This window comes from Pseudomonas sp. Irchel 3H9, from assembly GCF_900187495.1.
GTDB classification, from domain to species: Bacteria; Pseudomonadota; Gammaproteobacteria; order Pseudomonadales; family Pseudomonadaceae; genus Aquipseudomonas; species Aquipseudomonas sivasensis.
Genome location: NZ_FYDK01000011.1, coordinates 44,464 through 93,036, shown reverse-complemented (window position 1 = coordinate 93,036; position 48,573 = coordinate 44,464). Strand labels below are relative to the sequence as shown.

Annotated in this window: 35 protein-coding genes and 3 pseudogenes; 19 read left to right on the top strand and 19 right to left on the bottom strand. The window is 60.8% G+C overall.

What is annotated here, in order from left to right; all coding sequences use genetic code 11:
- From CKW32_RS28700 to CKW32_RS27055, 5 genes and pseudogenes are all read right to left on the bottom strand, one after another.
- A pseudogene (locus tag CKW32_RS28700) lies at nt 1–116 on the bottom strand (arabinose ABC transporter substrate-binding protein); the annotation flags it as partial.
- Nucleotides 117–154: 38 nt separating this feature from the next.
- Nucleotides 155–1,018 carry an SMP-30/gluconolactonase/LRE family protein gene (locus CKW32_RS27070; RefSeq protein WP_095186446.1) on the bottom strand — a complete coding sequence of 288 codons (864 nt, stop codon included), beginning with the start codon at nt 1,016–1,018 and terminating at the stop codon, nt 155–157.
- A 16-nt stretch (nt 1,019–1,034) separates the two neighbouring features.
- Nucleotides 1,035–2,615, bottom strand: coding sequence for an aldehyde dehydrogenase (NADP(+)) (locus CKW32_RS27065; protein WP_095186445.1), 1,581 nt, complete (start codon nt 2,613–2,615; stop codon nt 1,035–1,037).
- A 10-nt stretch (nt 2,616–2,625) separates the two neighbouring features.
- Nucleotides 2,626–3,615 carry an AraD1 family protein gene (araD1, locus tag CKW32_RS27060; protein WP_032885422.1) on the bottom strand — a complete coding sequence of 330 codons (990 nt, stop codon included), beginning with the start codon at nt 3,613–3,615 and terminating at the stop codon, nt 2,626–2,628.
- Between the two features lie 15 nt (nt 3,616–3,630).
- Nucleotides 3,631–4,953, bottom strand: a complete 1,323-nt coding sequence (locus CKW32_RS27055) for an MFS transporter (RefSeq protein WP_095186444.1) — start codon at nt 4,951–4,953, stop codon at nt 3,631–3,633.
- Between the two features lie 191 nt (nt 4,954–5,144).
- Here CKW32_RS27055 and CKW32_RS27050 point away from each other — a divergent pair, with 191 nt between their 5' ends.
- Nucleotides 5,145–6,881, top strand: a complete 1,737-nt coding sequence (locus CKW32_RS27050) for an IlvD/Edd family dehydratase (RefSeq protein WP_095186443.1) — start codon at nt 5,145–5,147, stop codon at nt 6,879–6,881.
- Nucleotides 6,882–6,929: 48 nt separating this feature from the next.
- The gene (locus CKW32_RS27045) at nt 6,930–7,652 is read left to right on the top strand and encodes a FadR/GntR family transcriptional regulator (protein ID WP_032885425.1); all 723 of its coding nucleotides are present in this window, start codon (nt 6,930–6,932) and stop codon (nt 7,650–7,652) included.
- Nucleotides 7,653–7,775: 123 nt separating this feature from the next.
- Here CKW32_RS27045 and CKW32_RS27040 read toward each other — a convergent pair whose 3' ends face one another.
- A complete protein-coding gene (locus CKW32_RS27040; protein WP_095186442.1) occupies nt 7,776–9,902 on the bottom strand; it encodes a TonB-dependent siderophore receptor in 2,127 nt (708 codons plus the stop codon).
- A 190-nt stretch (nt 9,903–10,092) separates the two neighbouring features.
- A complete protein-coding gene (locus CKW32_RS27035; RefSeq protein WP_095186441.1) occupies nt 10,093–11,184 on the bottom strand; it encodes an NADH:flavin oxidoreductase/NADH oxidase in 1,092 nt (363 codons plus the stop codon).
- Between the two features lie 89 nt (nt 11,185–11,273).
- On the opposite strand from CKW32_RS27035, the gene CKW32_RS27030 reads away from it, so the two are divergent.
- Nucleotides 11,274–11,573, top strand: coding sequence for a helix-turn-helix transcriptional regulator (locus tag CKW32_RS27030; protein ID WP_032885428.1), 300 nt, complete (start codon nt 11,274–11,276; stop codon nt 11,571–11,573).
- Nucleotides 11,574–11,580: 7 nt separating this feature from the next.
- On the opposite strand, the gene CKW32_RS27025 is transcribed toward CKW32_RS27030, so the two are convergent.
- Genes CKW32_RS27025 through CKW32_RS27015 form a run of 3 tightly spaced genes read right to left on the bottom strand, consistent with a single transcriptional unit; the run spans nt 11,581 to nt 13,945 of the window.
- On the bottom strand, nt 11,581–12,039 hold the full coding sequence (locus CKW32_RS27025; protein ID WP_095186440.1) for a metallophosphoesterase family protein: 459 nt from the start codon (nt 12,037–12,039) through the stop codon (nt 11,581–11,583).
- The gene (locus CKW32_RS27020; RefSeq protein ID WP_095186439.1) at nt 12,036–13,082 is read right to left on the bottom strand and encodes a GGDEF domain-containing protein; all 1,047 of its coding nucleotides are present in this window, start codon (nt 13,080–13,082) and stop codon (nt 12,036–12,038) included. The genes CKW32_RS27025 and CKW32_RS27020 overlap by 4 nt, the downstream gene beginning before the upstream one ends.
- Before the next feature lie 11 nt (nt 13,083–13,093).
- Nucleotides 13,094–13,945 carry a hypothetical protein gene (locus CKW32_RS27015; RefSeq protein WP_233897064.1) on the bottom strand — a complete coding sequence of 284 codons (852 nt, stop codon included), beginning with the start codon at nt 13,943–13,945 and terminating at the stop codon, nt 13,094–13,096.
- A 262-nt stretch (nt 13,946–14,207) separates the two neighbouring features.
- On the opposite strand from CKW32_RS27015, the gene CKW32_RS27010 reads away from it, so the two are divergent.
- The 5 genes and pseudogenes from CKW32_RS27010 (at nt 14,208) to CKW32_RS26995 (ending at nt 21,365) form a co-directional block, all read left to right on the top strand.
- Nucleotides 14,208–15,098 carry a bestrophin family protein gene (locus CKW32_RS27010; RefSeq protein ID WP_095186438.1) on the top strand — a complete coding sequence of 297 codons (891 nt, stop codon included), beginning with the start codon at nt 14,208–14,210 and terminating at the stop codon, nt 15,096–15,098.
- Between the two features lie 142 nt (nt 15,099–15,240).
- Nucleotides 15,241–16,320, top strand: a pseudogene (locus tag CKW32_RS28970) (cache domain-containing protein); the annotation flags it as partial.
- Between the two features lie 327 nt (nt 16,321–16,647).
- Nucleotides 16,648–17,184 (top strand): annotated as a pseudogene (locus tag CKW32_RS28965) (methyl-accepting chemotaxis protein); the annotation flags it as partial.
- Nucleotides 17,185–17,634: 450 nt separating this feature from the next.
- A complete protein-coding gene (locus CKW32_RS27000) occupies nt 17,635–20,043 on the top strand; it encodes a glucose/quinate/shikimate family membrane-bound PQQ-dependent dehydrogenase (RefSeq protein WP_095186436.1) in 2,409 nt (802 codons plus the stop codon).
- Nucleotides 20,044–20,099: 56 nt separating this feature from the next.
- Nucleotides 20,100–21,365 carry a carbohydrate porin gene (locus CKW32_RS26995; RefSeq protein ID WP_032885436.1) on the top strand — a complete coding sequence of 422 codons (1,266 nt, stop codon included), beginning with the start codon at nt 20,100–20,102 and terminating at the stop codon, nt 21,363–21,365.
- Between the two features lie 138 nt (nt 21,366–21,503).
- On the opposite strand, the gene CKW32_RS26990 is transcribed toward CKW32_RS26995, so the two are convergent.
- The gene (locus tag CKW32_RS26990; protein WP_032885437.1) at nt 21,504–22,700 is read right to left on the bottom strand and encodes a XylR family transcriptional regulator; all 1,197 of its coding nucleotides are present in this window, start codon (nt 22,698–22,700) and stop codon (nt 21,504–21,506) included.
- Between the two features lie 139 nt (nt 22,701–22,839).
- Here CKW32_RS26990 and xylA point away from each other — a divergent pair, with 139 nt between their 5' ends.
- The 4 genes from xylA (at nt 22,840) to CKW32_RS26970 (ending at nt 28,099) form a co-directional block, all read left to right on the top strand.
- Nucleotides 22,840–24,156, top strand: a complete 1,317-nt coding sequence (gene xylA, locus CKW32_RS26985; RefSeq protein ID WP_095186435.1) for a xylose isomerase — start codon at nt 22,840–22,842, stop codon at nt 24,154–24,156.
- 251 nt (nt 24,157–24,407) lie between these two features.
- A complete protein-coding gene (gene xylF, locus CKW32_RS26980; protein ID WP_032885440.1) occupies nt 24,408–25,409 on the top strand; it encodes a D-xylose ABC transporter substrate-binding protein in 1,002 nt (333 codons plus the stop codon).
- A 5-nt stretch (nt 25,410–25,414) separates the two neighbouring features.
- Entirely contained in the window at nt 25,415–26,962 is a 1,548-nt protein-coding gene (gene xylG / locus CKW32_RS26975) for a D-xylose ABC transporter ATP-binding protein (RefSeq protein WP_177326417.1), read from the top strand.
- On the top strand, nt 26,963–28,099 hold the full coding sequence (locus CKW32_RS26970; protein ID WP_095186434.1) for a sugar ABC transporter permease: 1,137 nt from the start codon (nt 26,963–26,965) through the stop codon (nt 28,097–28,099).
- 51 nt (nt 28,100–28,150) lie between these two features.
- On the opposite strand, the gene soxR is transcribed toward CKW32_RS26970, so the two are convergent.
- Nucleotides 28,151–28,603: a redox-sensitive transcriptional activator SoxR gene (soxR, locus tag CKW32_RS26965; protein ID WP_095186433.1), complete on the bottom strand. Its 453-nt coding sequence runs from the start codon at nt 28,601–28,603 to the stop codon at nt 28,151–28,153.
- 88 nt (nt 28,604–28,691) lie between these two features.
- Between soxR and CKW32_RS26960 the strand changes: the two genes are divergently transcribed.
- Nucleotides 28,692–30,107, top strand: coding sequence for an MFS transporter (locus tag CKW32_RS26960; RefSeq protein ID WP_095186432.1), 1,416 nt, complete (start codon nt 28,692–28,694; stop codon nt 30,105–30,107).
- Nucleotides 30,108–30,866: 759 nt separating this feature from the next.
- Here the strand turns inward: CKW32_RS26960 and CKW32_RS26955 are convergent.
- The 3 genes from CKW32_RS26955 to CKW32_RS26945 form a co-directional block, all read right to left on the bottom strand.
- Nucleotides 30,867–32,117 carry a glycoside hydrolase family 68 protein gene (locus CKW32_RS26955; RefSeq protein ID WP_095186431.1) on the bottom strand — a complete coding sequence of 417 codons (1,251 nt, stop codon included), beginning with the start codon at nt 32,115–32,117 and terminating at the stop codon, nt 30,867–30,869.
- A gap of 251 nt (nt 32,118–32,368) precedes the next feature.
- Nucleotides 32,369–33,307, bottom strand: coding sequence for a pectate lyase (locus tag CKW32_RS26950; protein ID WP_095186430.1), 939 nt, complete (start codon nt 33,305–33,307; stop codon nt 32,369–32,371).
- A 306-nt stretch (nt 33,308–33,613) separates the two neighbouring features.
- Entirely contained in the window at nt 33,614–35,113 is a 1,500-nt protein-coding gene (locus CKW32_RS26945) for a CoA-acylating methylmalonate-semialdehyde dehydrogenase (RefSeq protein ID WP_032885450.1), read from the bottom strand.
- A 108-nt stretch (nt 35,114–35,221) separates the two neighbouring features.
- Between CKW32_RS26945 and CKW32_RS26940 the strand changes: the two genes are divergently transcribed.
- The 4 genes from CKW32_RS26940 to CKW32_RS26925 all read left to right on the top strand — a co-directional run bounded on the left by CKW32_RS26940 (nt 35,222) and on the right by CKW32_RS26925 (nt 38,917).
- The gene (locus CKW32_RS26940) at nt 35,222–36,160 is read left to right on the top strand and encodes a LysR family transcriptional regulator (protein WP_095186429.1); all 939 of its coding nucleotides are present in this window, start codon (nt 35,222–35,224) and stop codon (nt 36,158–36,160) included.
- A 68-nt stretch (nt 36,161–36,228) separates the two neighbouring features.
- On the top strand, nt 36,229–37,161 hold the full coding sequence (locus CKW32_RS26935) for an ornithine cyclodeaminase family protein (RefSeq protein ID WP_095186428.1): 933 nt from the start codon (nt 36,229–36,231) through the stop codon (nt 37,159–37,161).
- Nucleotides 37,158–38,291, top strand: coding sequence for an FAD-binding oxidoreductase (locus CKW32_RS26930; RefSeq protein WP_032885453.1), 1,134 nt, complete (start codon nt 37,158–37,160; stop codon nt 38,289–38,291). Before CKW32_RS26935 ends, CKW32_RS26930 begins: the two co-directional genes overlap by 4 nt.
- Entirely contained in the window at nt 38,291–38,917 is a 627-nt protein-coding gene (locus CKW32_RS26925) for a transcriptional regulator (protein WP_032885454.1), read from the top strand. Before CKW32_RS26930 ends, CKW32_RS26925 begins: the two co-directional genes overlap by 1 nt.
- Before the next feature lie 332 nt (nt 38,918–39,249).
- Here the strand turns inward: CKW32_RS26925 and CKW32_RS26920 are convergent, their stop codons facing one another.
- On the bottom strand, nt 39,250–40,020 hold the full coding sequence (locus CKW32_RS26920; RefSeq protein ID WP_095186427.1) for an ABC transporter substrate-binding protein: 771 nt from the start codon (nt 40,018–40,020) through the stop codon (nt 39,250–39,252).
- Between the two features lie 266 nt (nt 40,021–40,286).
- Here CKW32_RS26920 and CKW32_RS26915 point away from each other — a divergent pair, with 266 nt between their 5' ends.
- Nucleotides 40,287–41,969 (top strand): AMP-binding protein, encoded by a 1,683-nt coding sequence (locus tag CKW32_RS26915; protein WP_095186426.1) that lies wholly within the window; start codon nt 40,287–40,289, stop codon nt 41,967–41,969.
- Nucleotides 41,970–42,014: 45 nt separating this feature from the next.
- Here CKW32_RS26915 and CKW32_RS26910 read toward each other — a convergent pair whose 3' ends face one another.
- The 3 genes from CKW32_RS26910 to CKW32_RS26900 all read right to left on the bottom strand — a co-directional run bounded on the left by CKW32_RS26910 (nt 42,015) and on the right by CKW32_RS26900 (nt 46,940).
- A complete protein-coding gene (locus tag CKW32_RS26910) occupies nt 42,015–44,069 on the bottom strand; it encodes a TonB-dependent receptor (protein WP_032885458.1) in 2,055 nt (684 codons plus the stop codon).
- A 232-nt stretch (nt 44,070–44,301) separates the two neighbouring features.
- On the bottom strand, nt 44,302–45,576 hold the full coding sequence (locus tag CKW32_RS26905) for a glucarate dehydratase family protein (protein WP_095186425.1): 1,275 nt from the start codon (nt 45,574–45,576) through the stop codon (nt 44,302–44,304).
- The gene (locus tag CKW32_RS26900) at nt 45,573–46,940 is read right to left on the bottom strand and encodes an MFS transporter (protein ID WP_095186448.1); all 1,368 of its coding nucleotides are present in this window, start codon (nt 46,938–46,940) and stop codon (nt 45,573–45,575) included. Before CKW32_RS26900 ends, CKW32_RS26905 begins: the two co-directional genes overlap by 4 nt.
- Before the next feature lie 106 nt (nt 46,941–47,046).
- Between CKW32_RS26900 and CKW32_RS26895 the strand changes: the two genes are divergently transcribed.
- Entirely contained in the window at nt 47,047–47,946 is a 900-nt protein-coding gene (locus CKW32_RS26895; protein WP_095186424.1) for a LysR family transcriptional regulator, read from the top strand.
- Nucleotides 47,947–48,573 lie beyond the last annotated feature (627 nt).

Sequence of the window (48,573 nt, the reverse complement as noted above, 5' to 3'; positions counted from 1 at the left end):
CAGGGTTCTTCGGCTTGTTTAACCAGGAAGCCGATCTTCACTTCTTCGGCGGATGCGAGGCTGCTGAGGCTGCTTAAAGCAACGGCGGCGGCAAGGACGCGTAGGGCTTTTTTCATGAACGACACCTCTTGTTGTTGTTTTTGAGTCTTGGGGTTTAACCGGCAAAGCGATGGCACGGTTTGCCAGGGACATCGACTTCGATAGCCAGCACCGCACCATCCAGAGGGTGATCCAACGGGCTGGCGGCACTGGTGATGTACAGCGTGGTGAGGTTGGGCCCACCGAATACACAACTGGTGGGACGGCTGATGGGCAGTTCGATGATGCGATCCACCTCGCCATCAGGCGTCAGGCGCAGCAGGCAACTGCCGTCCCAACGGGCATTCCAGATGTAGCCTTCGGCATCCATCGCCGAGCCATCCGGCCCGCCGCGTGCGTGTGGACCGAACCACACCTGTGCCGGTTCGAGCTGACCGTCGGGCTGGATGACATGCCGATAGAGCGTGCCATCCATGCTGTCGCCAAAATGCACCTGGCTGCCGTCCTCACTCCACAGCAACGTGTTGGGAATGCCCAGGCCGCTCAGCAGAGGCGCGACCTGCCCATCGACATCAATGCGAAACAAACCACCTGAGCGCCGCGTAATCGGCAGGTCTTCGCCCTGCTCACCGATGTTGTTCTGCATGGTGCCCAGCCACAGCCGGCCTTGGGCATCGCAGCGCGCTTCATTGCCACGGTTGCCCGGTTGCGGGTCGGCCACGCACAGCAGGGTCAAGGCTTCGGTGACCAGGTCCAGGCGGTAGACACCGCTGCTCAAAGTCACCAACGCATCGCCGCTTTCACACGGGATAAAGGCCGAGACATGCTCGGGCAACTGCCAGATCTGCAATTGCCCGCCCATCAGGCGCAAGGCCTGTTTACCGGCGATATTGACCCAATACAGCGCCTGGGTGGGCGCGTCCCAGAATGGGCCTTCGCCCAATTGCGCACGGTGTGCAGTGACGGCCTTACACGACATGAAACCTCCGGATTCCTTACAGCGAATCGCGCGATGGCGTGCCATCGACCAAGCGCTGGATACGCAACGGGTTAGCGTTTTTCAACGCGTCGGGCAGCAGGCTATCAGGGTAGTTCTGGAAGCACACCGGGCGCAGGAAACGGTCGATGGCCAAGGTGCCGACCGACGTGCCACGGGCATCGGACGTGGCCGGGTACGGGCCGCCATGCACCATCGAGTCGCAGACTTCCACGCCGGTCGGGTAGCCGTTGAGCAGGATGCGCCCAACCTTCTGTTCCAGCAGCGGCGTGAGCTCGGCGAACTGTTGAAAATCCGCCGGCTCGCCAATGATCGTGGCCGTCAGTTGACCGTGCAGGCCGTGCAACGCCGCGCTGAGTTGGGCTTGATCAGCCACTTCGATAAACACCGTGGTGGGGCCGAAGACTTCTTCTTGCAGCACTTCATCACCATCGAGCAACAGGCGCACATCGGCCTTGAACAGCTGCGGTTGCGCCTGATTACCAGCCTGGGTGCTGCCGGCCAAATGCTGAATGCCAGGGTGTGACAGGAGTTTTTCCAGGCCCTTGCCATAGCTGCTCAAGGTACCGGCGTTGAGCATGGTTTGCGCCGGTTGTTCGCCGATCAATTGCGCCACCTGTTGGGTGAACGCGGTGAATTCCGGCGATGCAATACCGATCACCAGGCCGGGGTTGGTGCAGAACTGGCCGCAGCCTTGTACGACCGACGCGGTGAGGTCACGGGCGACGGTCTGGGCCCGCGCCTGCAAGGCCTGGGGCAAGACAATCACCGGGTTGATGCTCGACATTTCGGCAAACACCGGGATCGGTTGCGGGCGCGCCGCGGCCATATCGCAGAGGGCACGCCCGCCCTTGAGCGAGCCGGTAAAGCCCACCGCCTGGATCGCCGGGTGCTTGACCAGCGCCTCACCGACGCCACCGCCGAAGATCATGTTGAACACGCCAGCCGGCATCTCGGTGGCCTCGGCCGCGCGGATGATTGCATTGGCTACCTGTTCAGCCGTCGCCATGTGGCCGCTGTGGGCTTTGAACACCACCGGGCAACCGGCCGCCAGCGCGGCGGCGGTGTCGCCGCCTGCCGTGGAGAATGCCAGGGGGAAATTGCTCGCACCGAACACCGCCACCGGGCCGAGGCCGATGCGGTATTGACGCAGGTCCGGACGCGGCAGTGGTTGGCGATCCGGCAGGGCTTTGTCGATGCGGGCACCGTAGAAATCACCGCGACGCAACACCGTGGCAAACAGGCGCATCTGCCCGCTGGTACGCCCGCGCTCGCCCTTGATACGGGCGGCAGGCAATGCGGTTTCGCGGCAGACCAACTCAACGAAGTTATCGCTCAGCGCATCCAACTCATCGGCGATCGCATCCAGGAACTGCGCGCGACGTGCGGCGCTTAAGGCCCGGTACGCCGGATAAGCCTGCGCGGCGGCCTGGGCGGCGGCGTCGACTTCCTGCGGCGTGGCCTGGTAGAAATCCTGGGGCAAGGCTTCGCCGGTGGTGGCGTCGACGCTTTGCAGCTTCACACTGCCGTTGGCGCTGCGCTGGCCGCCGATAAAGTTGTGGCCGAGAAACTGGGTCATGTGGGTCTCCTTAAAGGGTGATGACATTGCCGGGTTCGAACGCTGCATCGACGCTGCCGACACTGTTGATCAACGGCGCGCCGAACTCAGCCTGGCTGATCTCGAACACATCCCCCGGTTGGGTACGTATACCGTCGGCGAATGACAAGGTGGCGGTGCCGAAGAAATGAATGTGCACATCGCCCGGCTTGAGGAATTGGCTGTATTTGAAGTGGTGGTATTCGAGGTTTTCCAGGCTGTGGCACATATTGGCCTCGCCACTGAGGAATTCGTTCCGCCAGATTTCCTCGCCGTTACGCAGGATGCGGCTGGTGCCGGCCAGGTGCTGGGGCAATTCGCCGACACGCAGTTCCGGGCCGTAGCTGCAACTGCGCAGCTTGGAATGGGCCAGGTACAGGTAGTTCTTGCGCTCCATCACATGGTCGGAAAACTCGTTGCCCACCGCGAAACCCAGGCGGTAGGGTTTACCGTCGTGGCCGATCACGTAGAGGCCGCCGATCTCCGGTTCTTCACCAGCATCTTCGGCAAACGGTGGCACCGGGAAGGCTTGGCCTGGGCGCACCACAATGCTGCCGTCGCCCTTGTAGAACCACTCCGGCTGCACGCCGGCCTCACCGGCGGCGGGCTTGCCGCCCTCCACGCCCCACTTGAAGATGCGCATGGTGTCGGTCAGGGCGCTGTCGTCACCGCCCTGGTGCATTTTGTCCCGCGCCGAGGCGCTGCCCAAGTGGGTCAGGCCGGTGCCGCTGATCAGCATGTGGGCCGGGTCCGGGTGATCCAGAGGCGGCAGGATTTTTTGTTCGGCCAGCAAGGCGGCGTAGTCGTGGCTGTCGCCCAGACCGAGGCTATCCACCTGCTGCTGCAACTTGACGCCCGCTTCGATGGCGGCCAAGGCCAGCTCACGCACGCTATGGGCGCTGCGCACTTCACGCAGCTGCTTGCCTTCCACTACGCCAACGCGGCGCTCGCCATTATTGAGTTCGAACTGCACTAAACGCATGAAGGTTCTCCTAGATTAAGTACGTGTGGCGCCACGGGCGATGGCGGCGAACTGGTCGACGGGCAGCACGTGCTTGCGCTCCAGCAGGCGATAAACCACGCCGGTCAGCACCAGCCCGAACACCATCACACCGGACAGGAAGTACAAGCCCGAGGCCAGGTTGCCGGTGTATTCCTTGAGCGCACCAATCACGAACGGGCCGATATAGCCGCCGAGGTTGCCCACGGAGTTGATCAAGGCAATGCCGGCCGCCGCACTGGCGCCGGCGAAGAAGCGGCCCGGCAAGGTCCAGAACACCGCCGTACAAGAGAACATCGCGAACGCTGCCAGGCACAGCGCGGCCATTTGCAGCACCGGCACACTCAGCCAGGCGCTGAAGAACAGGCCGATCGCACCCAGCACATAGAGCACGGCGAGGTGGCCATAACGGTCATTCAAGCGGTCGGAACTGCGCGGGATAATCAGCAAACCGATGATGCCGAAGATATACGGCACCGCCGATATGAAGCCGGTGGTGAGATCGCTGCCGCCGAACTGCTTGATCAACGTGGGCAGCCACAAGCCCAGGCCGTAGATGCTCAGGGTCACCGGCAGGTAGAACAGCGCCAGCAGCAACACGCGCTTGTCTTTGAGCGCATGCAATGGATTGCCGTGGCGGGTCTGACCGTAGGCTTGCAGGTCTTTGTTCAGTTCGTCGGTCAACCAGGTTTTTTCGGCGTCGGTCATCCACTTGACCTGCTTGGGACCATCCGGCAGATAACGCAGCACCGGCCAGGTCAGCAGGATCGCCGGGGTGCCGATCACGATAAACAGCCACTGCCAGCCGTGCAGGCCGAGGATGCCGTCCATACCCAGCAGGCCGCCGGACACGGGGCCAGTGATCATCATCGCGATGGGCTGCGAGAGGATAAACAGCCCAAGGATCTTGCCGCGATGGCGAACCGGGAACCATTGGGTGATGTAGTACAGCACGCCCGGGAAGAACCCGGCTTCGGCCGCACCGAGCAGAAAGCGCATCACATAGAAGCTGTGAGGCCCCTGCACGAACGCCATGCCGATGGTGATGGTGCCCCAGGTGATCATGATGCGGGCGAACCAGCGCCGCGCGCCGAAGCGGTCGAGCATCAGGTTGCTGGGAATCTCGAACAGGAAGTAGCCAATGAAGAACAACCCAGCACCCAGGCCATAAGCCGCATCACCGATGCCGACGTCGGCGCCCATGTGCAACTTGGCAAAGCCCACGGCGGAACGGTCCACGTAGGCGATCAGGTACAGCAAGATCAGGAAGGGAATCAGTTTCAGCGTGATGCGCCGGATTAGCCGCAATTCCTCGCTCATGGGGTCGATCTCCGATTGTTGTTCTTATAGGAATCGGGGATGCCTCTCGCAGAAAATCCGCCAGGGTCATACCTCAGTTAAGCCAGACTATATAGTAGGACTATTTGCAAAACAACTCTTCCAAAGCGAACATTTTGCGCTTATGTTTAGCCGAAGAGAGAACATATAGTCATACAATAAGAGAATCGATCATGTCTGATAAAAAGCCCGGCCTACGCTCTGCCCAGTGGTTTGGTACCGCCGACAAAAACGGCTTCATGTACCGCAGCTGGATGAAGAATCAGGGCATTGCCGACCATCAGTTCCATGGCAAGCCGATCATCGGTATCTGCAATACCTGGTCGGAGCTGACCCCGTGCAACGCCCATTTCCGCCAGATCGCCGAGCACGTCAAACGCGGTGTGATCGAGGCCGGTGGCTTCCCGGTGGAATTCCCGGTGTTCTCCAATGGCGAATCCAACCTGCGCCCCACTGCCATGCTGACGCGCAACCTGGCGAGCATGGACGTGGAGGAAGCCATTCGCGGCAACCCGATTGATGGTGTGGTGCTGCTGACCGGCTGCGACAAGACCACCCCGGCCCTGCTGATGGGCGCCGCCAGTTGCGACGTGCCGGCCATCGTGGTCACCGGCGGGCCGATGCTCAACGGCAAGCACAAGGGCCAGGACATCGGCTCGGGCACCGTGGTGTGGCAGCTCAGTGAACAGGTCAAGGCCGGCACCATTACCCTGGACGACTTCCTTGCGGCCGAAGGCGGCATGTCGCGCTCGGCGGGTACCTGCAACACCATGGGCACCGCGTCGACCATGGCGTGCATGGCCGAGGCACTGGGCACTTCCCTGCCCCACAACGCAGCGATTCCGGCGGTGGATGCGCGGCGCTATGTGCTGGCGCATATGTCGGGCATGCGCGCGGTGGAGATGGTGCGCGAAGACTTGAAGCTGTCGAAGATCCTCACCAAGGAGGCGTTTGAAAACGCTATTCGCGTGAACGCGGCCATCGGTGGTTCGACCAACGCGGTGATTCACCTCAAAGCCATCGCCGGGCGCATCGGCGTCGAGTTGGACCTGGACGACTGGACCCGCATGGGTCGTGGCATGCCGACCATCGTCGACTTGCAGCCGTCCGGGCGCTTTCTAATGGAAGAGTTCTACTACGCCGGCGGCCTGCCTGCCGTGTTGCGCCGCCTCGGCGAAGCCAACCTGATCCCGCACCCGAACGCCTTGACCGTGAACGGCAAGACCCTGGGCGAGAACACCAAGGACTCGCCGATCTACGGCCAGGACGAAGTGATCCGTACCCTGGATAACCCGATCCGCGCCGACGGCGGTATCTGCGTGCTGCGCGGCAACCTCGCCCCGCTCGGCGCAGTGCTCAAGCCGTCAGCCGCCAGCCCGGAGCTGATGCAGCATCGCGGTCGTGCGGTGGTGTTCGAGAATTTCGACATGTACAAGGCGCGCATCAACGATCCGGAGCTGGACGTGGACGCTAACTCGATCCTGGTCATGAAAAACTGCGGGCCCAAGGGTTACCCGGGCATGGCCGAGGTCGGCAACATGGGCTTGCCGGCCAAGCTGCTGGCCCAGGGCGTGACCGATATGGTGCGTATTTCCGATGCGCGCATGAGCGGCACGGCGTACGGCACGGTGGTGTTGCACGTCGCGCCGGAAGCAGCAGCCGGCGGGCCGTTAGCCACGGTGAAGGAAGGCGACTGGATCGAACTGGACTGCGCCAACGGCCGCTTGCACCTGGACATCCCCGATGCAGAGCTGGCGGCGCGCATGGCAGACCTGGCGCCACCGGAAAAACTCATCGTCGGCGGCTACCGCCAGCTGTACATCGACCATGTGTTGCAGGCAGACCAAGGCTGCGACTTTGACTTCCTGGTGGGCTGCCGGGGGGCGGAAGTCCCGCGTCATTCCCACTAATTGGGATGCTATGATGCCGCGTCTTTAAGCCAGAGCCTCCCCGTCGTTATGGATCACCAGCCGCCCAAGCCGCGCAAGAGCATGCATGCCCAGATCGTTCAGGACTTGGGCATGCACATCGTTTCCGGTCGCTTCAAGCCGGAAGAAAGACTGCCCATGGAGGCAACGCTCTGCGAGGAGTACAAGGTCAGCCGCTCGGTGCTGCGCGAGGCGACCCGGGTGCTCAGCGCCAAGGGCCTGGTGTATTCCAAACCACGGGTGGGCGCCGTGGTGCGGCCTCGCTTGAAGTGGCACCTGCTCGACCCGGATGTGTTGTCCTGGCTGATGCAATCCACGCCCCACAGCGAATTCTTCAATACCCTGGCCGGCGTGCGGCGCATCCTCGAACCGGAAATCGCCGCCATGGCCGCCACGACGGCGACCGATGACGACATCGCCACCATCGAAAAAGCCTACCAGGGCATGGAAACCGCGAAGACCCACGAAGACCTGTTGCAGGCCGACCTGGACTTCCACCGCGCCATCGCCGACGCCACGCGCAACGACTTGCTCGCCTATATGTGCAACATGCTGTCGTTGCCGTTGCGCGAGTCGATCAACATCACCAACCGTCGCCCGGACATCCAGGGCCTGAGCCTGCCCCGGCACAAGGCGATTCTCACCGCGATCCAGAACCGCGATGCGCTGGGTGCACGGCATGCCTCACTGGTGCAGTTGGATGACACGCGGGTGGCGTTGGATACGGTGATGAATGTGCTGACGCCGCTGTGAGGTAAACGCAATCAAATGTGGGAGGGGGCTTGCCCCCGATGGCGGTGGGTCAGCTGCAAATAAGCCAGCTGTTACACCGCTATCGGGGGCAAGCCCCCTCCCACATTGAAGCTGTGCAGGCCTTTACAGGGTGTAAGCGATACCGACCTGCACAGTGCGGGGTGCGCCTGGGTAGGCGTATATATTGCCGAACGCGCCCTCTTCATACTCGCGGTTGAACAGGTTCTTTACATCCAGGTTCAGTCGTACCTTGTCATTGACCTTGTAGTAGCTCAGCAGGTCCACAACGGTGTAGGCGTCCATCGAGAACGCCGTATTGGCGGTCTGGCCGGCACGCTGGTCGACATACTTGCCACCCGCGCCCAGGCCCAGGCCTTTGAGGGCGCCGTCCTGGAATTCGTAGACGTTAAGCAGGCTGAAGCTGTTGCGGGGGATGTTCAGCAGGCGCGTGCCGGAGCGAATGGTGTTGTCCTTGGTGACTTCGGCATCCACGTAGGCATAGCCGCCGATCACGCGCCACTCGGGGGTGATATTGCCCGCCACATTCAGGTCGAAACCACGGCTACGGACTTGGCCAGCGGCGACGCTGAAGGTTGAGTCGATAGGGTCGGTGGTGAGGACGTTTTTCTTCTCGATCTGGTAGATCGCCGCGTCGACGCTCAGTTGACGGTCCAAGGCTTCCCATTTGACGCCCATCTCATAGGACTTGCCCTTTTCCGGCTCAAACCCGCCACCTTGGCGAGCAGCGCCAGTGTTCGGCTTGAACGAACGTGCGGCGTCAGCGTAGACCGCGACGGTATCGGTAAGGTCGTAGATCACGCCCACACGTGGGGTGACCGCGTTATCAGCGGCTTGCCAAGGTTTAACCCCGGTCACGTAGCTTTCGTAGTCATGCTCAAAACGCTCAAAACGCGCACCGGCCAAGACTTTCAGGCGCTCGGTGAGGGCCACTTGGTCCTGCACAAAGGCTGCGTAGGTCTTGAGGTTTTCTTTATCGTGGGTCGGTGTTCGCGTCAGCGGTGGGCGTGCCTGGCCGTAGACGGGATCAAAGATATCGATCGGGTAAGTGCCCGCGGTGGCGCTGGAACGCTGGATGATCGACTTGTAGTCGTAATCCTCATACTCGATGCCGGTCAGCAGGGTGTGCTCGAAACCACCGGTGGTGAAATGCCCGGTGAGGTTGAGTTGGTAGTCCTTGTCGGTCCACTCCAGCTTGCGATAGTTGAAGTTGCGTTGCAGCGTGCGGCCATCGGCGCTCAGGCCGTTGGCTTCAATGGCGTTGCCCTGCAAGGTGCCGTCCAGCCACTGGAAACCGCCGCCCAGGGTCCAGTTTTCGTTGAGCAGGTGTTCGAAGCGCAACTGCGCCATGCTGTTGTCGTTGTGCAATTTGCCGACGTCTTTATCGCCCCAGAAGGTATCGCGCGACGCGTTGCCTTTTTGGGTGGGATAGCGCGTCAGGCCACGGTCCAGCGGATGGTTGTTACGCATGAAGTCGCCTTCGAAGATCACCTTGGTGTCGTCGGTGGCTTGCCAGGTGATGACAGGTGTCACGCCGTAGCGTTCGGTTTCCACATGGTCCCGGAAGGTGTCGCCGCCCTCGCCCACCACGTTCAGGCGATAAGCGAGGCGACCGTCTTCATCCAACGGGCCGGAGGCATCCAGGGTGCCGCGTTTCATGCCTTGATCATTCAACTGGCTGCCCAGGGTCACGGTACGCTCTGCCAGCGGCTGCTTGGACACCACGTTGAACGTGCCGCCTGGATCGCCACGGCCATACAGCATGGTTGCGGGACCGCGCAGTACTTCGAGGCGTTCGATGGTGTTGGCGTCCGGCATGTTCGGGTAGCCGCGGTTGATCGGGAAACCGTTGCGGTAGAACTCGCCAGTGGTAAAGCCGCGCACGGTGAAGGTGGTCAGGCCCTGGCCGCCGAAGTTGTTGGCGCGGCCGACGCCGCCGGCATAATCGAGGGCATCCTGCAGGCGGGTGGCGCCAATGTCTTCGACCACATCCTTGGACACCACGCTGATGGACTGCGGTGTTTCATGAATCGACGTGTCGGTGCGCGTCGCGCTGGCTGAGCGTGTGGCGTGGTAGCCCTTGACCGGCCCCTGAGCTGTTTCATAGTCCGCCGTGCCCGTCACAGTGGTCGCTTGCAACTCCAGACTGGTTTGCTCGGTGGGCGACACTTCTGCCCAGGTGAACGGGGAAAACGCCTGCAACACACAGATGGAAATCAGGGTACGACGCATGGATGTTGGACCTAGTGAATGAGCCAGATGGGACGGCAAACCTGCCAAGAATTCGCGGCGCATGGTATATCAACGCATTCTCGTTTGACATCCATTCTCATTCGTTATTTTTTGCGTATCCGCTTTGTATCAATTCTCAGATAAAAAAAAGCCACTCGATTGAGTGGCTCCATAAACCGCTTGGCTCGCCTCAGCGATAGCGTTCCAACCAATGCGCATACGGCGCTGGCAAGGTCCAGGAGGACTTATCCACGCCCAGCTCTTTGGCGGCAAAGTACGCCCAATGCGGGTCAGCCAGGTGCGCGCGGCCCACTGAGACCAGGTCCAGATGCCCCGCCTGCAACGCGCCTTCTGCCAATTGTGGCGTACCAAAACCCCACGCCGAGGTCACCGGGATACCGGCTTCGCGGCGCACGCGTTCGGCAATCGGGCCCATAAAGGCCGGGCCCCACGGGATGTTGGTGTCGGGGATGGTGAAACCGACGCTGACGCTCAGCAGGTCCAAGCCACCGGCTTTGAAATTACGCGCCAGTTCGATGGATTCGGTGAGGGTTTGCTCGTCACGACCGTCGTATTCGATCACACCGAAACGCGCGGTCAGCGGCAGGTTTTCCGGCCAGACTTCACGCACGGCGGCCAGGGTTTCCAGGAGGAAACGGCTGCGGTTGTCGAAGCTGCCACCGTAGGCATCGGTACGTTGGTTGGAATGCTCGGAGAAAAAGCTTTGGGCCAGGTAACCGTGGGCGAAGTGCAGTTCGATCCACTCGAAACCGGCGTCACGGGCACGACGGGCGGCGTCGACGAAATCCTGTTTAACGCGAGCGATGTCGTCCAGGGTCATGGCGCGCGGCACATTGGGCAGGTTGGCACCGAAGGCGATGGCCGACGGCGCAATGGTTTCCCAATGGCGTGCGTCGGAAGCCGGAATGTGGTCATCACCTTCCCATGGACGGTTGGCACTGGCTTTACGCCCGGCGTGGGCAATCTGAATGCCGGGCACTGAACCTGCGGCCTTGATCGCCTTGACCATCGGCACGAACGCCTGAGCATGTGCATCGCTCCAGATGCCGGCACAGCCCGGAGTGATGCGGCCTTCAGGCGCAACGGCAGTGGCCTCGACCACTAACAAACCGGCACCGCCACGGGCCATGCCGGCCAGGTGCACGTGGTGCCAGTCGTTGACGATGCCATCTTCGGCCATGTATTGGCACATTGGCGGGATGGCGATGCGATTGCGCAGGGTTACGTCTTTGAGTTTGAAGGGTTCGAACAGAGCGGACATGGGAACTCCAGCAGCGAGTGAGTGATTCGATAGTTCGATGGTAATCGAACTATGGTATTCGGCGATACCCCCCTGTTATCATCCGACCCATGCGAGCCTTCAAACACCCTACCCCTGAAGATCTGACCCTGGAGCGTCTGTTGTACGCCCTGAGCGACCCGGTGCGCCTGGAAATCGTGCGCTGCCTGGCCGGCGTGCCGGAAGCCACTTGCGGCGAACTGGACGGCGGGCGCCCCAAGTCCAGCATGTCCCACCACTTCCGCGTACTGCGCGATGCCGGCCTGGTGCACACCCGCAGCGTGGGCACGACCCATATGAATTCGTTGCGCGGCGATGTGCTTGAGGAACGGTTTCCAGGGTTGCTGCAGAGCATCCTGGCGCAAGCATAAACCCCGATCAGTCCAGCAGCGTGATCAGTTGCGACTCGATCGTCAGCGCCTGCACCTCCAGCACCGCCAACGTCACCGGCAACTTGAAGCGCCGCCGCCCTGCACTGCCGGGGTTCACATACAGCGTTGCGCCCCGCCATTCGATCACGGGCTTGTGCGAATGACCGGTGATCACCAGCCGTACATGCGTATCGAGTCGTGCGGGGACGTCGGCGATGTGATGCACTACCAACGTCCGCCATCCGTCCACATCCAGCATCAGATGGTCGGGCACCTGCCGTGCCCACGGCGCGTCCTGGTCATTGTTGCCGCGCACCACGTGCAGGGGTGCGATCTGCGCCAATTGCTGAAGAATTTCAGGGCTACCGATATCGCCGGCATGGATGATCTGTTCGCATCCCTGCAACGCCGCCACGGCTTCAGGTCGCAGCAGGCCGTGAGTATCGGAAATCACGCCAACTTTCATAGGGCCTCCGGGGTGGACGTCGACCCCCGAAACACCGGCGCGCCATCCAAATACACGCGGTCTTTACCGTTGCCCTTGGCAGCGTAGAGGTTGCGGTCGGCACGCTTGAGGACCGCCGACATTTCGGCCCCGGCCGTAAAGCGCGCCATGCCCGCACTGCAAGTGTAGTCATGGGGCGGCGCGACACTGCTGCGGATCGCTTGCAGCAGGCGCAGCGCGTAATCGGTGGCGAGACCAGGGTCATCGCCCACCAGCAGCACCCCGAATTCTTCGCCGCCAATCCTGCCGAAACTGTGGCTGCCTGGGGTGGATTTAAAGCACGCGGCCATGGCGCAGAGAATCCTGTCGCCGACGTCATGGCCGAACTGGTCATTCTTCAATTTGAAACTGTCGATATCCAGCATCATGAAGTAGCCGGTATCACCGGCCGCAATCAGTTTGGCGAAGCTCTCCATAAAGGCCCGCCGGTTCAGGATGGAGGTCAAATAATCGGTCTCGGCCAACTCCCGAAACTCACTCTCCACCAGTAACACGGAACGCAGGTTCTTCAGGTAGTAGACATTCAAGATAAATCCGATCGCCACCGACGCGGCGCAAAAGATGAACACGTAGGTGTCGACGCCTGCGTAAAGGCTCAGCTGGATCTGGGGCCACGTCAGTAACCACACCAATGCGGCGCAGAACAGAAAATCCTGAACCACGATAAACAGGATTGCGCTGCTCATTACCAAGGTCACGGCCAGCGGCAAGGCGAACACCTGCAGGTCGGGGCGGGTGTGAACCACATAGGCAAAACCCGCGGACAGCAGCACCATATAACCCACGCCCAGCGCCCGCCAGAGCACATACTGAGTCACCACCCGGTGAACCCCATACACCACGCACAGCCCCATCGTGACCAGCACGACCGGCCAGCCGAACATCCCCCCGCGATCAACCAGCAACACCGCCAACCAGGCGAAAATCCCGATCAATTCCGCCTGGGCAATTGCGGGCGACAACAGCCTTTGCATCCGTGGCCTGAGCTTCACATTAGCCGGCATCCCGTCACTCCCTATGCATGAGTGGCCGCTTTGGTATCGACATGACTCAGTTGAAGACTGTGCAGGCAGGTCGCAAACGAATACGCCATGAAGCGCCTTACCAACACGATAAAAGGTGGCAGGACTTCAAGCAATGTCTTGGAATGAATCTTGAAATAGCCCCGGTCAGCCCCCTCTTGCACCAAGCGAATAACATGGGTCTTGGACACCGAGAGTTGCTCAGCGATGGAAAGGTAGGACGAAGACCTGAAACTTGCCCCCTGGTTATCCAACGCACACGCATCGTTATAGATCGCCAGCATCAACATATGCCCGGCATCGCGCTTTACCAGCCAATAACAGTCGGGCATCAGCAGGTCGATGGTCACGTTATGGGAGAGAAGGACCGAAAACCCTTTGAAATAACGTGCCAGATAAGCGCGATCATCCAACCCGTTCATTGAGCCGCAAACCGCGGTTTCCGGGCACATCACGCCCAGCGGCTCGACCACGGACGTGAGCATCAGCCTGATCTCCTCGCAGGCTAGCGGTGACGGACTGAATACCCGCAGACGGCTGTCATCCGCATGCCTCGACACCGTCATGAACCCCAACGCCCTGAACAGCAGGAAGATCGACTCCAGGCTGTTTCTGGAACAGAACCCGCGCGCCGTACAAAACTCTTTCACCTCGGACAGTAAAGGCACCTGCTTGGAGAAATAGGTGCTCAATAACGTAAAGGACACCATCAAGCGACTGAACTTCAGTGCGGTCTTGTAGAAAAATGGTCTTTTTGAATAGGACTCCAGCAAGATCGAATAATGGGTACGAATACACGCTTCAAAATCCACATGGCGCTCAAACGCACGCGCCGACTGTTCCACCGCCAACTTCAACGAACCACTGCACATGAGAAAGAGCCCTGATCAAACAACTTGGATTCACTGATCTCAATTGCAGCACAGATAATGGCGTTTTGCCTTGAGCGCAATCTATCGTGATTAGCGCAGGGGACACCGTCGCTACCAAAATTGTTCCAAAAAGACCCCGGCGGCTTAACCGTTTCAGTCACCACAGCGAACCTTCCCCGCAAACCAGCGTCCGAGCTAAGGCACAGTTGCCTACCGCTCGCCACGAGGTTGTCGTTTGAAAGCCGCCATCATCAAAAAGTACCGCCTGATCATCAAGACCATGGGCTATGTGGGCTGGTCGCTGTTCTGGCTGTTGCTGTGGGACGTCGCCGTCACCGTGGACTTCATGCTGTTTCTCACCGCCAAGATCAACTTGCCGCTGATGCCCCTCACTCTGCTGGGCTCGGCACTGATTGTGCTCATCAGCTTTCGCAACAGCAGCGCCTACAACCGCTGGTGGGAGGCGCGCACGCTATGGGGCGCGATGGTCAACAATTCGCGCAGCTTTGCGCGCCAGGTGCTGACGCTACTGGACGACCCCGACGGTGAAGTGAACCCGGTCAAGTCCACCCTGCTGCGCCGCCATGTGGCCTACGTGAATTGCCTGGCCGCCCACCTCAAGGGCGAGCCATGCCCGGATGAAATCCGCGCGTTTATCCCCACTGAGGAATTCGCCCGCAACGGTGCCACCAATAACTTTGCCAACGATATCCTCACCGGCTCGGCGGCCATCCTGGCCCGGGAATACAAAGCCGGGCACCTGGACAGCATTCGCCTGGCTCGGCTGGAATCCACCCTGGTGGACTTGTCCAACGCCCAGGGCGGCATGGAGCGTATCGCCAACACCCCACTGCCCTACCCTTACGTGTATTTCCCGCGGTTGTTTATCTCGCTGTTCTGCCTGATCGTACCGGTGGGCCTTGTGGAGTCCCTGGGCTGGTTCACGCCGCTGGCCTCGACGGTGGTGGGCTTTATGCTGCTGGCCATCGAACGCATCGGCACCGATTTGCAAAGCCCGTTCCGCTCCAGCGAACACCAGATCCAGATGGAAGCCATCTGCGAAACCATCGAAAAAAACCTGCAATCGATGCGCCGCGACGCCCTGGCCGACGCCCAAATCGGCTGATCACGACTGCGGCCCTAAAGTGCGTGACTCCTCGGTCGATAAACCGGGGTACGCATGGGCTACACCTCTTCATAACAACACATGCGACGTTCTGCGCTACCCACTGCCTTGCCAAAACTATAAATACTCCGCAGGTGAAGTCATGAATATCAAGCAGAAGCTGACCTGGGCGTTCGCGGCTATCGCGTGCGTCCCCGTCATCCTGGTCGCCGTGTTGGTAGTGTTGAATCTGCGCGAGGGGGCCCTGGCCAACTTCCTCGACAGCAGCGGCCGCGAAATCCGCCAGATCGACAATGGCATGAAGCAGTTCTTCGACGGCATCAGCCAGAACGTCGAATTTGTGGCCAAGGACCCGCGCGTTGTCGCGGCCAAGGACCTCAAGAGCTACGCCGGCGCCGACGCCGCGCAAATTCCCCTTACACCCACCAACAAAGAACTGCTGGATATCTTCGACCAGTTCGCCAAGAGCCATCCGAGCACCGCTTACCTGTCCCTGGGCCTGAGCGACGGCGGTTACGCCAGTTGGCCGGACGACACCAAACTGAACAACTACGACCCACGCGTACGCCCTTGGTACCAAGCGGCCATCGCCGCGCCTGGCGCTACCGTGCGCACCGGCGCCTACTACTGGGCACCGGATGATGTGGTGCTGATCGGCACCGTGCACACCGTCGCCGACGCCAGCGGCAAAATCCTCGGCGTGGTCGGCCTGGACGTGTCGCTCAAGCAGCTCACCGAACTGGTGCGCAACATCAAGCTAGGCGACAGCGGCTACCTGATGCTGGTCGAAGCCAATGGCAACGTGCTGGTGGACCCCAGCGACGCCAAGCACAACTTCAAGCCGATGGCAGACCTCGGCCCCAACTACGCCGAACTGTCCAAGCGTGGCGACGGCGTGACCCAAATCGACATCGACGGCGTGGCTTATATGGCTAACGTGGTCAGTTCAAAAGACTTGGGCTGGCGCTTTATCGGGCTGATCAAGCGGGACGAAGTGATGGCGGGTGCGACCAGCCTCACCTGGCTGATCGCCGCGATCGCTGCCGCGTTGGCCTTAGTGTTCGCGATTGTCGGCGCCAGTTTTGCCAGCGTCATTGTCCGCCCGATCCGTGGCGTGGCCGACGGCCTGCAAGAAATCGCCGAAGGTGAAGGCGACCTGACCCGCCAGCTCAAGGTGCAAGGCAAGGATGAAACCGCCAGCCTCGCCGGCTGGTTCAACCAGTTCCTGAGCATGATCGCGCAGTTGGTGCAGCGCATCGGTAACGCGTCATCCGACCTGCAAACCGCCGCCGCCGACACCAGCGAAGTGGCCAATAACATGAACCAGGCCGCCGGCCGCCAGCGTGAAGCCGTGGAACTGGTCAGCACTGCGTTCAACGAAATGGTCGCCACCGCCAACGAAGTCGCACGCTCCTGCAGCGCCGCGGCCACCAGTGCCGACGAAGGCTATCGCGACGTGCACGCCGGTCAGCAGCACATCGGCGAAGCCACGGGCAGCGTGCTCAAGCTTAGCGAAGACCTGCAGAAATCGACTCAGACCATGCAGTTGCTGGAGCAGGACAGCCAGAACATCAACACCATCCTCGATACCATCCGTTCGATTGCCGAGCAAACCAACCTGCTGGCACTCAACGCGGCAATCGAAGCGGCCCGCGCCGGTGACCAAGGCCGAGGCTTCGCCGTGGTTGCAGACGAAGTCCGCGCCTTGGCGCGTCGCACCGCAGACTCCACCGGCGAAATCGACAGCCTGCTGGGCAACCTCGCCCGCCGCACCCAGGAAGTCACGCAGCAGATGCAAGGCAGCCTGCTGGTGTCCCACACCAGCGTGGAACGCATCCAGCAGGCTCGCGACAGCTTCGACAAGATCCTTGGCTCCGTGGACTCGATCCGCGACCAGAACACCCAGATCGCGACCGCCGCTGAGGAACAGCACCAAGTGGCGGAAGAGATCAACCGGCACATCGCGCAGATCCATGCCGACGCGCAGTTGGTGGAAGGTTTTGCCCATTCGGCACAGACCGGCTCAGGTCGTTTGACGGATATTTCCGGTCAGCTCAAAGGGTTGGTGGGACGCTTCAAGTTTTAGGCATTGTCAGACAGAGGGCGTATGCGGACACACACGTCAGCCGCATCGCCCTCAAGGAAGACGTCAACCCATGCATGGCCAGTGACTTGAGCCACGACGGTACCGGGATCGGGATGACGAGGGTCATCTGATCCGCTCCGATATGCTCGAAGAGTTCGAGCAAAGCTGCCTGTAAAGACGGTGGTCGAACGCTACGCCCCATCCACTCAACCGATGGGGCGTTTCGTTGAGGCTCAGAGTGCGCTCATCCTGATACGGCTATCGACACCCCTGAATACGCGCTCCCCGCACCGCTGCCCATCGAGAAAACCCTCCTATCCAACGCGGCATTTGACCGCACTGCATCATCGCAGCAACTGTAATAGTCTATTGCAGGACTCTAATGTACTAACCAGTTACTTATCTTGCTAAAATCGCGTCTTTGCCCTCTCACATTCGAGTCCTTTCGACATGAAACGAGCATCGCGCGCCACTGGCGTCTCTAGATTCTTACTCCTGGGCCTGGGCGTTATCATCGCCCTGCTCGGCATCGCGCTCGCCGTCGGCGGCGCCAAACTGGTTAGCCTGGGAGGTTCCTGGTACTTCCTGATCGGCGGCGTGGCCATGGCGATTGCCGGCCTGTTGATTGCCCGGCGTAACCCGGCGGGTGCGTGGTTGTTTGCCGCGTTCCTGGTGGGCACAGCCATTTGGGCCGTGGCGGATGTGGGCCTGGTGTTCTGGCCGCTGTTCTCGCGGCTATTCATGTTCGCCGCGATTGGCCTGGTGGTCGCGCTGGTGTACCCACTGCTGGTCGGCAAGCCTGCGCGCGGTGCCTATGGCGTTGCCGCCGTACTGGCGGTGGGCGTAGTGGTTGCGGCGGGCAATATGTTTGTCGCCCACCCAAGCGTCGCCCCGACCGGTGCCGGCCCAGGCGTCACGCCGGTGGCCCCGGCCGATGCGCAGAAAGATTGGGCGCACTACGGCAACACTGAAGGCGGCAGCCGCTTCGCCGCGCTGGACCAGATCAACCGCGACACCGTCAACAAGCTCAAAGTAGCCTGGACCTACCACACCGGCGACGTGGCGATCAGCGACGGCAACGGTGCCGAAGACCAACTGACCCCGCTGCAGATCGGCAACAAAGTGTTCATCTGCACCCCGCACAACAACCTGATCGCCCTCGACGCCGACACCGGCAAAGAACTGTGGAAGAACGAAGTCAACGCCAAATCGGCGGTCTGGCAGCGTTGCCGCGGCATGGCCTATTTCGACGCCACCGCGCCGATTGCCCAGCCGACCCAGCCCAATAGCTCGCCGATCATTGCCGCCAGCGTTCCAGCCGGTGCGCAGTGCCAGCGCCGTCTGCTGACCAACACCATTGATGCCCGCCTGATTGCGGTAGACGCCGACACCGGCAAATTCTGTGAAGACTTCGGCACCCACGGCCAGGTGGATTTGAAAGCCGGCCTGGGCAATGTCCCGGACAGCTACTACCAGCTCTCCTCGGCCCCGTTGATCGCTGGCACCACCGTAGTGGTCGGTGGTCGCGTGGCGGATAACGTGCAGACCGACATGCCAGGCGGCGTGATCCGTGGTTTTGACGTGATCAGCGGGCAAATGCGTTGGGCCTTCGACCCCGGCAACCCGGAAGACAAACAAGCCCCAACCGGCGACAGCACTTACGTGCGCAGCACGCCGAACAGCTGGGCGCCGATGTCCTACGACCCGCTGATGAACACGATTTTCCTGCCGATGGGCAGCTCATCCACCGACATCTACGGCGTGGAACGCACCCAGCTCAACCATAAATACGGCGCTTCGGTATTGGCGCTGGATGCCTCCACCGGTGCTGAAAAGTGGGTGTACCAGACCGTCCACAACGACCTGTGGGACTTCGACCTGCCAATGCAGCCAAGCCTGATCGACTTCACCCCGCCGGGCAGCGACAAAGCCGTGCCTGCGGTAGTGATCGGCACCAAGGCCGGCCAGATCTACGTGCTCGACCGCGCCACTGGCAAACCGCTGACTGACGTAAAAGAAGTGCCGGTCAAGGCCGCCAACATCCCCAATGAACCGTACTCGCCAACCCAGCCTAAATCGGTGGGCATGCCGCAGATCGGCGCGCAAACCCTGACTGAATCGGACATGTGGGGCGCCACCCCGTACGACCAGTTGCTGTGCCGCATCGACTTCAAAGGCATGCGCTACGACGGCCTGTACACCGCGCCGGGCACCGATAAATCCCTGAGCTTCCCGGGTTCCCTGGGCGGCATGAACTGGGGCAGCATTTCCACCGACCCGGTGCACGGTTTTATCTTCGTCAACGACATGCGCCTGGGCCTGTGGATCCAGATGGTGCCGTCGCAGAACAAAGCCCAGTCTTCGTCCGGTGGCGAAGCGCTGAACACCGGCATGGGCGCGGTCCCGCTCAAGGGCACGCCGTATGCCGTGAACAAAAACCGCTTCCTGTCGGTGGCCGGCATTCCGTGCCAGGCGCCGCCGTTCGGCACCCTGACCGCCATCGATATGAAGACCCAGAAAGTCGCGTGGCAGGTGCCGGTTGGCACCGTTGAAGACACCGGCCCGCTGGGCATCCGTATGCACCTGCCGATCAAGATCGGTCTGCCGACCCTCGGCGGCACGCTGTCGACCCAGGGCGGCCTGATCTTTATCGCCGGCACCCAGGATTTCTACCTGCGCGCCTTCAACAGCGGCAACGGTGACGAAGTGTGGAAAGCCCGCCTGCCGGTCGGCAGCCAAGGCGGCCCGATGACTTACGTATCGCCGAAAACCGGCAAGCAGTACGTAGTCGTCACCGCCGGCGGTGCACGCCAATCCACTGACCGTGGCGACTACGTGATCGCCTACGCCCTGCCATAACCCCCCCCCAAGCGCGGTGCCCCCCCGGCACCGCGCTTTCTGTCTGGAAGACCCGCATGACACCCACTTCTCATCTCTCTTTTGGGCGCCTGTTGCTCGGCCTGGCCCTGGGCGCCGCCCTGCCCGTCCAAGCCGATGACACCACCCTGACCGGCGACTGGGGCGGCCTGCGCCGTGAACTGGAAGACACCGGTGTGCGCTTCACCGGCGACTACAGCGGCGAAACCGCCTACAACGCCCACGGCGGTCAGCACCGCTCAGCGCGCTACTCGCAAAACCTCAAGCTCGGTGTGCAGTTCGACCTGGGCAAGCTCTACGGTTTCACCAACGGCGACCGCATCCAGGTCACCGTCAATGACCGTCGCGGCAACAGCGCGTCCGAGGACCTGGTGGGCAACCGTCTGCCGATCCAGGAAAACTACGGCGGTCTCTACACCCGCCTCACTGAGCTGAGCTACGAGCGCACGCTCTTCACCCCAGCACTCAACGTCAAGCTCGGCTACATGGCCATGGGCAATGACCTCGGCGGCCTGGACAGCGGCATCCTGTGCAACTTCATGAACGCCGGTTTCTGCGGGCATCCGCTGAACATGTCCGGCGGCAGCGGCTGGACCAACTACCCGAACGCGCGTCTGGGCGCACGGGTGAAATACGACCTCTCGCCGGCCTGGCAAGTGCGGGTGGCGGCGTTCAATGTCGACCCGGAAAGCAACGGCGACTCCAGCCGCGCCTGGAAGTTGAGCCCCAAGCACACCACCGGGACCGTGGTGCCGATTGAGCTGGTGTACAAGCACGCAGGTTCCCTGCCCGGGGAATACAAGGTGGGTTACTACTACGACAGCTCCGATGTGAAACGCATCGGCAGCACTGAAAAAGTCAGCGGTCGCGGCGGTCACTACCTGCTGATCGACCAGGCGGTGTGGGCCTCCGAATCGTCGGCCGGCCGTGTGCTGCACGCCTTCGGCCAATACTCCGCCGCCAGCGAAGCGGCCTCGCCGTTCAGCAAGTGGTATGGCGCAGGCGTAGTGCTCTACAAACCGTTCGAAGGCCGCCCGCGGGACACCCTGTCCCTGGGTTATGGCCGCGCCGTGCCAAACCCGCGCAGCCGCGACGTGCAGGAACTGGCAGCGTTCAACGCCGGGTCCAGCTACCCCAACCTCGACAACGCCGAACAACTGATCGAACTCAGTTACGGCTACCAGGCCACGCCATGGCTGAACCTGCGCCCGGATGTGCAATACATCATCGAGCCAGGCGCGTTTTCGGGTGACAACATCGACAATGCGCTGGTGCTGGGGTTGCAGGTCAAGGCAGTGTTCTAAGCGCCTGAACGCGGTCAAAAAATGTGGGAGGGGGCTTGCTCCCGATGGCGGTGTGTCAGTCAATGAATAGCTTGACTGACAAACCGCCATCGGGAGCAAGCCCCCTCCCACAGTGGGTTCAGCAGTGTATGTAAGGCCTTACTCAGGCACAGATAACGCAAACTCCGCGCCCCGCTGGTACTCCCGGGGCGTACAGCCAAACTCGCGACGAAACACGGTGTGCAGGTACTGCGCCGAGGTGAAGCCGCAGGACGACGCGATGTCGGCAATCGCCAGATCACGGTTTTCCAGGCCTCTGGCGGCAGCCGCGAGTTTGAAGCGCAGGATTTCGTCATGCACGCTGCAATTGCGCACCTTACGAAAGTGCGCTTCCAGGGATGAACGCGACACACCGACATACGCCGCCACTTGAGCAGTCTTGATGCCTTGGCAAGCGTATTGGCGGATAAACAGCAGCGCCTGCATCACGTACGGATTGCCCAAGGGTTGATGAAGGCTGGAGGCCTGGACGTTGATTGCGTCCGGCGGCACGAGGATTTGCGTACCGGTGCAAGGCTTGCCGTGCAACATCTGGTGCAACAGCGCAGCGGCAGTGCGGCCCATGGTTTCGGTGCCCTGGATCACCGAACTCAGCGGCACTCGCGTAAGGGTTCGGGTCAGCGGATCGTTGTCGATGCCGATCAGCGCCACTTGTTCCGGCACGGCGATGCCGGCTGTGAGGCAGGCTTGCAGCAATTGCCGGGCACGGGCATCGGTCACGGCAATAATGCCAATGGGCTTTGGCAAGCTGTGCAGCCAGGCGATCTGCTGCTCCACTGCGCTGTCCCACAACGGCGCGCTGGTGCCGAGGCCGCGATACACCTCCACCTGCAAGCCGTCGCGCAGCATCAGGCGGCGAAAGGCTTTTTCGCGCTCCTGGGCCCAGCGGTTGGCCTGCGCTTCGGGCAGGCTGAAGCAGGCAAAGCGCGTCAGCCCTGCCTCGATCAAATGCGCGTAGGCCAACTTCATCAATGCGTAATTATCGGTGGCCACATAGGGGATGCCCTTGGGGTACGCGCGGCCGTCTTCATAGGAGCCGCCCACCGCTACCACCGGCAACTGACTGTCGGCCAATGCCTCGCCAATCAGCGGGTCGTCGAAGTCGGCAATGATACCGTCGCCCTGAAAACGCTCGATGCCTTTGAGGCGGCATAGAAAGTCCTCTTCCAGGAACAAATCCCAGGACACACGCGTACTGCTCAGGTAATTACCGATGCCGGCGATGATGCCGCGGTCGTAGATTTTGCTGCCGTTGAACAGCAGCGCGATTCGGTGCACGGGCGGTAGGGTTTTCATTGTTTTTGTCCTGGGGCCTGTCGCGACAGACTAGCCCTCGCTGCACAAAATCGCACTACGCCTTGGTGATTTTCATAATCGCCAGCCCCATCGCCGTTGCTAGTATCCAGACACCGCCAAGAACAATAAGGAAAACGCCATGCCGTACTTCCCCGGTGTCGAGAAGGTTCGCTTCGAAGGCCCCAGCAGCGATTCCCCCCTCGCCTTTCGCCATTACGACGCCAACAAGTTGATCCTCGGCAAACCCATGCGCGAGCACCTGCGCATGGCTGCGTGTTACTGGCACACCTTCGTGTGGCCCGGTGCCGATATGTTTGGCATGGGCACCTTCAAGCGCCCGTGGCAGCGCAGTGGCGACCCGATGGAGGTGGCCATCGGCAAGGCGGAGGCGGCCTTTGAGTTTTTCTCCAAACTGGGCATCGACTACTACAGCTTTCACGACACCGACGTGGCGCCCGAAGGCAGCTCGCTCAAGGAGTACCGCGAGCACTTCGCACAGATGGTCGACCATCTGGAGCGTCACCAGGAACAAACCGGGATCAAACTGCTGTGGGGCACCGCGAACTGCTTCAGCAACCCGCGCTTTGCCGCCGGCGCTGCCAGTAACCCGGACCCTGAAGTGTTTGCTTACGCCGCCGCCCAGGTGTTCAGCGCGATGAACGCCACCCTGCGGCTCAAGGGCTCAAACTATGTGCTGTGGGGCGGCCGTGAAGGCTATGAAACCCTGCTCAACACCGACCTCAAGCGCGAGCGCGAACAGCTCGGGCGCTTTATGCGCATGGTGGTGGAACACAAGCACAAGATCGGCTTCAAGGGCGACCTGCTGATCGAGCCCAAGCCCCAGGAGCCGACCAAGCACCAGTACGACTACGACAGCGCCACGGTGTTCGGCTTCCTGCATGAGTACGGCCTGGAACACGAGATCAAGGTGAATATCGAGGCCAACCACGCCACCCTGGCCGGGCACAGCTTCCATCACGAGATCGCCACGGCCGTATCCCTCGGTATCTTCGGCAGCATCGACGCCAACCGTGGCGACCCGCAGAACGGCTGGGACACCGACCAATTCCCCAACAGCGTCGAGGAGATGACCCTCGCCACCTATGAAATCCTCAAGGCTGGCGGGTTCAAGAACGGCGGCTATAACTTTGATTCCAAGGTACGACGTCAGAGCCTGGACGAGGTGGATCTGTTCCACGGGCATGTCGAGGCCATGGACGTATTGGCGCTGGCCCTGGAGCGTGCGGCGGCCATGGTGCAAAACGACCGATTGCAGCAGTTCAAGGACCAGCGTTATGCCGGTTGGCAACAGCCGCTGGGCCAAGCCGTGCTGGCGGGTGAGTTCAGCCTGGAATCGCTGGCAGAACACGCGTTTGCCCATGAACTGAACCCGCAGGCGGTGAGCGGGCGACAGGAGATGCTCGAAGGTGTCGTGAACCGGTTTATCTACACCTGACCGATGCTGTGCGCAGTTGATTGTGGCTGCAGTGGTAGTGAGCGGGCTTGCCCCGCGCTGGGGCGCGAAGCGGCCCTAAAATCAGGCACCTCGGTGTGTCACGTAAAATTGCATCTTCTGGTTTGGGGTCGCTTCGCGCCCTAGCGCGGGGCAAGCCCACTCACCACAAAAAAGCCAGGCTACACACAACGCAAACAGCAACAGCAGTGTTCGGCTAGAGTCTTCCAACAACAATAAAAGGACGCACCAACATGAAGTCATTCAAACGTACCCTGCTCGCCACCGCCATGGCCCTGCTCGCACTGCCGGTGATGGCCGATTCCGCCCACCCGAAAATCGGTTTCTCCATCGACGACCTGCGCCTGGAACGCTGGTCCCGCGACCGCGATTACTTCGTCGCCGCTGCGGAAAAACTCGACGCGAAGGTCTTTGTGCAGTCCGCCGATGCCAACGAGCAGAAGCAGATTTCCCAGATCGAAAACCTGATTTCCCGGGGCGTCGATGTGATCGTTATCGTGCCGTTCAACGCCACGGTGCTGACCAACGCGGTGGCCGAAGCCAAGAAAGCCGGGATTAAGGTGGTGTCCTATGACCGCCTGATTCTCAATGCGGACATCGATGCCTACATCTCCTTTGATAACGAAAAGGTCGGCGAAATGCAGGCCAGCGGTGTGCTGCAAGCGGCGCCCAAGGGCAACTACTTCCTGCTCGGCGGCGCGCCTACCGACAACAACGCCAAGGTGCTGCGCGAAGGCCAGATGAAGGTGCTGCAACCGGCCATCGACAAGGGCGATATCAAGGTAGTCGGCCAGCAGTGGGTCAAGGAGTGGAACCCCACCGAAGCCCTGAGCATCGTCGAAAATGCCCTGACCCGGAACAACAACAAAATCGACGCCATCGTCGCCTCCAACGACGCCACCGCCGGCGGTGCGATCCAGGCCCTGGCCGCGCAGAAACTGGCGGGCAAGGTGCCGATCTCCGGGCAGGACGCCGACCTCGCCGCGATCAAACGCGTGATCGACGGCACCCAGACCATGACCGTGTACAAACCACTCAAGCTGATTGCCACCGAAGCCGCCAAGCTCTCGGTGCAACTGGCACGTAACGAGAAACCCACCTACAGCTCGCAGTACGATAACGGCAGCAAGAAAGTCGACACCATCCTGCTCACCCCGACTCCGCTGACCAAGGCCAATATCGATCTGTTGGAGAAGGACGGGTTCTATACCAAAGAGCAGATCGGCGGGCAGTGACCGCCATGGCTGACTATCTGCTGCAAATGAACGGCATCGTCAAAAGCTTTGGCGGTGTCAACGCGCTGAACGGCATCGACATCACTGTGCGGCCGGGGGAATGTGTCGGCCTGTGCGGTGAAAACGGCGCGGGTAAATCCACACTGATGAAGGTGCTGTCGGCGGTCTACCCGTACGGCACCTGGGAGGGTGAAATCCTCTGGGATGGGCAACCGCTCAAGGCTCAGTCCATCAGCGAAACCGAGGCCGCCGGTATCGTGATCATTCACCAGGAACTAACCCTGGTACCCGACCTCTCGGTGGCCGAAAACATCTTTATGGGCCACGAACTGACATTGCCCGGCGGGCGCATGAACTACCCGGCGATGATCCACCGCGCCGAAGCGTTGATGCGTGAACTCAAGGTGCCGGACATGAACGTCGCCTTGCCGGTGTCGCAGTACGGCGGCGGCTACCAGCAACTGGTAGAAATCGCCAAGGCGCTCAATAAAAAAGCGCGCCTGCTGATCCTCGACGAGCCCTCTTCGGCCCTGACCCGCTCGGAAATCGAGGTACTGCTCGACATCATCCGTGACCTCAAAGCCAAGGGTGTGGCCTGCGTGTACATCTCCCACAAGCTCGATGAAGTGGCGGCGGTGTGCGACACCATTGCGGTGATCCGCGACGGTAAACACATCGCGACCACGGCCATGGCCGACATGGACATCCCCCGGATCATCACGCAGATGGTCGGCCGAGAGATGAGCAACCTCTACCCTACCGAGCCCCATGCCATCGGCGAGGTGATTTTCGAGGCGCGCAACGTCACCTGCTATGACGTGGACAACCCCAGGCGCAAGCGTGTCGATGATATTTCCTTCGTGCTCAAGCGCGGCGAGATCCTCGGCATTGCCGGGCTGGTGGGCGCCGGACGCACGGAGTTAGTGTCAGCGCTCTTCGGCGCCTACCCCGGCCGCTACAGCGCCGAGGTGTGGCTCGACGGCCAGGTAATCGACACGCGCACGCCGCTCAAATCGATCCGCGCCGGGCTGTGCATGGTGCCCGAGGACCGCAAGCGCCAAGGCATCATTCCCGACCTGGGCGTGGGTCAGAACATCACCCTGGCGGTCCTCGATACCTATGCGCATATGACCCGCATCGACGCCGAAGCTGAACTGGGCAGCATCGACCAGCAGATCGCACGCATGCACCTCAAGACGGCCAGCCCGTTTTTGCCGATCACCAGCTTGTCCGGCGGCAATCAGCAAAAAGCCGTGCTGGCGAAAATGCTGATGGCCAAGCCCAAAGTGCTGATCCTCGACGAACCCACGCGCGGGGTGGACGTGGGCGCCAAGTATGAGATCTACAAACTGATGGGCGCCCTGGCGGCCGAAGGCGTGTCGATCATCATGGTCTCCTCGGAACTGGCCGAAGTGCTCGGCGTGTCCAACCGCGTGCTGGTGATCGGCGACGGCCAGTTGCGCGGCGATTTCATCAATGAAGGGCTCACCCAGGAACAGGTGCTCGCCGCCGCGCTCAGCCAAAACAACAATAATGATCGGAAGACCGCGTAGATGAATCAGGTCAAACAGCTGTTTACCCGCTACAAAATGCTTGCGCTGGTGATCGCCGTGGCGGTGATCTGGCTGTTTTTCAGTTGGCAGACCGAGGGCGGTTTCCTCACGCCACGCAACCTGTCGAACCTGCTGCGGCAGATGGCAATCACCGGGATTCTGGCGTGCGGCATGGTGCTGGTGATTATTAGCGGCGAGATTGATTTGTCGGTGGGTTCGTTGCTGGGGTTGTTGGGCGGGTTGGCGGCGATCCTGGATGTGGTTTATCACATTCCGCTGCTGGCCAATCTCAGCCTGGTGGCGCTGTGTGGGCTGATGATCGGTTTGGCCAACGGTTACATGACGGCCTACCTGCGCATCCCCTCTTTTATCGTTGGCCTGGGCGGCATGCTGGCGTTTCGCGGGATTCTGCTGGGAATCACCGGCGGCACCACCATCGCGCCGGTGTCGCCGTCGCTGGTGTATGTAGGCCAGGGGTATTTGCCGCATTCGGTGGGGATTGGCCTTGGGGTCTTGCTGTTTGCCCTGACCCTGTTGTTGACCTGGAAACAACGGCGCAACCGCGCGCTGCATGGCTTGGCGCCGCACGCCCTGGTGCGCGACGTGCTGCGCGTGGCGGTGATCGGCGCGGTACTCGCCGGGTTCGTCACCACCCTCAACAGCTACGACGGCATCCCCGTACCAGTGCTGCTGTTGCTGGTGCTGCTCGGCGTGTTCAGCTACGTCACCAGCCAGACCGTGTTCGGCCGCCGCGTGTATGCGGTGGGCAGCAATATGGAAGCCACGCGCCTGTCGGGCATCAACGTGCAGGCGGTGAAACTGTGGATCTTCGGCATCATGGGCGTGATGTGCGCCCTCGCCGGCCTGGTCAACACCGCGCGGCTCGCGGCGGGCTCACCGTCGGCGGGCAATATGGGCGAGTTGGATGCCATCGCTGCGTGCTTTATTGGTGGTACGTCGATGCGCGGCGGCTCGGGCACGGTGTATGGCGCGTTGCTCGGGGCGTTGGTGATTACCAGCCTGGATAACGGCATGTCGATGCTGGACGTGGACAGTTACTGGCAGATGATTGTAAAGGGCAGCATCCTGGTGTTGGCGGTGTGGGTGGATGTGAGTACGCGCACGGGTCGGCGCTGACGCCACCCTCACAAACACCACAAATCCCGTGTGGGAGGGGCGGGGGTCGTCTCACTTTCCGAGCAACACGGCCCCATCCCCCAACTGCCCCAGGCGATCCCCGGGATTGCGCAGCGGGCAATCATCCAGGGACAGGCAACCACAGCCGATACAGCCATCGAGTTGGTCGCGCAGTTGAGTGAGGCTGTTGATGCGCTCACTCAACAGGTCGCGCCAGCGGGTGGAGAGTTGGGTCCAGTCCTTGGCCGTCAACGGCCGTCCTGAAGGCAGTTCGTCCAACGCGTCCTTGATGGTCGCCAACGGAATGCCCGCGCGCTGCGCGACCTTGATCACCGCGATCCGGCGCAGTACGTCACGCTGATAGCGACGCTGATTGCCCGCGCTGCGTTGTGCGTGGATCAACCCCTTGGCTTCGTAGAAATGCACCGTGGCCACGGTCACGCCGCTGCGGCGGGCCAATTCGCCCACGCCGAGGGGGATGCGCACATCGATTTTCGCTTCCATCCAGCTCTTGACCTCATCTAAACATGAGGTTTTATAAAGGATGTCGGCTTGCCTTGGCAATCCTTCAATCCTTTGAATCGGAGCCTACATGGACACACCTCAACCCTCCCCTTCCAACTGGGCCGCGCTGTTGTCCGGTGCCAACGGCGTACGTTCGCTCGCACTGGCAGGCGGCGTGGTGCTGCATGCGATCAACGTGTACATCGCCACCACGATTCTGCCGTCAGTGGTCCAGGACATCGGCGGCATCGACTACTACGCCTGGAACACCACGTTATTTGTCGCCGCCTCGATCCTCGGTTCGGCGTTGTCGGCGCGCCTGCTCGGCAGCCTCGGGCCGCGTGCGGCGTACCTGGTCGCCAGCCTGGTGTTTGCCGGCGGGGCCTTGGCCTGTGCGTTTGCGCCGTCCATGCCGGTGATGCTCGTTGGGCGGTTGGTGCAGGGGCTGGGCGGTGGGTTCTTGTTCGCGCTGTCCTACGCGATGATTCGGTTGGTGTTCGATGAAAGCCTGTGGCCTCGCGCGATGGCGTTGGTGTCGGGGATGTGGGGCGTGGCGACGCTGGTCGGGCCAGCGGTGGGCGGGGTGTTTGCCGAGCTGGGCATATGGCGCGCGGCGTTCTGGTCGTTGATTCCGGTGGCCGGGTTATTCGCGGTGCTGGCGGCGGCGGTCCTACCCAAGCGCAGCACCGATAGCGTTGAGCCGACACCGCTGCCACTCGCCCAACTGGTGCTGCTGACGGCTGCGGTACTGGCGGTGTCGGCCGGCAGCGTCTCGTCCACCCTGCCACTGAACCTGCTGGGGCTGGCCGTGGCAGCGGTGTTCACCGCGCTGCTGATCGTCACGGAAAGACGCGCCCACCATCGACTGTTGCCCGCCGGAGCGTTTCGGATCACCACTGCACTCGGCGCGCTGTACGCGACGATGTCATTGCTGGCAGTGGCCGTGACCAGTGGCGAAATCTTCGTGCCGCTGTTTCTTCAAGTCCTGCACCACCAGTCGCCGTTGGTGGCCGGTTATCTGGCGGCACTGATGGCGGCCGGCTGGACGCTGGGGTCAATCGCCAGCGCGGGTGTGACGGGCGGCAACATTCGACGAGCGATCCTGGCCGGGCCGATCCTGGGCGTGGTGGGCATGGTGGCGCTGGCCATCTTGATGCCCGTCGAAAGCAACGGCAGCGGGCAGACGCTCACACCGATCTGCCTGGCGCTTATCCTGATTGGGTTGGGCGTGGGGCTGGCGTGGCCGCACTTGCTGACCCGGGTGTTCCAGGTGGCGCCGGCCGGTGAGCAGGACCTTGCCAGCGCGTCGATTACCACCGTGCAACTGTTCGCTACCGCGTTTGGCGCGGCACTGGCGGGCATGGTCGCGAACGTCGCCGGCCTCATTGAACCCGGCGGTGTCGAAGGCACCGCGAGCGCTGCGGTGTGGCTGTTTGGGGTGTTTGCGCTGGCGCCGGTGGTGGGTGTTCTGATTGCCAGGCGGGTGGTTCGCATGATCGGTTAGTGGCCATTTCTGGAGATTGCCAAGACCACCGTGGATTATGAACGGCTCAAAAATCACTGCTTGAACGGGGTCAAAGGTGGGAGGGGGCTTGCCCCGATACCGTTGGACCAGTCGACACCTTCTTGGCTGAGACACCGCCATCGGGGGCAAGCGCCCTCCCACACTGGATCTCTGCTTGTCAGGGCCAACTGAGTATATGGCTCATGGCAGTGTTGAGCTTCAGCGCAGCCAATCTTCCAGACACGACACCGGTCAAAGGTGGGAGGGGGCTTGCTCCCGATAGCTGTGGACCAGTCGACACCTTCTTGACTGAGGCACCGCCATCGGGGGCAAGCCCCCTCCCACATTGGATCTCCATTTGTCAGGACCGGCCGAGTATGTGGCTCATGGTGGTCTTGAGCTTCAGCGCCGCCAATCTTCCAGACACAACACCGGTCAAAGGTGGGAGGGGGCTTGCTCCCGATAGCTGTGGACCAGTCGACACCTTCTTGGCTGAGACACCGCCATCGGGGGCAAGCCCCCTCCCACATTGGATCTCCATTTGTCAGGACCGGCCGAGTATGTGGCTCATGGTGGTCTTGAGCTTCAGCGCCGCCAATCTTCCAGACACAACACCAGTCAAAGGTGGGAGGGGGCTTGCCCCCGATAGCGGTGGACCAGTCACACCTTCTTGACTGAGACACCGCCATCGGGGGCAAGCCCCCTTCCACATTTGGATCGGTTTACACCTGATGAGTCAGGCTGGGTTTTACGCTGCGATCACTGGCTCAACACCACATCCCGCATCGCCGGAATGTAGCCGTAGTCATAAGCCTCCTGCACAAACGAACGATCACCCTTCAACACGATCCTGACCGTCGGTGCCTCGGTGCCGCCGATGCGATAGTCATCGCCGGTGGTGGGCACGCTGTCGATAAACGACGTCACCAGGCCGTTGGGCATCACACAGTGAGAGTACGTCTGGAACGGCTGCGAAGGCGGGTTGCCAAGTACCAGCCCCGACGCATTCATCAGCGTATAGGGGCCGAACAGATGATCACTGACGAACCCATAGACGCCATCCGGCCCCGTCACGCCATCCGCATAGGTGAACTTGTGGCTGATGGTGAACAGGTAGTACTTGTTGTCCTGGAACACATAGTGCGGCCGTTCGGTCTGGTCGTTCACGCCAACGGCCGTGACCAATGGCGGCAGGATTTCCCACTCGTCACCGTTGAGGTCCTTGGCCACGGCAATGCCGATGCACCCCACCTGATAACGCGCGCCCCCCACATCTTCATGCCCTGGCGGCACCAGACCTATTTCATTCGGGCCCACTTCGTGAGTCCCGCGCTCGCCGGCCACATTGCCTTCGAACACCATGTACAACTTGCCATCGACGGGATCGATAAAGGGGCTGGGATCGCGAAAGTTCCAGGTCGCATTCTGCGCTTCGGTTTGGTAGTAGGTGCCGTCGGCATCGAACAACGACTTGACCTGATCAAAGCCCTGGAGCGTGACACCGGTGTCCGACGTGACAACCTGGCCCCTGACTTTGGCAATCGTGGCACCCGGCGTGACGCAGGTGTAGTACAGGTCGATGTCACCGTTGTTATTCAACAGAATCGGCGTGCCCGCCCATTCACGGGTGGTCGGCGAAACCCCCTCGGCCATGACACGGCCGCCGAAGATCCAGTCTTTGCCGGTGCGCGAATACCAGTAGCAGATCCGCGCATGACCATGGCGGTCTTCCCAATCGCGCTTGATGTCGTAACGGCCATCGGCATTGATGAATTGTGGATCATGGGGGCGACGGTCGGCGGTCAAGGTGAAGATCACCGACCAGCCATTCACCGATACCACCGTGCCATCCAGTTCACGCAATGGCATGGTGTCCCAAATAAAGACCGTGTCACTCATGACAGGAAAGTCAGGACTCACTAACGGCTGTGTCGTCGTCGGGTCATTCTCATTAACTTTCAGCGCATCGGCCCGTGTCCAGCGAGTGGGTGTGTGATTCGCATGTTTCATGATGATGTCCTTTTGCTAACGCTTAAGTGACAAGCGAAGATTAAATAGCACCTGGCAGCCAGCAACTTAATACTGACTGAAAGAGCAAGAGATAGTTGGCCCTGCAAGTGCGCACCAAGGTTTAACATGGGCACTTGCTTATAGCAACATTAAGAATTATTCATATTACAAAGGCCATCACTGTATTTATATCCTTGATATACATACAGTGGCACTTGCAATAAATGACAGCCAAGTAGAAAGCTAGCTACTCAACTACCGAATACCAGCGCCCCAGCCTGGGCGCCGGCATTCTTCTGTGTGAAGCCCTTGGCTTGCGCCGCCGTCTTCAAGGTATAGGCATAGTTGGAACTTGCCGTCCATTGTGCTTTGGGTGACTTCTGGTTGGTGATCGGCGGCACACTGTTTGTATCAGTGAACGTCCCGGTACCTTTGTCATCCAACATGCCTTTATTTTGGCTGCCTTCGCCAAAATAGTTGCTTTCAGAGAGGATATTGGCGTTCTGCGCGAGGGTAAAACCGAGATGGAAGTTATTGACGTAGTTGTTATACACATGGAAATAACCGTAACGCATCAAGCCAGGCGCGCGTACTTCCATGTTGTCAAAGCGGTTATGGCACAACGTCAGGTGCGGATAACCGTTGAACTCTGCCTTATTATCATCCGCCGGATGCCCGAAAATCAGCCCGTACTTATGACTGCCAAAGAAGCAGTTGCTGATGGTGGCATAATCGGCTTTTTCACCGATATACAGCAGTTTGTCTTCGCTGCCGTCCGTGGTTGACCAGGTGTGCCCGACAAAAGAGCAATGATCGATCCAGTACTTGCTGCCGTAGTTCAAGTACACCTGAATATCGTCATTGGCCTTAATGCTCGCCGAATGTTTGAAGATAATATTCTGCAGAATAATGTTCTGGGACTGCGCGGTTGCACGCAGGTGAATATTCTCCAAAGTACGGTTCTGGAATGAACCGATCAGGGTCTTGTTGGCACCCATATTGACCTTGGTCAGGCTCGACGCCGAGATATTGCTGTTGATCACCAACACCCGTGGGGTGGTGTCGCCAATGTTGGCCTTGAGTTGATCCAGCGTGGTGATACTGACCACTTGGCCAGACCAGCCGCCGGTGACTTTTGCCGCAAGGGCGAAACCGGTCAGGCCGGTGAGTTTGCTTTCTGGATACGACATGAGTTCCCTCTCTATAGATAAAAACGGCTCGGATTGACGAGCCTGTGCATTAAGTTAATCCGTTAACTTGCACACAGTGTTTGGCGTGGCTGAGGTTGCCAGGGTTTGGTTGGTCAGCGCTTAAACACTGTGTTTATGTACAGTATTCATCATTCGCCTAGCAGTCAACCCTCAAGTGAAAAACAACCAAAAGTGGGAGGGGGCTTGCCCCCGATGGTGGTGTATCAGGCACATATACAGTGACTGTCATTCCACCATCGGGGGCAAGCCCCCTCCCACATTTGCCCTGCGGTGTTCTTCCAAGCGTTATTTGGACACCGGCATCGCAAACTCCGCGCCTTGCTCGATGCTCTCCGACCAGCGCTGCATAATCGATTTCTGCTTGGTATAGAACCGAACACCCTCAGTGCCGTACGCATGCATGTCGCCAAACAGACTCTTCTTCCACCCCCCAAAACCGTGCCACGCCATCGGCACCGGGATCGGTACGTTGATGCCCACCATGCCCACCTGAATACGCCGCGCAAATTCGCGGGCGATGTTGCCGTCGCGGGTGAAACAACTGACGCCGTTGCCGAACTCGTGGTCGTTGACCAGCTTGATCGCCTCGCCAAAGTCGTTCACCCGCACACACGCCAGGACCGGGCCGAAGATTTCTTCGCGGTAGATGCTCATCTCTCGGGTCACATGATCGAACAGGGTCGCGCCGAGCCAGAAGCCGTTTTCCAGGCCCGCTTCGGTGGGCACGTAATCACGCCCGTCCAGCAGCAGTTGCGCGCCGGCCTGCACGCCTTGTTCGATGTAGCCGCTGATGCGTTCCAGTGCAGCGCGGGACACAATCGGGCCCATCTCGGCCTTGAGGTCGCGGCCGTCGGTGATGCGCAGTTGCTTGGCGCGCTCGGTCAATGCAGCGATAACTTTGTCACCGACGTCACCAACCAGCACGGCGACGGAGATCGCCATGCAGCGCTCGCCGGCACTGCCATAAGCAGCGCCCATCAGGGCGTCGACGGTTTTTTCGATGTCCGCATCAGGCATCACCACCATGTGGTTTTTAGCACCGCCCAGCCCCTGCACACGCTTGCCGTTACGCGCGCCGGTTTCGTAGATGTATTGGGCAATCGGTGTGGAGCCGACGAAGCTCACGGCCTTGACGTCCGGGTGTTCGATCAATGCATCCACCGATTCCTTGTCGCCCTGCACCACGTTGAACACGCCTTTGGGCAGGCCGGCTTCACGCAGCAGCTCGGCCATGAACAACGAGGCGCTCGGATCGGTCGGGCTTGGCTTGAGGATGAACGTGTTGCCCGCCGCGATGGCGATCGGATACATCCACATCGGCACCATCACTGGGAAGTTGAACGGCGTGACGCCGGCCACTACGCCCAACGGTTGGCGCAGGGTCCAGTTGTCCATGCCTCGGGAAACTTGGTCAGAGTGTTCGCCTTTGAGCAGGTTGGGTATGCCGCACGCGAATTCCAGAATATCGATACCACGGTCCACTTCGCCCTGGGCGTCGGTGAAGACCTTGCCGTGCTCGGCGACGATGATGCGCGCCAGGTCGTCCTTGCGCTCACGCAACAGGTGCAGGTACTGGAACAGCACGCGGGCGCGGCGGATGGGCGGGGTATCGGCCCAGCTGTCGAAAGCGGCTTGGGCAGCAGCAACGGCTTCGGATACGGTCTGGCGGCTGGCCAGCGCGACGCGCCCGGTTTTTTCGCCGGTGGCGGGGTTGTAGACGTCCTGATAGCGATCATCGCGGGACACGCGCTGGTCGTTGATGTAGTGCTCGATTGTGGTTGTCATGGCAGTCGATCCAGGTGGGTAGCGTTGGAACACACGATAGGCTTTCGCTTTGTTCCAAACCAGAGCAGAATCCTGAACTTATTGTCCACATACGCGAACAATCCACCCATGGAAAAATCTGAGATCGAAGGCCTATGGACCCATATCCACTGGCTTTCCATATTGGAAGAGCAAGGCACTTACACGGCTGCCGCTGCGCGCCTGGGCGTGAGCAAGTCTGCGGTCAGCCAGCGTATTGCCGACCTGGAAAAGGCCACCGGCACTCAGTTGGTCACGCGCACCACGCGCAGTGTGCGGCTGACCGATGCGGGGCTGTCGCTGACCCGTGAAGTGCGCAGCGCCTATGCGCAGATCGCCCGCAGCTTCTCGTCAGTGCGTGACTCTGTGGGGGAGATTCGCGGGCTGGTGCGCCTTACCGCGCCGGTGGCATTTGCCCGACAGCAACTGGTGCCGCATCTGTCGGAATTCCTGCAGCGTTACCCGCAAGTGCGCATCCAGCTGGATGTGTCCGATGCGCTGAGTTCCCTGGCAGCCGAAGGTTACGACCTGGCCGTGCGCCACGGTTTCCAGGTGCCGGAAACCCACGTCGCCTGGAAGCTCTGCGACACAGGGTCGGTGCTGGTAGCCACCCAGGATTACCTGCAACGCCACGGAGAGCCCCGCGAACCCGGCGAGCTGTCGGCACACAACTGCCTGTTTTACCCACGGGGCACCGACCAGCCCGCCTGGACCTTCGAACGCGGCAGTAAAAACGTTGAACGCCTGACCGTGCCCATCGCCGGCAGCTTCGCCACCAATAACAGTGAGGCGCTGCGCGACTCCGCTCTCAACCACCTGGGCATCGCCCTGCTCCCAGACTTCAGCGCCCATGCCGCGCTGACCAGCGGCAAGCTGATGCAGGTGCTCAAGGACTGGACGCTCAAGGGCGCATTTGCCAATGAGATCTACTTGATTAGGCCGTATTCGCCCCATGTGCCGAAGTCGGTGAGTGTATTGGTGGGTTATCTGAAGGAGAAGCTGTCGGGGGGCTTTCGTTATCTCGGATAAGGTTTGCCTCTTGCTCGACGGAACTAAAAGTCCATAATGGACAAATAAGTTCAACAAAAGAGGCATTCATGTCCAGCACCCCGCATGTGATCAACCAAACCCAGGCCCGCGAACTGCTGGGCCAAGTCGATGTGCTGCAGATCCTACGCGCACTGTTCCGCGACCTGGCGGCCGGGCATGCGGTGCAGCCGCCCCAGCAATGGGTGGAATTCCCCCAGGGCGCCGGTGACTTCATCAACTACCTGGGCGTGCTGGCGCAGGACGGCGTGTATGGCATGAAAACCTCGCCGTATATCGTGCGTGAGCAAGGGCCATTGGTAACCGCCTGGACGCTCTTGATGTCCACGCACACCGGCCAGCCGCTGCTGTTGTGTGATGCCGCAGAACTGACCACCGCACGCACCGCCGCGACCACTGCGTTGGCGGTGGATGCGCTGGCGCCACAGGCGGCTCGGCGACTGGCGATCATCGGCAGCGGCAAGGTGGCCCAGGCTCACTTGCACTACGTGAAAAACCTGCGGGATTGGCAAAGCATCAACTTCTTCTCGCCCAGCCTGACCGCTACTGACTCCACGCTTCAACGCCTTGACCCACGCGTGAGCATCGCCCCAACCGGCGAAGCCGCCCTGGAAGACGCCGACGTGATCCTACTGTGCACGTCATCCGCCGGCCCGGTGATTGACCCTTCGCGCCTGAGCAAACCAGCGCTGATCACCTCCATCAGCACCAACGCACCGCGCGCTCACGAAGTCCCCCCCCAATCACTGAACGAAATGGACGTGTTCTGCGACTACCGCCAAACCACGCCAGGCTCGGCGGGCGAGATGCTGATCGCCGCCGAACAACATGGCTGGAACCCAAGCGCAGTCATGGGCGACCTGCCCGAACTGCTCAGCGACCAGGTGCAGCGCCCGTCCTACGACCGTCACGTATTCTTCCGCTCCATCGGCCTGGGCCTGGAAGACATCGCACTGGCCAATGCCCTCTGGAGACTCCTATGAACCACGCAGATTTCATCATCATCGGCGGCGGCATTGCCGGTGCGTCCACGGGTTTCTGGTTGTCGCAACACGGCAAGGTGAGAGTACTGGAACGTGAATCTCACCCGGCCTATCACTCCACCGGGCGTTCGGCTGCGCTCTACACCGCCGCCTACGGCACTCCGCAGGTGCGCGCGTTGACCCTGGCCAGCCGGGAGTTTTTCGACCACCCGCCGGCAGGGTTCTGCGAGCATCCCTTGCTCACACCGCGCGGCGAGATGACGGTGGACTTCACCGGCGATGCGGCCGAGTTGAACGCGCAGTACCTCAGCGCCAAGGCCACCGTGCCGCAGGTTGAACAGCTGAGTGTCGACGAGGCCTGTGCGAAGTTGCCGATCCTGCGTCGGGAAAAGGTTCACGGTGCGATCTATGATCCCACTGCCAGCGACATCGACACCGACGCCCTGCACCAAGGCTATTTGCGCGGTATTCGTCGCAAGGGCGGCGACGTGCATACCGACAGCCATGTGCTGGGCTTAAGCCGTGACAGCGGTGGTCTTTGGCACGTCACCACCCAACACGAAACCTTCACCGCGCCGATCATTATCAACGCCGCTGGCGCCTGGGCCGACCACATCGGTGGGCTGGCCGGTGCCGCATCCATTGGCCTGCAACCCAAGCGCCGCTCGGCGTTTATCTTCGCCGGCCCCGAAGGCGTGGACAGCCATGCGTGGCCAATGCTGGTGGCGCTCGACGAAGCGTTCTACATGAAGCCAGACGCCGGCATGTTCCTCGGTTCACCGGCCAACGCAGACCCGGTCGAGCCTCAGGACATCCAGCCCGAAGAATTGGACATCGCCATGGGCATCTACCAGATCGAAGAAGCCACCACCCTGACCATCCGCCGCCCCACGCGAACCTGGGCCGGACTGCGCAGCTTTGTGCACGACGGTGACTTGCTTTCGGGCTTCGACCCGCGAGTCCCAGGGCTGTTCTGGGTAGCGGCGCAAGGCGGTTACGGCATCCAAACCTCACCGGCCATGGGCCAGGCCAGTGCGGCACTGGTGCGCGGCGCACCGCTGCCGGAGGCACTGACCCGGTTCGGCCTCGACGCTGGTATGCTCTCCCCCGCCCGCCTGGAGCCCCATTGATGAACACCGTCGAACCCGACAACGTCTTGCAGAACTTTCGCGCGATCGCCGATGCCATCGCCACGCTGTTCTTCCCCCACGCCGAAGCGGTGCTGCATGACCTGCGCACGCAAAAAGTCGATTACATCGCCAATAACCTGTCGAAACGCGCGATTGGCGACGACTCGGCGCTGGAGGACATGCTCAGCGATGACGTCAGCGAAGTGAATATCGGCCCCTACGAAAAACTCAACTGGGACGGTCAGAAAATTCGCAGCCTGAGCACCGTACTGCGCGACGCCAACGGTCGGCCCCTGGCGGTGCTGTGCATCAACCTGAATATTTCACTGTTCGAAAATGCCAAGGCGGCATTGGACCTGTTCCTGTCGCCAAGCAAGCTGATCCCACAGCCGGACGCGCTGTTTCGCGATGACTGGCAGGAACGCATCAACACCTTCCTGCATGCCTGGATGCGCGAGCGCCAGTTAAGCCTGAACCTGCTGACCCGCGACCACAAACGCGAACTGGTGCTGGCACTGCATGCCGAAGGCGCGTTCAAGGGCAAGAGCGCCTCGAACTATGTGGCCAACGTGCTGGGTATGGGGCGGGCAACGGTTTACAAGCATCTGAAGGAATTAAAGGGCTGAACCTTCAACCCTGGATGAATTTTTTGGTGAGCAGGCTTTTTGCTTTGAGCAGGCCTTATGTGGTGAACAGGATTTTGTAGTGAGCGGGCTTGCCCCGCGCTGGGTGGCGAAGCCGCCCCAAATTCAGACGCCTCAGTTCCAACTGAAGGTATGCACTGTCAATAATGGGGCGGCTGCGCCACCCAGCGCGGGGCAAGCCCGCTCACCACAACAGCAGAACTGCTCACCACAAAAGCAAGCCAGCTCACCACAAAAGCAAGCCCGCTCATTACAACAGCAGGACTGCTCATCAAAAAAGCAAGGCTACTCACCACAGCAGCAGCCCCGCCGCATCAATCACCGTAAATGTCAGCCTTGAAGTACTGCTGCGAAATCTTCTGGTACTCACCACTGGCACGAATGCCGTCGATGGCCGTGTTCAATTCGCTGACCAGCGCCTCGTTGCCCTTGCGCACTGCAATCCCCGCGCCTTCGCCTACGTATTTCGGGTCCTTGAGCTCCGGCCCGACAAAAGCGTAGCCCTTGCCCCGTGGCATTTGCAGGAAGTCATTCAAGGGGATGGTGTCGGCAAAAATCGCATCCAGGCGCCCTGCCGCCAGGTCCATGTAGATCTCTTCGTTATTGCTGTAGCGCTTGACGTTAATGCCCTTGGGCTCAAATACCTCGGTGGCGTAACGGTCGGTGGTGGTCGCACGCTGCACACCGACGGTCTTGCCCTTCAGGCTGGCGTACTGGTCATCTACCACCGCGCCGTCTTTCATCACAAGACGCGATGAGGTGAAGTAGTACTTGTGGGTGAAATCTACTGACTTCTTGCGGTCTTCGTTGATGGTCATGGACGACAGGGCCATGTCGATTTTCTTCACCTTGAGGGAAGGAATCAGACCATCGAACTCACCTTCAACCCACACGCACTTGACCTTCATCTGCGCGCACAGCGCGTTGCCGATGTCGTAGTCGAAGCCGACGATGGTGCCTTCCTGGGTCTTGGAGGCAAACGGCGGGTAGGCCGCCTCGATGCCGATGCGCAGGGTTTTCTCGGCGGCCCATACGTGGCTGGAAGCGATTAAGGCCAGGGCGGTGATAAGCAAGCGTTTCTTCATGGGGGATCTCGCAAGTTGTTGTTGGTTTGGCAAGAGAGAAGAAAAAATCCAGCAAGAGCTTTTGTACTTATAATTCCATACTGGACTTTTATGTATTGATCGTCAATCCAGCCCCTGCACCCATGACTTTTTTGCACAACACACCGGTGTTTTTGAGCGTTCATCTCTGGATTTATGCGTGCCTATACTCGGTTCAGCCTCTCGGTTGAACCGTGGGTCACCGCAGCACAGAAATGTCCCTACAACAATAATCAAGGACACCGACCATGACGCATCCCTTCCTGGCCGCGCGGGATTTTCTGCTCGCCCATCGCACCGATTACGCCACCGCCGTTCGCGACTTCCGCTGGCCGCAGCTGGATGCGTTCAACTGGGCCTTGGACTACTTCGATGCCATGGCCGAGGGCAATGCGGCCAACGCGCTGTGGATCGTCGAAGAAGACGGCAGCGAGCAGCGCTACAGCTTCCAGCAACTGGCGACGCGCTCAAACCAGGTGGCCAACCATCTGCGTGCCCTCGGCGTGCGACGCGGCGACCGAGTGCTGTTGATGCTCGGCAACGACGTGGCGTTGTGGGACACCATGCTCGCCGCATTCAAACTCGGCGCAGTGGTGATCCCGGCCACCGCCCTGCTCAACCCGGATGATCTGCGCGACCGTATCGAGCGTGGCCAGGTTCGCCATCTGGTGGTCGGCGAGGCGCATGTCGGCAAGTTCGACGGCCTGGGCGATGGCTGTAGCCGCATCTGCGTGGGAGCTGCGCCCAGCGGCTGGGTCGCGCACAACGCCGCATTTGAATACCCCGAGCAGTTCGCAGCCGAAGGCCGCACCCTGGCCACCGACCCCATGCTGCTGTACTTCACTTCCGGCACCACCTCCAAACCCAAAATGGTGCTGCACAGCCACCAAAGCTACCCGGTGGGCCACCTGTCGACGATGTACTGGATCGGCCTGCAACCCGGCGACCTGCACCTGAATATCTCGTCTCCAGGCTGGGCCAAGCACGCCTGGAGCTGCCTGTTCGCGCCGTGGAATGCCGGCGCGTGCATCTTCATCCATAACGTCGCGCGGTTCAGCGCGCCGGCCTTGCTGACAGCGCTGGAACAATACCGCGTGACCAGCCTGTGCGCCCCGCCGACCGTGTGGCGCATGCTGATCCAGGAAGACCTGGCCAGTCACAAGGCGCGCCTGAATCTGCGTGAATTGGTGGGTGCGGGCGAACCCCTGAACCCGGAAATCATCGAGCAAATCCAGCAGGCCTGGGGCTTGCCGCTGCGCGATGGTTTCGGCCAATCGGAGACCACCGCCCTGGTCGGCAACACCCCCGGCCAGTTGCTCAAGCCAGGGTCCATGGGCCGTCCACTGCCGGGCTATCGTGTCGTGCTGTTGGACGCCGACGGCCTACCGGGCAACGAAGGGGAAGTCGCGCTGCCGCTGGATGTACGCCCTCTCGGTTTAATGGTGTGCTACGAAGACAGCCCGGAAAAAACCGCCGAAGTGATGCGCGACGGTTACTACCGCACCGGCGATACCGCGCAGATCGACAGCGACGGCTACATCACCTTCGTCGGTCGCGCCGATGACGTGTTCAAGGCCTCCGACTACCGCATTAGCCCGTTCGAACTGGAAAGTGCGCTGATCGAACACCCGGCGGTGATGGAAGTGGCCGTAGTGCCCAGCCCAGACCCACTGCGCCTGGCGGTGCCCAAAGCCTTCCTGATCCTGGCCCACGACGCCCCCGGCAGCGCCGAGCTGGCACGCCACATCCTCGCCTTCGCCCGCGAACACCTCGCCCCGTACAAACGGGTGCGGCGCATCGAATTTGTCAGCGAACTGCCCAAAACCATTTCCGGCAAGATCCGGCGGGTAGAGCTGCGGCAGATGGAGGTGGTGCGTCGCCAAGGGGATGCGCGGGGTGAGCACGAGCATTTCGAGGAGGATTTTTCCTGAACGCAGAACCCGGCGCCGCAGCGCCGGGGCACGCAGGAATGCAGCTTACAGGTCGTAACGCAGCGCCATTCCAAAGGTGCGCGGCGCGCCGGCGTCGATGATTTCGTCATCGCGGTTGTTGGTGACGTAGCGCTTGTCGAAGGCGTTTTTCACGAAGCCCGAGACAGCCACGTTCTTGGTGACTTTGAATTCGCTGCTGAAGTTGGCCAACACGTAGTTGTCGCTCCTGCGCTCGCCGTTGACCTTGCCCGCTGAATCGAACTCGTACGCCGAAGGCGCGCTGCTCTGGTACGTCACGTCGGTGTTGAAGGTCAGGCGCTCGTTGAAGCGATAGATGCCGCCCACTGAAGCCTTGTACTTGGGCGAGTAGTAGAACGCTTCGCCGCTGCGGTCCTGGCCGTTGCCGACGATGAAGTCCTTGTACTTGCCATCGGTGATCGCGCCACCGAGGGTCAGGGTCAGTTGCTCGCTCAGGTCTTTCTCGATGAACACTTCCAGGCCCTTGATATCGCTGCGACCGGCGTTGTACACGTTGATGACATTGCTGTTGGCTTGCCGCACGCTGACCTGCTGGTCTTTCCAGTCGGTGTAATACAGGTTGGCGCGTGCACGCAGGGTGTCTTCGAGAAATGAACCGCGGTACGACAGCTCATAGTTGGTGGTGTATTCCGGGTCATATGCCTCGTGACCGCTGCCGGAGCGCACGTTCACGCCACCGCCGCGATAACCTTTCTGCACCATGAAGCCCAGGTACTGGCCGGTGGCGAGTTCGTAGTTGATGCCCAGTTTTGGCAGCACGGCCGCGAACGACTTTTTGACCTTCGCCGCGTCGGACAGGTCGTCCTGCTTGATGTCGGTGTCGTTGGTTTCGTGGTCGTAGCGCAGGCCGGTGACCAGAGTCCAGCGCGGTGCGAAGGTCCAGTCGACTTCACCAAACAGCGCCTTGTTTTCGATGACTGTGTCGCCTTTCACCGTGACCGCCAATACGTCATCGAACAGCAGTCGGTCGTGGAAATTGTTGGAGTTATGGCCGTAATAGGCGCCGACGAAACTTTTCACCGTGTCCGAGCTGTAGTTGAGGCGCAGCTCCTGGCCGAACAGGTTGCCATCCTGCTTGCGTCGGATGACTTCATTGGCGTCGGCAGTCTGGTCGAAGTCCAGGCGGTTGGTGTAGTCGGACCGGGTGTTGGTGGTCAGGCTGGTCAGCGACCATTGGTCATCGAGGCGGTAGTCGACCTTGGCGCTGACGGTGTCTTGGTTGAGGTTGTCGAACGCTTGGGTATCGGAGGACACCTTGTAATAGCGCACCTTGTCCGGGGTGCGGATGACCGAGTTGTCACCCTGGCGGTGCTCGTTGTGGGCGTAGGTCAGCAAGACGTCGAGATCGTCGTTGGGCAGGATCAACAGCTTGCCGCGCGCGTTGCTCGTGCGGTGCGGGTTGGCATCCTTGCCGAGGGCGATGTTGTCGATGTAACCATCGCCATCTTGATAATCCAGGGCGATGCGACCTGCGATCTTGTCATCGACAATGCTGCCGCCACCGGCCACCGCTGCGCCTTTTTCTCCGTAGTTGCCCACGTTGGTTTGCGCCGAAAAAGTCGGTTGGAACGTCGGGTTGCGGGTCTGGATCACTACGGCGCCGGCCAGGGAGTTACGCCCCTGGGTGGTGGATTGCGGGCCGAGGAAGACTTCTACCTGTTCCACATCCCACAAGCCGGTAGGGCTCAGGGTCAGGGTGCGATTGGGTTGCACGGCACCATCGACATACACCGAAACGGCGCCATTGAGGGTCGCGGGGCCCTGGTCATCGAATCCGGACACCGGTACACCGCGAATGCCCCAGTTTTCGTTACCGGCCTGGCTGTACACACCCGGCGTGCGCGCGAACACATCGACCAGGCTGTGATCGGCCTTGTCCCGCAGTTGTTGTTCGGTCACGACCACAACGCTGGATTGGGTCTGCTCAAGGGAGCGGTTGATTTTCTCGCCACTCACCGTAATCGGCGCGATTTCCATCGTGTTGGGTTCGGCAGCCCAAGCCCCTGAAGCCAGGCAAACCGACCCGACCGCCAACGCAATTGTGTTCTTTTTGAAATTCACGCCCAGCTCCCCTAGCACCCTTCGTTATTGTTTTTTGTGGCGGGCTGAAGGCAGCCAAACGCCAGCGGGGCTGAGTCTAAGGGATAAAAAAACCAAAGTGAATTTAATTGATAAGAAATCTCATTTGAGATAACTACGCATTCACGTATCAGCTTGAATACATAGCGCGGCACGGCGTCCCGCAAAAAAAAGGCCCGGTGGCGCACCACCGGGCAAAACGAAGCGACCAGCTTCAATAACGCGGTTTGACGGTTTTCCACTCCGGTTGATAGCGCTGCATCTGTTTCACGTCGTCGCGCTGGCGGATGCCACAGGTAAGGTATTGATCATGCAGCTTGCCCAATTGGTCATGGTCCAGCTCCAGGCCCAGCCCCGGTGCGCGGGTGATTTTTACGCAGCCGTCGACAATCGGCAGCTTGCCGCCCTTGATCACCTCCTCATCCGGCTCTTGCCACGGGTAATGGGTGTCGCAGGCGTAGTCGAGGTTGGGCACCGACGCGGCCACGTGGGCCATGGCCATCAGGCTGATGCCCAAGTGCGAATTGGAGTGCATCGACACGCCCAGGCCGAAGGTCTGGCACATCTTCGCCAGCGCCTGGGTGTCGCGCAGGCCGCCCCAGTAGTGGTGGTCGGCAAGTACGATCTGCACACTGTTAAGCGCCACGCTGCGGCGAAACTCGTCAAAGTCGGTGACCACCATATTGGTCGCCAGGGGCAAGCCGGTGCGTTTGTGCAGCTCGGCCATGCCGTCCAGGCCGGGGGTCGGGTCTTCGTAATATTGCAGGTCATCGCCGAGCAACTCGGCCATGCGGATCGAGGTTTCCAGGGACCAGTTGCCGTTCGGGTCAATGCGCAGCGGCACGCCGGGGAAGGCCCTTTTCAGGGCCTTGATGCATGACACCTCGTGCTCGGGTTGCAGCGCACCGGCCTTGAGCTTGATGCTTTTGAAGCCGTAGGTGTCGATCATGCGCCGGGCCTGGGCGACGATCTGTTCCTCGTTCAGCGCTTCGCCCCAGCTGTCGGGTTTATACGGCGAATCAATGTGCGTGGCGTATTTGAAAAACAGGTACGCGCTGAACGGGATCTGGTCACGGATCGCGCCGCCGAGCAGGTCCACCAATGGCACGTTCAGTGAGTGCGCCTGCAAATCAAGAAACGCCACTTCGAATGCCGAATAGGCATTGCTCACCGCCTTGCTGGCGTGGGAGCCCGGTGCCAGTTCGGCGCCGGCCAGGCTCGCCGGTTTATGGGCGGCGACGGTGGCCTGCACGATGGCGCGCAATTGGTTGAGGTTGAAGGGGTCGAGCCCGATCAACTGTGACTGTACCTGCTGTTGGATCGCCAACGCCGGGGCATCGCCGTAGCTCTCTCCCAGGCCGATGTAGCCGGTGTCGCTCTCGATCTCGATGATCGAGCGCAGCGCGAAGGGTTCGTGAATACCACTGGCGTTGAGTAATGGCGGGTCACGGAAGGCAATCGGGGTGACGGTAACGCGGACAATTTTCAAGAGGCGGCTCCCTGTGGACCGGAACGCAAGGCGTGAGGATGAGTGGACGATTTGGACGCAGGCGGCACAGTGCCCCGAGGCGCGGTGCGGGCAAAAAACACCACCACTGCCGCCACCAGCGAAGTGGCCGCCAAGCCATACAGGCCGCCCTCGATGGAGCCGGTGGTCTGCTCCAGCAAGCCGAAAGTGGTGGGCGCAACAAAGCCGCCCAGGTTGCCGACCGAATTGATCAAGGCGATCACCGCCGCGGCGATGCGCGCATCCAGGTAACCCTGGGGAATCGGCCAGAACAACGCCGAGGCGGCCTTGAAGCCGATCGCGGCAAAACAGATGGCGACAAAGGCAAACACCGGCCCGCCGGTGGTGGACATGAACATGCCGAATGCGGCGATCACCAGCATCAGTGACACCCACGCCTGTTGGTGCTTCCACTTGCTGGCCAACGACGCAAAACCGTACATCGCGACGATGGAAATCAACCAGGGAATGGAGTTGAACAGACCAACCTGGAAGTCTCCCAGGTTGCCCATTTTCTTGATCATGCTCGGCAGCCAGAACGTGGCGCCGTAGATGGTCAGGGCGATGGAGAAGTAGATGAAACAGAACAGTGCGATCTGTTTGTCGGCAAGCAATTTGAACATCGACGGCCGCACGCTCTGGCTCGCCTCACGGGCTTGCTGCTCCAGCGCAATGGCAGCGGCCAACGCGTGTTTTTCGTCGTCGCTGAGCCACTTGGCCTGATGGGGATGGGACTGCAACCAGAACCACACGAACCCGCAGAGCACGATGGAGGCAAAGCCTTCGATCAGGAACATCCACTGCCAACCATGCAGGCTCAGGCCGCTGACGTTGAGCAGTGCCCCCGACACCGGCCCGGAGATGACCGAGGCGATCGCCGAGCCACTGAGGAAAATCGCCATCGCCTTGCCACGCTCGGCGGCCGGCAGCCATTGAGTGAAGTAGTAGATGATCCCCGGGAAAAACCCGGCTTCGGCGGCGCCGAGGATAAAGCGCAGGATGTAGAAACTGGTTTCGCCCTGAACAAAGGCCATGGCCATCGCCGCCGCGCCCCAGGTGAACATGATGCGCGTCAACCAGGCCCGTGCGCCGTAGCGCTGCAAGAGCAGGTTGGACGGCACTTCGAAGATCGCGTAACCGATGAAAAACAACCCGGCGCCCAAACCATAGGCCGCCGCGCCAATGCCCAGGTCGGTCTCCATATGGCTGCGCACAAAGCCGATATTGACCCGGTCGATGTAATTGACGATGAACATCACCACGAACAGCGGCAATACATGACGCTTGACCTTGGCGGCCGCGCGGGCAAGCACGGTCGGGTCTGGCGGATTCTGGAGGGTTTCCACGGGCAACTCCCATTCATTGTTTTTTTAGGGGCAGAACAATGATGGACGCCGTGAATTGCTCCCGTCTAATCTAACTTGGCATCCGATTGATACCGGGATTAGATCAATGTTCGAGCTGACGCAACTGCGCTGCTTCACCACCGTAGCCACTGAGCTGAATTTCCGCCGCGCTGCGGAACGGCTGAACATGACCCAGCCGCCGCTGAGCCGGCAGATCCAATTGCTCGAACACCACCTGGGTGTAGAGCTGTTTACTCGCACCACTCGCAGCGTCGCGCTCACCGCTGCTGGCCGCGCGTTTTTCATCGAAGCCCAGAACCTGCTGGAGCTTGCCCAGCAAGCGGCCGTGACCGCGCGACGGTTTGCCGAAGGCGATATCGGCACGGTCAACATCAGCTTCGTCGGCAGCGCGGTGTATGAGTTTCTGCCCAAGGTGATCGCCGAGGCGCGTCTCAAGCAGCCTCACGTCAAGATCGACCTGGCCGAGATGAACACCTACCAACAATACGAAGCCCTGCGCGCCCGACGCATCGACCTGGGCATCGTCCGCGCGCCCCTGCTGGAACCGGGCTACGCCACCGAATGCCTGGTGCGCGAGCCCTTCGTGCTGGCGGTGCCGAGCAACCATCGCCTCGCCAACGCCGAGACGGTCAGCGTGCACGACCTCGACGCCCAACCCTTCCTCATGTACGCCTACGCCGCCTACCCGCCCTTCAACGAACTGCTCACCGGCCTGCTGCGCTCGGCCCGCGTCGCGCCAGATTATGTGCAGTGGCTCGGCTCGTCCCTGACCATCCTCGCGCTGGTTAACGCCGGCATGGGCCTGGCCCTGGTACCTCGTTGCGCCAGCAGCGTAGTGTTCAAGAACGTGGTGTTCCGCGACATCGACCTGGGCGAAGGCGCGCAGAGCGAATTGCACCTGATCTGGCGTGAAAACAACGACAACCCGGCGTTTGCCATGTTGCTGGAAGGGATTCGCAATGCAGTGCGTGAGGGGTGGGCCTGAATAGCGATAGATATGGGTTGCTCTTACTGTTGGGGTGAGCGGATTTTTTGTGGTGAATGGATGTTATGGGGTGAATGGATTTGTTGTGGTGAACGGATGTCCCGTGGTTGGTGGATTGTTGTGGTGAACGGATGTCCTGTGGTGAGCGGGCTTGCCCCGCGCTGGGCTGCGAAGCGGCCCCCATCAAGAACACCGCATTTCTTCCGGTAAATCTCAGCGGCAGTTTTGGGGCTGCTCCGCAGCCCAGCGCGGGGCAAGCCCGCTCACCACAAAAAAAACTGTGCACCACAGAAAACCTCACAACTACAAAAAGACGGTGCACCACAGAAAACCTGATCATCACAGAGGTCCTGCCAACCACGGTAAATATGGGTTGTTATGCCTGGTGAACAGGCTGTCTATGGTGAGTGGATTTGTCGTGGTGAACCGGTGTCCTGTGGTGAGTGGATTTGTTGTGGTGAACGGGTGTCCTGTGGTGAGCGGGCTTGCCCCGCGCTGGGCTGCGAAGCGGCCCCATCAAGAACACCGCATTTCTTCCGGTAAATCTCAGCGGCAGTTTTGGGGCTGCTCCGCAGCCCAGCGCGGGGCAAGCCCGCTCACCACAAAAAGACCGCGCACCACAGAAAC

Coding starts and splice junctions, on each gene's coding strand:
- CKW32_RS27070 (WP_095186446.1), bottom strand. CDS start 1,018: ATGTCGTGTAAGGCCGTCACTGCACACCGTGCGCAATTGGGCGAAGGC.
- CKW32_RS27065 (WP_095186445.1), bottom strand. CDS start 2,615: ATGACCCAGTTTCTCGGCCACAACTTTATCGGCGGCCAGCGCAGCGCC.
- araD1 (WP_032885422.1), bottom strand. CDS start 3,615: ATGCGTTTAGTGCAGTTCGAACTCAATAATGGCGAGCGCCGCGTTGGC.
- CKW32_RS27055 (WP_095186444.1), bottom strand. CDS start 4,953: ATGAGCGAGGAATTGCGGCTAATCCGGCGCATCACGCTGAAACTGATT.
- CKW32_RS27050 (WP_095186443.1), top strand. CDS start 5,145: ATGTCTGATAAAAAGCCCGGCCTACGCTCTGCCCAGTGGTTTGGTACC.
- CKW32_RS27045 (WP_032885425.1), top strand. CDS start 6,930: ATGGATCACCAGCCGCCCAAGCCGCGCAAGAGCATGCATGCCCAGATC.
- CKW32_RS27040 (WP_095186442.1), bottom strand. CDS start 9,902: ATGCGTCGTACCCTGATTTCCATCTGTGTGTTGCAGGCGTTTTCCCCG.
- CKW32_RS27035 (WP_095186441.1), bottom strand. CDS start 11,184: ATGTCCGCTCTGTTCGAACCCTTCAAACTCAAAGACGTAACCCTGCGC.
- CKW32_RS27030 (WP_032885428.1), top strand. CDS start 11,274: ATGCGAGCCTTCAAACACCCTACCCCTGAAGATCTGACCCTGGAGCGT.
- CKW32_RS27025 (WP_095186440.1), bottom strand. CDS start 12,039: ATGAAAGTTGGCGTGATTTCCGATACTCACGGCCTGCTGCGACCTGAA.
- CKW32_RS27020 (WP_095186439.1), bottom strand. CDS start 13,082: ATGCCGGCTAATGTGAAGCTCAGGCCACGGATGCAAAGGCTGTTGTCG.
- CKW32_RS27000 (WP_095186436.1), top strand. CDS start 17,635: ATGAAACGAGCATCGCGCGCCACTGGCGTCTCTAGATTCTTACTCCTG.
- CKW32_RS26995 (WP_032885436.1), top strand. CDS start 20,100: ATGACACCCACTTCTCATCTCTCTTTTGGGCGCCTGTTGCTCGGCCTG.
- CKW32_RS26990 (WP_032885437.1), bottom strand. CDS start 22,700: ATGAAAACCCTACCGCCCGTGCACCGAATCGCGCTGCTGTTCAACGGC.
- xylA (WP_095186435.1), top strand. CDS start 22,840: ATGCCGTACTTCCCCGGTGTCGAGAAGGTTCGCTTCGAAGGCCCCAGC.
- xylF (WP_032885440.1), top strand. CDS start 24,408: ATGAAGTCATTCAAACGTACCCTGCTCGCCACCGCCATGGCCCTGCTC.
- xylG (WP_177326417.1), top strand. CDS start 25,415: ATGGCTGACTATCTGCTGCAAATGAACGGCATCGTCAAAAGCTTTGGC.
- CKW32_RS26970 (WP_095186434.1), top strand. CDS start 26,963: ATGAATCAGGTCAAACAGCTGTTTACCCGCTACAAAATGCTTGCGCTG.
- soxR (WP_095186433.1), bottom strand. CDS start 28,603: ATGGAAGCGAAAATCGATGTGCGCATCCCCCTCGGCGTGGGCGAATTG.
- CKW32_RS26960 (WP_095186432.1), top strand. CDS start 28,692: ATGGACACACCTCAACCCTCCCCTTCCAACTGGGCCGCGCTGTTGTCC.
- CKW32_RS26955 (WP_095186431.1), bottom strand. CDS start 32,117: ATGAAACATGCGAATCACACACCCACTCGCTGGACACGGGCCGATGCG.
- CKW32_RS26950 (WP_095186430.1), bottom strand. CDS start 33,307: ATGTCGTATCCAGAAAGCAAACTCACCGGCCTGACCGGTTTCGCCCTT.
- CKW32_RS26945 (WP_032885450.1), bottom strand. CDS start 35,113: ATGACAACCACAATCGAGCACTACATCAACGACCAGCGCGTGTCCCGC.
- CKW32_RS26940 (WP_095186429.1), top strand. CDS start 35,222: ATGGAAAAATCTGAGATCGAAGGCCTATGGACCCATATCCACTGGCTT.
- CKW32_RS26935 (WP_095186428.1), top strand. CDS start 36,229: ATGTCCAGCACCCCGCATGTGATCAACCAAACCCAGGCCCGCGAACTG.
- CKW32_RS26930 (WP_032885453.1), top strand. CDS start 37,158: ATGAACCACGCAGATTTCATCATCATCGGCGGCGGCATTGCCGGTGCG.
- CKW32_RS26925 (WP_032885454.1), top strand. CDS start 38,291: ATGAACACCGTCGAACCCGACAACGTCTTGCAGAACTTTCGCGCGATC.
- CKW32_RS26920 (WP_095186427.1), bottom strand. CDS start 40,020: ATGAAGAAACGCTTGCTTATCACCGCCCTGGCCTTAATCGCTTCCAGC.
- CKW32_RS26915 (WP_095186426.1), top strand. CDS start 40,287: ATGACGCATCCCTTCCTGGCCGCGCGGGATTTTCTGCTCGCCCATCGC.
- CKW32_RS26895 (WP_095186424.1), top strand. CDS start 47,047: ATGTTCGAGCTGACGCAACTGCGCTGCTTCACCACCGTAGCCACTGAG.